Source organism: Luteimonas endophytica, assembly GCF_029887875.1.
Lineage (GTDB): Bacteria > Pseudomonadota > Gammaproteobacteria > Xanthomonadales > Xanthomonadaceae > Luteimonas > Luteimonas endophytica.
The window spans coordinates 85297-142967 of the sequence record NZ_JARXRM010000030.1 but is presented as its reverse complement, the minus strand read 5'-3'; the positions used below and the strand labels follow the sequence as shown (position 1 = coordinate 142967).

The window sequence follows — 57671 nt, the reverse complement described above, 5'->3', positions numbered from 1 at the left end:
CTCGATCTTCTGGCGGGTGGCGCGCTCGATCGATGCCAGCATGCCGCGTTCGCGCGGCGACACGAACAGGATCGCCTCGCCGCTGCGCCCGGCGCGGCCGGTGCGGCCGATGCGGTGCACGTAGCTCTCGGTGTCGTAAGGAATGTCGTAGTTGAGCACGTGGCTGATCCGGTCCACGTCCAGCCCGCGCGCGGCTACGTCGGTGGCGACCAGGATGTCGATGCGCCCGTCCTTGAGCGACTGCACCATCTTCTCGCGCTGCTTCTGCTCCACGTCGCCGTGGATCGCCGCGGCCGACAGCCCGCGTGCGGCCAGCTTCTCGGCCAGCTCCTGGGTGCCGAGCTTGGTACGCGCGAACACCAGCATGCCGTCGAAGGGCTCGGCCTCGAGGATCCGGGTCAGGGCGTCGAGCTTGTTGACCCCGCTGACCATCCAGTAGCGCTGGCGGATGTTGCGCGCGGTGGTGGTGCTCGACTTGATCGCGATCTCGACCGGATCCTTCAGATAGGTCTGGGCGATGCGCCGGATCTGGGTGGGCATGGTGGCCGAGAACAGCGCCACCTGGCGGTTCTCCGGGGTCTTCTTCAGCACCGCCTCGACGTCGTCGATGAAGCCCATCCGAAGCATCTCGTCGGCCTCGTCCAGCACCAGGCAGCGCAGCTCCGACAGGTCCAGCGTGCCGCGATCGAGGTGATCGATCACCCGGCCCGGGGTGCCGACCACCACGTGCACGCCGCGCTTGAGTGCGCCCAGCTGCTGGCCGTAGCCCTGGCCGCCGTAGACCGGCAGCACGTGGAAGCCGGGCAGGTGGGTGGCGTACTTCTGGAACGCCTCGGCCACCTGGATGGCCAGTTCGCGGGTCGGCGCCAGCACCAGCGCCTGCGGCTTGCGCGCGGCGGGGTCCAGCCGCGCCAGCACCGGCAGTGCGAACGCGGCGGTCTTGCCGGTACCGGTCTGGGCCTGGCCAAGCACGTCGCGGCCGGCCAGCAGCGGCGGAATGGTGGCCGCCTGGATCGGCGAGGGCGATTCGTAGCCGACATCGGCCAGGGCGCGCAGCAGCGGCTCCGGCAGGGCGAGGTCGGCGAAGCGGGTGTCTGAGCCGTTCTCGGCGGTCATGCGGGGGGTCCGGTTGCGGCCGGGTCGGCCGGCAGGGGGCGCATGTTACGCCCTCGCGCGCCAACGCCGGCTGATGCGCCGCGAGCGCGGCCGGTGAGCCGGCGTTCGCGGCCGCCCTGCTAGGCTCCGCCGGCATGCACCTGCCTACCTTCGACAACGCCTTCCTGCGCGAGCTGCCCGGCGATCCGGAGTCCGGGCCGCGCCTGCGCCAGGTCCACGGCGCGGCCTGGTCGCGGGTCTCGCCCACGCCGGTGGCGCAGCCACGCCTGCTCGCGCACTCCCGCGAGATGGCGGCCGCGCTGGGATTTGCCGAGTCCGACGTGCGCAGCCCGGAATTCGCCCGGGTGTTCGCCGGCAACGCACTGCTCGCGGGCATGGACCCTTACGCGGCCAACTACGGTGGACACCAGTTCGGCCAGTGGGCGGGCCAGCTCGGCGACGGCCGCGCGATCTCGCTGGGCGAGGCGATGGGCGTCGACGGCAGCCGCTGGGAACTGCAGCTGAAGGGCGCGGGGCCGACCCCGTACTCGCGCCGTGCCGACGGCCGCGCGGTGCTGCGGTCGTCGATCCGCGAGTTCCTGTGCAGCGAGGCGATGCACCACCTGGGCGTGCCGACCACGCGCGCGCTGAGCCTGGTCGGCACCGGCGAGGCGGTGGAGCGCGACATGTTCTACGACGGCCACCCACGCGACGAGCCCGGCGCGATCGTCTGCCGGGTCGCGCCTTCGTTCATCCGCTTCGGCAGCTTCGAGCTGCCGGCCTCCCGTGGCGACGCCGCGCTGCTGCGGCAGCTTGTCGATTTCACCATCCGCCGCGATTTCCTGCACCTGCGCGGCAGCGGCGAGTCGCTCTACGGGGAATGGTTCGGCGAGGTCTGCGAGCGCACCGCCGTCCTGGTCGCGCACTGGATGCGGGTGGGTTTCGTGCATGGCGTGCTCAACACCGACAACATGTCGATCCTGGGGCTGACCATCGACTACGGTCCCTATGGCTGGATCGACGACTACGATCCGGACTGGACCCCGAACACCACCGACGCGCAGGGCAGGCGCTACCGCTTCGGCTGGCAGCCGCGGGTGGCGCACTGGAACCTGTCGCGGCTGGCGCAGGCGGTGGCATCGCTGTTCGCCGATGCCGCGCCGCTGCAGGCGGGCCTGGACCGCTTCGCCGATGCCTTCGTCGCCGCCGACCGCGACAACCTGGCGCGCAAGCTGGGGCTGGCCGAATGCCGCGACGACGACCCGCAGCTGGCGCTGCGGCTGTACGAGCTGATGCACGCGGCGGAAGTGGACATGACCATCTTCTTCCGCGCGCTGAGCGAATTCGATGCCGACGAACCCGCGCTGGGTCCGCTACGCGACGCGTTCTATGACGATGCGAAGCTGGGAGCGCACGAAGCGGACTTCCTCGCCTGGCTGGCGCGCTACGCCGCCAGGCTGCACCACGATCCGCTCACGGCGGCGCAGCGCCGCGCCCGCATGAACGCTGCGAACCCGCGCTACGTGCCGCGCAACTGGCTGGCGCAGCGGGCGATCGACCGCGCCCACGAGGGCGACCTGGCCGGCGTGGACGAGCTGCTGGAGGTGATGCGGCACCCTTACGAGGACCAGCCCGGGAAGGAGGAGTTCGCTTCACGCCGACCGGACTGGGCGCGCGACCGCGCCGGCTGCTCGATGCTGTCCTGCAGCTCCTGAAAGCGACGTTTCAGCCGCACGGCACCTCGTAGGAGCGTGCCATGCACGCGAAAGCCGATACGAAGACCGCAGCCGGTATCACCGCAAACCCGGGCGGAACCACCCGCGGCCTCGCGGCCATGGGCCGCTCCTACCGGCTGGCCGGGCGTTCCCGCATGCGAGGGCCGATGCCCGATATGCGCCGGACCCGGGCCGGAAAGAAGAAAGCCGGCTCACTGGCCGGCTTTCTTCTCCTTCTTCGCTGCGCGCTTTTCCTTCAGCGATTTCTCGGGCTTCTTCTTCTCTTCCTTCTTCTTGTCCAGGCTCTTGGCCATGGCGTGCTCCGCGGGTTGGGGACGGCGTGGCGCAAATGTACTGCCTGGCGGGCCCGGCGAACAGGGGGGCTGGAGGCGCTCATGCGGGGTCCGGGGGCGCCGGCCGGTAGACTATGCCGATGCCCCTGATCACCCTGAACGCGGTCGACGTGAGCGTCGGCGGCCCCCTGCTGCTCGAGCGCGCCGCGCTGTCCATCGAGCCCGGCGAGCGGATCGCCCTGATCGGCCGCAACGGCGCCGGCAAGTCCACCCTGCTGCGGGTGCTGGCGGGGGAACAGGCGCCCGACGACGGCGAGGTCCGCCGCGCGGAAGGGGTCCGGGTGGCGCGCCTGGAGCAGGAAGTGCCGCCCGGGGCGGACGGCGACGTCTTCGACGTGGTCGCGGCCGGGCTGGGCGACCTGGGCGCCGCCCTGGCCGAGTACCACCACCTGCTGCATGCCGACGCCCTCGACACCGACGCCCTGGGCGCGGCGCAGGCACGGATCGAGGCCGGCGGCGGCTGGGAGCTGGACCGGCGCGTCGCCGAGACCCTGGCCCGGCTGGGCCTGGACGGCGACGCCGGCTTCGCCGCGCTCTCTGGCGGGATGAAGCGCCGGGTCCTGCTGGCGCGGGCGCTGGTGGCGGCGCCCGACCTGCTGCTGCTGGACGAGCCCACCAACCACCTCGACATCGCCGCGATCGACTGGCTGGAGGAGTTCCTGCGCGGCTGGCCGGGGGCGCTGGTGTTCGTGACCCACGACCGGCGTTTCCTGCGCGCGCTGGCCACCCGCATCGTCGAGATCGACCGCGGGCAGGTGACCAGCTGGCCCGGCGACTGGGCCAACTACCTGCGCCGGCGCGAGGAGCGGCTGAATGCTGAGTCCCAGGAGAACGCGCGCTTCGACAAGCTGCTCGCGCAGGAGGAAGCGTGGATCCGGCAGGGGATCAAGGCACGCCGGACCCGCGACGAGGGGCGGGTGCGCCGGCTGCAGGCGATGCGCGCCGAACGCGCCCAGCGGCGTGCGCTGACGGGGAACGTGCGCATGCAGGCGGTGCAGGCCGGCGCCTCCGGCAAGAAGGTGATCGAAGCGCGCGAGGTGTCGTTCGCCTACGGCGATGGCCGGAAGTTGCTGGAGGATTTTTCCACCGCGATCCTGCGCGGCGACCGCATCGGTCTGATCGGTCCGAACGGCAGCGGCAAGACCACGCTGTTGCGGCTGCTGCTGGGCGAACTGCTGCCGCAGGCCGGCGAGGTCCGCCTCGGCACCCAGCTGCAGCCGGCGTATTTCGACCAGTACCGCGCCACCCTGCGCGAGGACTGGAACGCGCTGGAAAACGTGGCCGAGGGCCGCGAGTTCGTCGAGATCAACGGCCAGCGCAAGCACGCCATCGGCTACCTGCAGGATTTCCTGTTCACTCCCGAGCGCGCGCGCGCGCCGATCACCCGGCTATCCGGCGGCGAGCGCAACCGGCTGTTGCTGGCGAAGCTGTTCGCGCAGCCGTCCAACCTGCTGGTGATGGACGAGCCGACCAACGATCTCGATGTCGAGACCCTGGAACTGCTCGAGGACCTGCTGGCCGAATACCCCGGCACGCTGCTGCTGGTCAGCCACGATCGCGACTTCCTCGACAACGTGGTGACCTCGACCCTGGTGATGGAAGGCGAAGGGCGTGTCGGCGAATACGTGGGCGGCTACAGCGACTGGCTGCGGCAGCGGCCGGAACGGGCGGCGCCGTCGCCAGGCTCGGCCGCGCCCGCGGCGCCGTTGCCGAACGAGGTCGCGCCGGCGAAATCCGGCCTGCCGGAGGCGGCGGGCGCTGGCGACGGCGACGCCACCGAGATTTGTGCGCCGCCGATCCGCCGCAAGCTTGGCTACAAGGACGCGCGAGAGCTGGCGCAGCTGCCGGCGCGGATCGAGCGCCTGGAACAAGAGCTCGCGGCGCTCACCGCGGAGATGGCGGACCCGGTGTTCTACCGCCGCGAGCAGGCCGCCATCGCGGCCCGTCACGATGCGCTGGCGGACCGGCAGGCGGAACTGGAGCGCGCCTATGCGCGCTGGGAAGCCCTGGAGCGCGCCTCGGGAGCGTGAGCCCGGCCTGGCGCCGCGGCGGCATCGTTCTTCGCGGTCGGCCGGGGGTGTCGCGACCGCCGTCGCCCCCACGCGTGCGAGCCCGGCACCTCGCTGGCGACCGGCGCCGACCCCACGTAGCGCCCCCGCGCCCCCGGGTTTCGCCCCCCTCGTCGACGGCCACCATCCCACGCGCGTGGTGTAGATGTTGATGCCCGCAGCGGCCGCTGCCCTGGCGCGTGCTACCCGGGGGCGCCGCCTCAGTCCTCGAGGTAGGCGCCGCACCCACGGTATTCGCGCTCGCCGACGCGCAGCGTGGCGCTCGCCTCGAAACGCTCGCCGCTCATCGGGTCGGCGCAGGCCGCGCGTGCGATCGCCAGGTCCACCGGGCGCCCGTCGGAGGTCTCGCCGCGGAATCCGCTGCCGCCTTCGAGCGTGACGGCGGCATCCACCTCGATACGGCGCTCGCCGTAGTCCAGCTGCGCCGACAGCGTCGGCGATTCGCCGCTGCCGACCTCGACCAGCCAGCCCGGTTCCTGGCCCACCGCGCGGAAGGCGATGCCGCGACCTGCCGCTTCCTCCCAGGGCGACACGTGCTCGGTGGGCGCGCACTCGCGTGGCGGCTCCCCGGCGAGCGCGAGCGAGGCCGGCTCCCCGGCGTGGAAGACGTTGCCGGCATCGTCTGCGTACTTGTCCGTGTCCTGGGCGGACAGCGTCCGGCGACGGCCGGAATACGCCAGCTCGACGCTGCTCCGGTCGTCGGCGAAGTGCGCGCCAACCGCGAGCTCTCCACACTGGTAGCGCGCGACCGCGCCACGAGACGCGGCCGGCGCGGCAGTGCTGGAAGCGGGGTCGGCTGGTGGTCCCGGCATGGCCGCCGCCGGCGCACCGGCGGGCGGGTCCGTGGACGGCGCCGGCGCCTGCCGGCACGCGGCCAGCAACGGCAGCACCGCCAGGGCCAGGATGAGGGAGCGTGCAGGGCGGATGGCGGTCATCGGGTCTCCTGGCCGTGGCCGGTCACGGCACATCGGTGCGCAGCATGCGGAAATCGACGACCTCGCCGCTGTGCGGCTGCACCGGCACCGGCCGTTCGGTCGTGAAGAACCGCTCGCCATGAGGCGTGGTCAGCGTGGCGGTAAGGCCATAGCTGGCGCCCTCGCGCAGGCGCGTCGCGTCGAAGGGCAGGGAGAACTCGTAGGGCGGGCCGGACAGCGGGGTGAAGCGCGCCTCGGCGATCGCCGGCGCTCCGGCCGCGGCATCGGGTTCGACCAGCCGCACGTGCAGCACCGAGTCGGGCGGCATCAGCAGCTTCTCGTAGTAGGTCGCGCGCCCGTGAATCATCGCCCGTTCCGCGGCGATGGCGGCGCCGGTAGCGGCGTCGGCGGCTGTCGGCGACTGGCAGCCGGCCAGCAGCAGGCAGCAGGCGAGGGCGGCGGGTCGGGCGGGCATGGCGCGGCTCCGGTAGCGTTGGCGGCGAGCATGGCGGCGGCCCCATGACCTCAGCGTGTACGTGGCACGCGTAGGCGCACGAACACGCCGAAATGGTCGCTGGGCCAGGTGCCGGCGGCGTCGGGCGTATCGAGCACGCGGCGCGCCTCCAGCACCTCCAGTCCGCGGACGAAGACGTGGTCGATGCGGCGGCGCTGCTCGCCGAAATAGTGGGGGTTGAGGGTGGTGACGGCATCGGCGGATGGATCCAGGCTGCCGAACGCGTCGACGAAACCGCGCTCGCGCAGCGGTTCCAGTTCCTGGGCGGCGGCCAGGGCGTTGAAGTCGCCGGCCAGGACCGCCGGCGCGCCGTCGGCGCGGCTCTGGACGTGCTCCAGGGCCTGGCGCAGCTGCCCGGCGCGCATCGCGGTTCCGTCCCGGGTGTGGTGCAGGTGGGTGGCGTACAGGTCCACCGCGCGTCCGTCCGCGTCGATGCGCAGATGGGCGAGGGTGCGGGCATCCCCCGGCGGTTCCAGCGGGATGCCGCCGCGCTCGAGCACCGGCCGCCGGGTGAGGATGGCGTTGCCGTAGCGGCGCGGCGCGGCTTCCGGGTCGTGGGAGACGAAATGCGCCTGGTAGCCGAGCGCGGCGGCGATGTCCTCGGCTTGGTTGCGCAGGGCCGCGTGCTGCAGCACCTCCTGCAGCGCGATCGCATCCGGCTGCAGCGCGCGCAGGCCCTCGATGACCAGCGGGCGGCGCTTCGGCCAGTGGTCGCGGTCGTGGTAGAGGTTGAGCGTGACCACGGTCAGGGTGCCGGCTGCCGGCGCCGGCGGGGAGGTGGCGCAGGCCGCCAACGCCAGCACCGCCAGCGCCACGGCGGTCCAGTGCGAAAGCAGGCGCAGGTGCTGCCGCCGCATCAGCGGGGGTCGGCCCCGGTGCGGTAGACCGGGTACAGGTTGTGGCGCTCGTCCCAGGCGCTGTGGCGCCGATAGAAGAAGTCCAGCCGCGCGCGCGGGCTGGCCGCGAACGCCTCGTCCTCGCGCAGGCGCCGCTCGAACTCCCGCTTCAGCCCCGGGTCGGCGGCCAGCATCTCGCGGGCCACCGCCTCGGCCACGTACGCCTCCATGTACTCCTTGCGTTCGAAGTGGTTGTTGAACATGCCCCAGGCGGCGAACGAGTCCGGCGCCTGCGGCTCCAGCAGGGCCATCGCCAGGCGCGCCTTGGGTTGCGCGATCGGCACGAACAGCGCGCCCGCCGGGACGTCGCGCCGTTCGGGTGCCCACGCCCCTTCCAGCGCCAGGGTCTGGCGACCCTCCAGCGTCGTCGCCGAGAGTTCCGCGCTGTCGGCGCGGAAGGTTTCCAGCCGGGCGCGGGGGAGCGCGCGGTCCAGGCGTGCGTGCTCGATCCCGTGCAGCGCCAGCTTGGCGCCGACCCAGGATGCGTGCGCGGGCGGCACCAGATAGCCGCCGGTGGGGGCCTCGACGCTGCGCCCGGGCACCACCTCGTCGCGCAGCGGCACCCGCCAGATCTGCGGGGTGGTTTCGTCGTAGCGGGTCATCGGCGCGCCGGAGACGTCCGACGGTTCGCGCGTCCAGGCGTAGCCGCGGAAATCGATGAGCCGCTCGCGCTCGGTGGCGCGGTAGTCGAGCGGCACCGGCCGGCCGCCCAGGCGCGCGGCCCGCGCGTCCGCCTCGCCGGCGATGCGCAGCCAGTCGCCACCCTCGCGGGCGGCGTGCTCGAGCACCGAAACGATGGTGTTGCGGGTGGCGCGTACCCGCTCCGGGTACTCCTTCCAAGAGTGCGTTTCGACCAGCATCGCCAGGCGGTTGCGCAGCGGGAAGTAGCCGGTCGAGAAGCGCGGCGGGGAAACGCCGTCCTCGAAGCCCGATTCCGGGTTGTCGTATTCCGCCAGCGACGGGTAGAACGGCAGCGGCAGCGAGCCCTGCTCGGCGAGGTCGTGCATCACCCCGTCGCGCAGCGCGCGGCCGACCTCGCGCAGCGCCTCGTCGCCGGCGTGGAGCGGCTCCACCTGGATCGCGATGTCGTGCTCGAACTGCGCCCCGTTGGTGGCATGCAGGTCGATGGTGGCGATCGGGTCCCATGCTTCCACCAGGCGCAGCATCGCCTGCATCTCCGGCGCCTCCGCCTTGGCGTAGTCCCGGTTGAGGTTGTAGTTCTGCGCGGTGGTGCGCCAGCCCATCTGCTCGGGACCGCGCTGGTTGGGGCGGTTCCAGGCGCCGAAACGCTCGTGGCCGTCGACGCTGAACACCGGCACGAACAGCCACACCAGCCGTTCCAGGCTACCCGGGGCCGCCTCGCCGTCGAGCACCTGGCGCAGCGCCAGGAAGCCTGCGTCCTTGCCGTCGATCTCGCCGGCATGGATGCCGCCCTGCATCAGCACCACCGGCAGGCCGCGCTCGCGTGCCGCTTGCGGATCGAGCGCCCCGCTGCGCGAGACGGCCAGCGCCTTCATCGGCCGCCCCTCGGGCGAGGTGCCGAAGTCAAAGCAGCGCACCGCATCCGGATAGGCCTCGGCGAAGGCCGCGCACAGCTCGACGACTTCGGCGTACCGGCCGGTGCGGACGAAGCCGCTGCGTTCGGCTTCGGCGGCGAGCGCCGGTTCTGCGGCCGGGGCGGGTGCGGAGGGCAGGAGCCAGAGCAGGAGCGGGGCGAACAGAGCGAAACGGGTCATCGTGCGCGGGCGGCCTCGGGAAGGGCGATCATGATGCCCGTTCGCGCGCCCGGCTGCAGCGTGCCGCCAGCGGCCCCGGAGCGCTGGGGTGCGCGATGGATATCCTGCTAGGCTTCGGAACCGCGCCCGCGTCCGCGACGGATGGAACTGGATGGAATCGATCGTCACCCTCGCCATCATCGGCGTCACCGTGCTGGTGTCATGGCGGGCGTTCGAACGTCCGCGCCTGATCGAGCGGCTGCTGCTGTGGCCGCCGGCGATCGACCGCCACCGCCAGTACGAACGGCTGGTGACGCACGGTTTCGTGCACGCCGACTGGATGCACCTGTTGTTCAACATGATCACGCTGTACTTCTTCGGCGGCGCGATGGAGGCGTTCTACGCCGAGCGGATCGGCAGCCTCGGCTACCTGGCCTTCTACCTGTCGGCGATCGTGGTGGCGATCCTGCCCACCTACATGCGCCACCAGCACGACCCGGCCTACCGCAGCCTGGGCGCCTCGGGGGCGGTCTCGGCGGTGCTGTTCTCGTTCGTCCTGCTGGAGCCGTGGGCGCCGATCTACCTGTTCCTGATCCCGATCGGAATCCCGGCGTTCGTCTTCGCGCTGCTGTACATCGGCTACAGCATCTGGATGGACCGGCGCGGCAGCGACAACGTCAACCACAGCGCCCACCTCTGGGGCGCCGCCTACGGGATGCTGTTCACCGTGACGATGGAGCCGCGCGTGGCCACCACCTTCCTGGCGCGGCTGGCCAGCCCCTCGTTCGGGGGCTGAGCGCGCCTCGAAGACGGTTCAGGCCGCGACGGCGGTCTGGCGGACGATGCCTTCCTCGGCGCCGTAGGTCTGGACCAGGGCGCTGAACACCTGCTGGTCGAGGCGGGTGTATTCGCTGCTGTCGGTCTCGCCGTCGCGGGCGAGTTCGTAGAGGCGGTTGACTGCCTCGAGTTCTCCGGAATGATCGAGCATGGCGGTCTCGGGGTTGGATCGTCGCAGGGTTGCTTGTTGTAGAAGCAATAAGCGTGCCGGAAAAATCTGTGCGTCGTTGCACAAATTTTCTGACGCCTGGGGGCAGACCGGAGCGGTTCCCGGCCGTGACTGACTGATGCCGCCCTGGGCAGTCCCGTCACCGCCCTTGGATCCGGGCTGTGCTATTCCCGGGGCCACCACCCGACAGTTCCACGAGGAGATCCAATGCCGATGACCCGGACCCGGGCGACCAGCCTGCTCAACAAGACGGAGATGGGCCTCTACGACGACAGCAGGGCCAACCCGCTGCGCCGCCTCGACAGTGCCGCGCTGCGCAGCCGCATCGAGCGGGCCCGCAAGGCGCGCGACCGCGCCCGCGACCTGGTGCAGCGGCCGAAGCCGGCCTCGCGGAGGCGCGCGGGGAACCAGGGCGGACCGGGCGGAACCGATCGCCAGCGCGGTCGTGACAAGGCCGAACTGCTGGCGGAAATCCTCCGACGTTTCGAGGCGCAGCTGAAGCTCGCGCGCAAGCGCGAAGCTGCGGCGGACAAGGCCGCCAAGGCCACTGCCAAGAAGGCCACCGCCAAGAAGGCCACCGCCAAGAAGGCCACCGCCAAGAAGGCCACCGCCAAGAAGGCCACCGCCAAGAAGGCCACCGCCAAGAAGGCCACCGCCAAGAAGGCCACCGCCAAGAAGGCCACCGCCAAGAAGGCCACCGCCAAGAAGGCCACTGCCAAGAAGGCCACCGCCAAGCGTGCCGACACACCGGGAACGCCGCGGCGCCGGCGCCGGATCACGCCCGAGCAGGCGCTCGAGAACACCCGCGCCCTGCTCGAGGCCAAGCAGGAGCAGGCCCGCCGGCCAAAGCCCTGGCAGAGCGTCGGCGGCGACGCCGCCGATGTCCCGGCCACCGGCTTCCAGTCCACTGGCGCCGCACAGCGGGCGGAAGCGCTGCATGCCGCCGAGGCGCGGCTCTCTGCGATCCAGGGCAGCGTCGGCACCCGTGACCGCATCAACCAGGGCAAGCGCGACCACCGGGGCGATGCCGGTGAATGACCCGGCCCCGGCGGAAGGGATCCGCCACGATCCCGCCGCCGCGACGTTCGCGCTCGAGGCCGATGGCCATCGCGCGGTTCTCGCCTACGAAGTCGTCGACGGCGGGATGGCCATCGTGCATACCGGGGTGCCGGCCGCGATCGGCGGCCGCGGGATTGCCGGGCGCCTGGTCGAGGCGGCATTGCGGCACGCGCAGGAGGCGGGGCTGGCAGTCGACCCGCGCTGTTCCTATGCCGACGCCTGGATGCAGCGCCATCCGGAGTACTCGGCGCTGCGGGCCGCGCCCGGCTCCCGGGCGTCCGGCGGCCCCCAGGCCCCCATTCACACTTTTGTCCGCAAGTAGGGTATGGTGCCCAAACTGTTCAAAGCGGGATCACGGTACATCGTGGCTCCGATGCGGTAGATCAAAGGCTGTACGCCCGGCTCCGGCCGGTCGGGACGATCCGCTCCATCGCTTTCGCGTTACCCCTTGCTCGACAGTCGCGGCGCCGCAGTGCGCGGGCCGTGTCCAATTCAACAAGCTGTGTTTGAGGAGTAACAAAACGTGAGCGATCGCCAGACCGGAACCGTCAAGTGGTTCAACGATGCCAAGGGCTTCGGCTTCATCACCCCGGAAAGCGGCCAGGACGTCTTCGTCCATTTCCGCTCGATCCAGGGCACCGGCTTCAAGTCCCTGCAGGAAGGCCAGAAGGTCTCCTTCAAGGTCGTGCAGGGCCAGAAGGGCCTGCAGGCCGACGAAGTGCAGCCCGAGTAAGCCTTCACGGCTACGGCAAGCAGAGAAACCCGGCTCCGGCCGGGTTTTTCTTTGGCCGTCTCCATCGGTTCGTCACGCCGCCGACGCTACGATGCGCCGCCGCAGCCGAAGGGGCCGGAATGAAGCGTGGGTCGATCTGCCTGGTGTTGATGCTGGTGCTGGCGACGGCCGCGTGCCGCCGTGAATCCGGGCCGCCGCAGGTGCCGGCTCCGGCGCAGGACGCGCAGATGAGCGGTCCCGACGGGGCGTCCGTGCCGCGCCCGGCGGCTCCGGCCGTTCCGGTGGAGCTCGAGGACGTCATCGAACACGATCCCCGCTTCGTGGTCGGCATCAGCTACCCGTCGGCCGCCAGCCGCTATCCGGGCCTGGCCGCCGAGCTGAACCGCTATGCCCAGGCGGCGCGCGCCGAGCTGGCCGCCGCCGTCGACGCGATGGGCGAGGGCCGTCCGCCCGCTCCCTACGACCTGTCGCTGGAATTCCGCATGGTCGCCGAGACCCCGCGGGTGGTGGCGGTGGCCGCCGACGGCAGCACCTACACCGGCGGCGCCCATGGCAACCCGCTGGTGGCCCGCTTCGTGTGGCTGCCGCGGCAGCAGCGGCTGCTGCGGGCGCAGGATCTGTTCGCCGACCAGAGCGGCTGGCAGGCGCTGGCCGGTTACGTGCGCGAGCAGCTGCACGCCGAGCTGTCGCAGCGGGTGGACGCCGAGGAACTGGAGCCGGGGCAGCGCCTCGAGACGATCCGGTCGGCCGGGCGCATGATCGACGAGGGTTCGGCCCCCGACCCGGACAACTTCGCCCACTTCGAGCCGGTGATGGCGGTGGACGGCCGGATCCGGGCGCTGCGCTTCGTGTTTCCTCCGTACCAGGTGGCTCCCTATGCCGACGGCACCCGCAGCGTCGAGGTGCCGGCGGACGTGCTCGCCGCGCATCTGGCAGAGCCGGTCAAGCCCCTGTTCGTGACCGGCTGAATACGGCGCCCGGGGCGCTAGACTAGACTGGTGGCGGGCCGACCGGGGGCTGAAACATGGCCACCAGCGAACGATTGCGGCGGCGGGTGCGGGCGCTGCTGGAGCAAGCCGACATCCGCATCGACGGGAGCCGCGAATGGGATCTGCGGGTCCACGATGCGCGTTTCCATGCCCGGGTGCTGGCGCAGGGATCGCTCGGCCTGGGCGAAGCCTACATGGACGGGTGGTGGGAGACCGGCTCGCTGGACGGGCTGCTGCTGCGGATGATGCGTGCGCGCCTGGACGAGCGCGTGCATGGCCTCGGCGAGGTGCTCGACGGCGCCCGCGCGCTGCTCTTCAACCTGCAGGATCGGCGCCGTGGGCGCGCCGTCGGCGAGCGTCACTACGACCTGGGCAACGACCTGTACGCGGCGATGCTCGGTCGGCTGATGGTCTACAGTTGCGGCTACTGGCGCCACGCCACGGATCTGGACGCCGCCCAGGAGGCCAAGCTCGACCTGTGCTGCCGCAAGCTGGGGCTGCGGCCCGGGATGCGCCTGCTCGACATCGGCTGCGGCTGGGGCGAGATGCTGCGCTTCGCCGCCGAACGCTACGGCGTTGCCGGCGTGGGAGTGACGATATCGCGCGAGCAGGCCGCGTACGCGCGGCGCCTGTGCGCCGGGCTGCCGGTCGAGATCCGGCTGCAGGACTACCGCGAACTGGACGAACGCTTCGACCGCATCGTCTCGATCGGCATGTTCGAACACGTCGGGGTCAAGAACTATCGCCGCTATTTCCGCCTCGCACGCCGCTGCCTCGAGAAGGACGGACTGGTCCTGTTGCATACCATCGGCAGCAACGTCTCGCGCCACCGCACCGATCCATGGATCGACCGCTACATCTTTCCCAACTCGATGCTGCCGTCGGCGGCCCAGATCGCGCGCGCGCTCGAGCGGCGCTTCGTGATCGAGGACTGGCACGGCTTCGGTCCCGACTACGACCGCACCCTGCAGGCCTGGCGCGACAACATCGAACGCGCATGGGACACGCTGCCGCCGCGCTACGACCAGCGCTTCCGGCGCATGTGGCGGTTCTACCTGGCGGCCTCGATGGCCAGTTTCCGGGCCAGGCGCATCCAGCTGTGGCAGCTCGTGCTCTCGCCCGACGGGTTGCCGGGCGGCTACGACGCGCCGCGCTGATTCCCGGGCCCACGCGGCGGGCGCTGCCCGATCCGCGACGCCGGCCACATTCGCGGTGCGGGCCGGTTCCGTTTTCGTCGCGGGACCGTCAACGCGGCGCAACCTGGGCCGGCAACCCTGCGCAGGCCGGTTCGGACAGGGGGCGCCGGCCCACCCGCCACCCTGGAGGCACGACGCCATGTCCCCCCGATATCGATACCGAGTCATCCGCCACCGATGCCCGGCCGCGGTCGCCGCGCTGCTGTTCTTCGCCAGCAGCTTCGCTGCCTGCGCGCAGGACGGCGCGATGAGCGCCCGGGCCGAATCCGCACAGCACCACCGCGACCGCCACGGCCTGATCGTCATCGCCCACCGCGGCGCGAGCGGCTACCGCCCCGAGCACACCTTGGAGGCCTACCGCCTGGCGATCCGCCAGGGCGCCGACTTCATCGAGCCGGATCTGGTCGCCACCAGCGACGGCGTGCTGATCGCCCGCCACGAAAACGAGATCTCCGGCACCACCGACGTGGCCGAGCGCCTCGAGTTCGCCGACCGCCGGACCACCAAGGTGGTCGACGGTACGGCGGTGACCGGCTGGTTCACCGAGGACTTCACCCTCGCCGAGATCCGCACCCTGCGCGCCAGGGAACGCATTCCCGAAGTCCGGCCCCGCAACGCGCGCTACGACGGCCGCTTCCAGGTGCCGACCTTCGCGGAGGTGGTGCGGCTGGCGAAGCGGGAGAGCCGCCCGGGGCGCATCATCGGCGTCTATCCGGAAACCAAGCATCCGACCTACTTCGCGCGCGAGGGCATGCGCCTGGATGGCACGCCGATCGGCATGTCGCTGGGAGCGAAGCTGGTCGAGACGCTGGTGGCGGAGGGTTTCACCGATCCGCGCCAGGTCTACATCCAGAGCTTCGAGGTCGAGAACCTGCTCGAACTCGAGACCCGGATCATGCCCGCGGCGGGCGTCGACCTCCCGCTGATGCAGCTCTACAGCGACTTCGACGAGGCCACGCCCTACGACATGGCCTGGCACGCCGCGCAGGGCAGCGACCCGGCGGCGGTGTACGGCGGGCTGGCCGAGTTGGTGGAAGGCGGGATCGGCGCCGGCACCCGCTACGGCGCGCTGGCCACCCGGCCGGTGCTGGCATGGATGAGCGCGCACTACGCCAGCGGCGTCGGCCCGTGGAAGAACGACCTGTTGCCGCGGACGCCGCTGGCGCCGCCGGTCGACGTGGACGGGGACGGTCGCGCGTTGCTGGCCACGCGCACCACCGGCCGCGTCCATCCGATGCTGGGCCACGCGCTGGCCGCGGGGTTGAAGGTCCATCCCTACACCCTGCGCGCCGAAGAGGCCTTCCTCGCCCAGGCGCCCAACGGCGTCGCGCAGTCGGTGGTCGGCGAGGCGCTGCAGTTGTACGCGCTTGGGGTGGACGGAGTCTTCATCGACCAGCCCGACCTCGGCGTGACCGCCCGCGAGATCTTCCTCGACCTGGCCGATCCGCTATAGCCCGGGGATGCAAAAAGGCCGCCCGGATTCCCGGGCGGCCCGCGTGCGCATCGCGTCGATGGCGACGGCCTGGATCAGGAGTCGGCCGGCAGCGTTGTCGGCTCGGCCTCGGGCGGTGCGCCGTCGTCCGTGTCCGGTACCACCAGGCCGCGCTTCTCCAGCAGCGGGGTGATGTCGGGGTCGGCCCCGGAGAAGTCGCGGAACAGCTGCAGCGCATCCTTGCTGCCGCCCTGGGAAAGCAGGGTGGCGCGGAAGCGGTCGCCGTTGGCGCGGGTCAGGCCGCCGTGCTCCTCGATCCACTTGACGGTGTTGGCGTCCAGCACCTCGGACCAGATGTAGGCGTAATAGCCGGCCGAGTAGCCGCCCATGATGTGGCTGAAGTAGGGCAGCTTGTAGCGCGGCGGCACCGCGGCGAAGTCGATGCCGTCGGCGGCGAGGGCTTCGGCTTCGAACCGCACGATCTCGTCCGCGGCCGGAATCGCGTCGCCCTCGGCCTGGTGCAGGCGCTGGTCGAGCATCGCGGCGGCCAGGTACTCGGTGGTGGCGAAGCCCTGGTTGAACCTGGCGGTCTCGAGCACCTTGTCCAGGAGCTCCTGCGGCATCGGTTCGCCGGTCTCGTGGTGCTTGGCGTAGTTGGCCAGGATCGAAGGCCAGTCCGCCCACATCTCGTTGACCTGCGAGGGGAACTCGACGAAGTCGCGCGGCACGCTGGTACCGCTGAAGTAGGGGTAGGTCACATCCGAGAACATGCCGTGCAGCGCATGGCCGAACTCGTGGAACATGGTGATGACCTCGTCCCAGGTCAGCAGCGTCGGCTCGCCGGCCTGCGGCTTGGGAATGTTCTGGTGGTTGGCCACGACCGGGCTGGTGCCTTCGAGCTCGGATTGCGAGACGTAGGAGTTCATCCAGGCGCCGCCGCGCTTGGAGTCGCGGGCATACGGATCGAAGATGAAGATCGCCAGCTGGCTGCCGTCCGCGTCGAACACGTCGTAGATCCAGGTGTCCGGGTGGTACTTCGGCAGGTCGGTCCGCTCCTTGAAGCTGATCCCGTAGAACTGGTTCGCGGCGTGGAACACGCCGTCCTCGAGCACGCTCTTCATCTCGAAGTACGGCTTGAGCTGGGACTCGTCGAAATCGTACCTGGCCTGGCGCACCTTCTCGGTGTAGAAGGCCCAGTCCCACGGCTCGAGTTCGAAGCTGGCCTCGCCCTTGGCGGCCTGTTCCTGGTCGATCATCGCCTGCAGATCGGCGGCCTCGCGTCGGGCGTTCGCCACCGCCGCCGGCGCGAGCTGACCGAGCATGTCGTTGACCGCCTGCGGGGTCTTGGCGGTCTCGTCCTCGAGCACGTAGGTGGCATGGTTGGGATAGCCGAGCATCTTGGCGCGCTCGTCGCGCAGCTTCACCACCTGGGCGATGATGCCGGTGTTGTCCCACTCGTTGCCGCGCGCGCCGCGCGCCACCGAGGCCTTGAAGATGCGTTCGCGCAGGTCGCGGTTGGTCAGCTGCGACAGCGGCGGCTGGCCGGTGGTGTTGAGCAGGGTGATGACGTACTTGCCTTCGTGTCCGCGCGACTTGGCGGCTTCGGCGGCGGCGGAGATCTGCGCCTCGGTGAGGCCGTCGAGCTCCTCGCGGGTGTCGACCACCACCGCCGAATCGTTGACTTCGGCCAGCACGTTCTGGCTGAACTTCGTGCCCAGTTCGGCGAGCTCGGCATTGATCTCCTTCAGACGCGCCTTCTGGGCATCGTCGAGCTTGGCGCCGGAGCGCACGAAATCGGTGTAGTAGCGCTCGACCAGGCGCACGCCCTCGGCGTCCAGGCCCAGCGAATCGCGATTCTCGTGCAGGGTCTCGATCCGCTCGAACAGCTGCGGATTGAGCGCGATGGCGTCCTGGTGCGCGGCGAACCTGGCCGAATAGTCGGCCTGCAGCTGCTTGCGCGTATCGTTGGTATCGGTGCCGACCAGGTTGAAGAACACGCGCACCGCGCGGCCGAGCAGCTGGCCGGACTTCTCCAGCTCCAGAATGGTGTTCTCGAAGGTCGGCGCTTCGGGGTTGGTGGCGATCGCCTCGACCTCGGCCAGGTTCTGCCTCATCCCGGCATCGAAGGCGGGCGCGAAGTGCTCGTCGCGGATGCGATCGAAGTGCGGGTACTCCAGTGGCAGCGTGCTCTTCTCGAGGAAGGGGTTGCCCTGCAGGGACTCGGCGCCGGACACGGCGGTCTGCTGGGCCTGGACGAGAACGGGGGCGGCGGCCATGCCGGCGACGGCGATGGCCAGGGCGAGACTGAGCGGATGCTTCATGTGGCTTCCCGGTGTGCGGATTGTCCCAAGCATAGCCCAAGCGCCGTGGACGGGACCCGTGACCATCGGCAGTGGCGGGAGGTCCCGGCGGGCGTGTGACCTTCGGCCATTGCCGGCGGCGCGCCGCGGGGCCACATTGGCCCGGCCGGACCCGTCCCGGCGCCCGGGAGAACGCCGCATGAAGCCCATCCTCGCGACCGCGCTGGCCCTGCTGCTGGCCGCGGACCCGGCCTGGGCCGCCGAGCGCCTGCGCTACGTCGCCCTGGTCGACGGCGGAACTCCGGCCGGTCACCAGCTGGTCGAGACCGGTGAGGACGGCGTCACCCGGGTGGAGTTCGTGTTCAAGGACAACGGCCGCGGGCCCGAACTGCGGGAGGAGTACACCCTGGCCGAGGACGGCACCTACCGCAGTTACCGGGTGCAGGGCGAATCGACGTTCGGGGCGAAGGTGGACGAGCGCTTCAGCCGCGACGGCACCCGCGCGCGCTGGCGCTCGACCTCGGATTCCGGGGAGCGCGAGATCGACGGGGTCGCGCTGTACACGCCGCTGGGCGGCACGCCGGCCGGATTCTCGGTGGCGCTGGGCGCGCTGGCGGAGCAGGGCGACGCCGGGCTGCCGCTGATCCCGAGCGGCACGCTGCGCGCCCGCCCGCTGGCCGAGGCGGTGGTCGAGAACGGCGCCGAGACCCGCACCGTGCAGCTGCTGGCGGTCACCGGCATCGGCTTCACCCCGCAGTTCGCATGGGCGACCACCGGCGAGCGGCCGCGGCTGTTCGCGTTCATCTTTCCTGGGTTCCTGCAGTTGATCGAGGAGGGCTGGGAAGCCAGCGCCGCGGCCCTGGAGGCGCAGCAGAAGGCCGAGGAAGGCAAGGCCCTGGTCGATTTGCAGCGGCGCCTGGCGCAGCCGCTGCCCGGGACCACCCTGGTGCGCAACGCGCGCGTGTTCGACAGCGAACGGGCGCAGCTGGGCGCCAGCGCCGACGTGCTGCTGCGCGACGGCCGCATCGTCGCGGTGACCGCGGCCGGCGGCGGCGGCGAAGCCGACCAGGTGGTCGATGCCGCGGGCCGGGTGCTGCTGCCCGGGCTGTTCGACATGCACGTCCATGCCGGTCGCTGGGACGGCGGCCTGCATCTGGCTTCGGGCGTGACCACGGTGCGCGACATGGGCAACGACAACGCCACGCTGCAGCAACTGATGCAGGAGGAGCGGGAGGGCACCCTGCTGTCGCCGCGGGTGGTGCCGGCGGGGTTCATCGAGGGCGAGAGCCCGATGTCGGCCCGCAACGGCTTCGTCATCGAGGACCTCGCCGGGGCGCGGGCGGCGGTGGACTGGTACGCGGCCAACGGCTACCCGCAGGTCAAGATCTACAACTCGTTCCCCAGGGAACTGCTCGGCGACACCGTGGCCTATGCCCACGAAAAGGGCCTGCGGGTCAGCGGCCACGTGCCCGCCTTCATGCGCGCCGAGGAGGTCGTCGCGCTGGGCTTCGACGAACTTCAGCACATCAACCAGCTGCTGCTGAATTTCTTCGTCACCCCCGACACCGACACCCGGACCCTCGAGCGTTTCTACCTGGTGGCCGAGCGGACCGCAGGCCTGGACCTGGATTCCAAGCCGGTGCAGGATTTCATCGCGCTGCTGGCGCAGAAGCAGGTGGCGGTCGACCCGACCCTGGCCACCTTCGAGTTCCTGCACCAGCGAGACGGCGAGCTGTCGCCGATCTACGTGCCCGTGGAGGACCACGTGCCGCCGGACGTGCAGCGCAGCCGCCGCGCCGCGGAGATGGACATCCCCGACGACGCCACCGCCGCGCGCTACCGCGAGTCGTTCGCCAAGCTGGTCGAGTTCGTCGGCCGCATGTACCGCGCCGGGGTGCCGATCGTCGCGGGGACCGACGAGGTCCCCGGCTTCACCCTGCAGCGCGAGCTGGAGCTCTACGTGCAGGCAGGGATGACGCCGGCGCAGGCGCTGCAGGTGGCGACCTGGACCGCCGCCGGGGTGTCCGGCACCCGCGGCGATCGGGGCTCGATCGCCCCGGGCAAGCGCGCCGACCTGGTGCTGGTCGACGGCGACCCGACCCGCGACATCGCAGACATCCGCAAGGTCGCGCTGGTCATCAAGGGCGCGACCGCCTATTCGCCCGCGGCGATCCACGCCGAGCTCGGCATCCGGCCGTTCGCCGAGGCGGCGACGGTCGAGGCGGCGGCGCGCTGAAGGTGGCCGCCGCCGTCGAGCGCACGTCGGCCTTCGATTTCGATGCGTACGACCTGGAGGGGCGCCAGCGGTCGCTGGGCGAGTATCGAGGCCGGGTGCTGCTGATCGTCAACGTGGCGTCGCGCTGCAGCTTCACCCCGCAGTACGCCGGGCTGGAAGCGCTGTGGCGCGACTACCGCGACCGGGGGCTGGTGGTGCTGGGCTTTCCCTGCGACCAGTTCCGGCATCAGGAGCCGGGCGACGCGGTGGAGATCCGCAGTTTCTGTTCTTCGAACTACCAGGTCTCGTTCCCGCTGTTCGCGAAGGTGGAGGTCAACGGCGGCCGCGCGCATCCGCTGTGGGTGTGGCTGAAATCGCGGAAACCGGGGTTTCTCGGGACCGCTGCGGTCAAGTGGAACTTTAGCAAGTTCCTGGTCGGCCGCGACGGCCAGGTGGTCTCGCGGCACGCGCCGAATCGGGCCCCGGCGTCGCTGCGCGGCGAGATCGAGCGCGCACTGGGCTGAGCGCGCGCGCCCCGACGCGTGTCCACCGCAGGGTGCGGCCATTCCACGCGGAAGCCGCGGTTGGCTGCAGCCCGGGTGGCGGCGATCCCGGGCGAGCCGGCGGCGCGGGCCTTCGCGTGCATGTCGCGATGGTGCGGCGCGCCCACCGGGGGCGCAGAGCCAGCGGAAGCTCAGCGGACGATGGTGACCGGAACGTCGGTCTGCGCGATCACCTTGCTGGACACCGAACCCAGCAGCACGCCCTTGACCGCGGTACGGCCGTGCGAGCCCATCACGATCATGTCGACGCGCGGCTTGTGGGCGATGGCGAGGATGGTGTCGGCGATCTCGCCGATCTCCGCGCGCTCGGTCACCTCGAGCTTCGCCCGCGCCAGGGCGCGGCGCGCCGGCGCCAGCATGTGCTCGTGGTTGTCGTCGTGCAGGCGCTGCGCGGCGGCGCTGCCGATCTTCTTCTCCACGCCCGGAAACAGCGGCGGGTCCACCGCCAGCAGGGTCAGCTTCGCCGGCTCCGCGAGCCGGCCGGAGAGCTGGATCGCGTACTTGACCGCGCGCAGGCTGATGTCGCTGCCGTCGACGGCGACCAGGATCTTCATCTTCGTTCTCCGCAAGCGGTGGGCGCGGCCATTCTACGCGCCCCGCGGCGGGCGGTGAACGGCGTCCCGCGGTGGGGTGAATGCGGACCCGGCCAGGACCGGGGTGGCGGTCATTTCTCGACGAAGGCGCGCTCGAACACGTAGTCGCCGGGCACGCCGATGCGGGGCGCCGCGGTGAAGCCGCGGCCATCGAGCAGGACGCGGAAGTCGGCCAGCATCTGCGGACTGCCGCAGATCATCGCCCGGTCGCGGGTCGGATCCAGCGGCTCGATGCCGAGCAGGTCGGCCATCCGCCCGCTTTCCATCAGCGTGGTGAGGCGGCCGCGGTGATCGCGACCGTCGAATCCGAAATCCTCGCGGCTGACGGCGGGGAAATAGCGCAGCTTGGCGGCGATCTCCTCGCCGAGGAACTCGTGTCGCGGCAGCTCGTTGACGATGTACTCCCGGTAGGCCAGGTCGGCGGCATGGCGCACGCCGTGGCAGAGGATCACCCGCTCGAAGCGCTCGTAGGTGGCCGGGTCCTTGATCACTGCCAGGAACGGCGCCAGACCGGTGCCGGTACCCAGCAGGTAGAGGCTGCGGCCCGGGTGCAGGTCGTGGATCAGCAGGGTGCCGGTGGGCTTGCGGCCGATCAGGATGTGGTCCCCGGGCCGCACGTGCCGCAGCCGCGAGGTCAGCGGCCCGTCGGGCACCTTGATGCTGAAGAACTCCAGCTGTTCCTCCCAGTTCGCACTGGCGATGGAATACGCGCGCATCAGCGGCTTGCCGTCGACTTCCAGGCCGATCATCACGAACTGGCCGTTGTCGAAGCGGAAACCGTCGTCGCGGGTGGTGGTGAAGCTGAAGTAGTCGTCCGTCCAGTGACGGACGTCCAGCACCGTCTCGGTGCCAAAGGCGGCTGACATGCGGGGAGGAAGCGAAGCGGACTGCGCACATTGTAGCCGACGAACCGGAACGCCCTGGCGGTGGCGGCCTCGACACCGCCTTTGCCGGGGGCCGGGCAGACTGCCGGCATGACCCGCAGGCTCTGGACCGTCGGCCATTCCACCCACGACTGGGACGCCTTCGTGGCGCTGCTCCGGGAGGCGGGGATTGCCGCAGTGGCCGACGTGCGCCGCTACCCGGGCTCGCGGCGTCACCCCCAGTACGCCGCCGAGGCGATGGCCAAGGCGCTGCCGCGCGCCGGGATCGCCTACGAGTCCTTCACGGAACTCGGCGGCAGGCGTCCGGCGCGGCCGGACTCGCCCAATACCGGCTGGCGCAACGCGAGCTTCCGCGGCTATGCCGACTACATGGCCACTTCGGGCTACGCGGCCGGCCGGACCCGGCTGGAAGCGCTCGCCGCCGCCGCGCCGACCGCGGTGATGTGCGCGGAGGTGCTGTGGTGGCAATGCCACCGCGCCCTGGTCTCCGACGATTTCAAGGCGCGTGGCTGGGAGGTCGTGCACCTGCAGCCGGGCGGCCGCAGCCAGGCGCATCCCTGGAGCGGCGCGGCGCGAATCGTCGACGGCCGGCTCGACTACTCGGCCCCCGCCGACGACCAGGGCAGCCTGTTCTGAGCCGCGCTCCCGCGGCGCGCCGGCGCGGGAGCTCAGCGGTAGCCGGCCGCCTGCAGCTCGAACAGCTCGGCGTAGCGGCCGCCCTGCGCCATCAGCTCGGCGTGGGTACCGCTGGCTTCGAGGGTGCCGCGGTCGAGCACCAGGATCCGGTCGGCCATGCGCACGCTGGAGAAGCGGTGCGAGATCAGCACCGCGGTGCGCCGCTCGGAGAGCTCCTTGAAGCGCCGGAACACCTCGAACTCGCTGCGCGCGTCTAGCGCGGCGGTGGGCTCGTCGAGGATCATCACCTGGGCGTCGCGCATGTATGCGCGGGCGATGGCGATCTTCTGCCACTGGCCGCCGGACAGGTCCACGCCGGTGCGGAAGCGCCGGCCGACCAGCTGCCCGTAGCCGCCGGGCAGGGCCTCGATCACCTCGTCCGCCATCGCCCTGCGCGCCGCGTCGCGGATCCGTGCGGCATCGTCCATCGCGTCCACCCTGCCCACCCCGATGTTCTCGCCGGCGGTGAGGTGGTAGCGCACGAAGTCCTGGAAGATCACCCCGGTGTTGGCGCGCAGCTCGTCCAGGTCGTATTCGCGCAGATCGCGGCCGTCCAGCAGGATCCGTCCCTCGTCGGGGTCGTACAGCCGCGCCAGCAGCTTGACCACGGTGGTCTTGCCGGCGCCGTTCTCGCCGACCAGCGCCAGTACCTCGCCCGCACGCAATTCGAAATCGAGGTGGCGCACCGCCCAGTGCTCGGCATCGGGGTAGCGGAAGCCGACGCCCTCGAACACGAAGCCGCGCGCGATCGGCCTGGGGAAGGGCGCCGGCTGCGCCGGCGAGCGGATTTCGGGTTCGATGGCGAAGAACGAGAACAGGTCGTCCAGGTAGAGGGCCTGTCCGGCGACCTGCGAGAACCCGGTCAGCAGGCCCTCCAGCAGTTGCCGGAGGCGGCGGAAGCTGCCGGCCAGGAAGGTCAGGTCGCCGATGGTGAAGTCGCCGCGCACCGTGCGCCAGGCGATGTAGGCGTAGGCGACGTAGTAGCCCAGGGTGCCGAGCGCGGCCAGCAGCGTGCCCCAGAACGCGCGCCGCCGCGCCAGCGCGCGGTTGGCGCGGAAGAAGCCCTCGGCCAGGCCGCGGTAGCGGGCGATCAGGAACCGGTGCAGGCCGAAGATCTTCACTTCCTTGGCGGTCTCGACGCTGGCGCCGGTCTGGCGCACGTACTCCAGCTGGCGCCGCTCCGGCGTCCACTGGAAGTTCAGCGTGTAGTTCATCGCATTGAAGTGCGCCTCGCCGACGAACGCCGGGATCAACGCCACCGCCAGCAGCAGGATCAGCCACGGCGCGTAGACCAGCAGGCCGATCGCGAAGCTGGCCACGGTGATCGCGTCCTGCAGCTGCCCGGCCAGCTGCCCCATCAGGTTCATCCGCCCCATGGTCTGGCGCCGGGCGCGATCGAGCCGGTCCTGCAGTTCCGGGTCCTCGAAGTCCTCCAGGTCGAGCGTCGCCGCGTGCTCCATCAGCCGCACGCTGGTGGCGTTGGTGAACAGTTCCGACAGCAGCGCCTCGGCGTAGGCCACCAGCCGGCCCAGCAGGTCCGAGAGGATCGCCAGCGCGAACTCCAGCGCCAGCAGCCACAGCAGGTGATCGAGCAGGCCGCCGCGCCAGGCCGCGCCGATCGAGTCGAAGCCCGGATCCAGGGCGACCAGCCGTACCGCTTCGTCGATGATCAGCTTGCCGACGTAGAGCATCAGGATCGGCAGAAACGCGCGCACCACGCGCAGCCCCAGACTGGACAGGGCCAGCCCCGGGCTCGCCGCCCAGGCCTGCCTGAGGAACGGCGGCAGGTTGCGCATCGCGTGGAAGCGCTCGCGCAGGCTCGGGTTCTGGCGCGCGGCGGGCGGCGGAGAGCTGGACATTTCGCGATTGTGCCTGCCCGTCGCCCCGGGCAGCTGCCGGTCGCCGGGAGCGTGCAGCGGCTGGACCCGGGCCCCGGGGCCCGCGCAGCCGGGAAAGCCCCGCGCTGCGGGGGAGGGCGGTCCCAGGTGTGGCGCGGGCGGTGGCCCACGACGGCGGCGTGCGCGCGGCCAGGTCGATCGCGGCAGTCCCGCGGACAATGCGCAGCGGGGCAAGGCTGACGCGGGTTCGCGGGTCCCCGTATACTCGTTCCTGGCCGCGGCGATTCGTCGCGGTTCATGCTATTTGTTCAATCGGTTACGGATCTTTATTGATCTTTTTTCTCATTTCGTGCGCCGCGGCGGGGCCGCGGCCCGCCAAGGCCTTCTGACCGCCGCATGCGCCTGTCCACGATCAAGCTGTCCGGATTCAAGTCCTTCGTCGATCCCACCACGCTGCACCTGCCGACCAACATGACCGGCGTGGTCGGGCCGAACGGCTGCGGCAAGTCCAACATCATCGACGCGGTGCGCTGGGTGATGGGCGAGAGCACCGCCAGCCGCCTGCGCGGCGATTCGCTGACCGACGTGATCTTTTCCGGGTCCTCGGCGCGCAAGCCGGTCTCGCAGGCGATGGTGGAGCTGGTGTTCGACAATTCGGACCACACCATCAGCGGCGAGTACGCCGCGTTCAACGAGATCTCGGTCAAGCGCACCGTCAGCCGCGACGGCCAGAGCAACTACTTCCTCAACGGCACCCGCTGCCGCCGCCGCGACATCACCGACCTGTTCCTCGGCACCGGCCTGGGCCCGCGCAGCTACTCGATCATCGAGCAGGGCATGATCAGCCAGATCATCGACGCCCGCCCCGAGGACCTGCGCGTGTACCTGGAAGAGGCCGCCGGCATCTCCAAGTACAAGGAGCGGCGCAAGGAAACCGAGACCCGCATCCGCCACACCCGCGAGAACCTCGACCGTCTCAACGACCTGCGCGAGGAGGTCGGCAAGCAGCTGCAGCACCTGGCCCGCCAGGCCCGCCAGGCCGAGCAGTACACGGCGATCCAGGCCGAGCGCAAGGTGCGCGACGCCGAGTGGAAGGCGCTCGAGTACCGCGGCGTGAACGCGCAGCTGCAGGCGCTGCGCGAAGGGCTCTCCCAGGAGGAGACCCGGCTGCAGCAGCTGATCGCCGAGCAGCGCGAGGCCGAACGCGAGATCGAGACCGGGCGGGTGCGCCAGCAGGAGGCCGGCGAGGCCCTGAACCGGGCCCAGGCGGGGGTCTACGAGGTCGGCAGCGTGCTCGCGCGCGTCGAGCAGCAGATCGCCCACCAGCGCGACCTTTCCGAACGGCTGCGCCGTGCCCACGAGGAGGCACAGGGCGCCCTGGCCGAGATCGGCGAGCACATCAGCGGCGACCAGCAGCGGCTCGAGGCCCTGCAGGCGGCGATCGTCGAGGCCGAGCCGCGTCTGGAGCAGCTGCAGGCCGAGGACGAGGCGCGCCAGGAGGCGCTGCGCGACACCGAGACCGCGCTGGCCGACTGGCAGCAGCGCTGGGACGGGCACGCCCGCGAGAGCGCCGAGGCGGCGCGCGGGGCCGAGGTCGAGCGCACCCGGGTCGACTACCTGGACCGGCAGTCGCTGGAGGCGGACCGCCGCCGCGACGCGCTGACCGCCGAGCGCGCGGGGCTTGACCTGGAAGCGCTGGCGGAGGCGTTCGAGGGGGTGCAGGCCCGGCACGACGAACAGAAGTCCGGGCTGGAAACCCTGGCCGCCGACCTCGAGGCGCGCAAGCAGGCCGCGCTGGCGCTGCAGGACGAGCAGCGCAGCGCGCAGAACGAGATCTCGGAGACCCGCAAGCGCGCCCAGGAGGCGCGCGGCCGGCTGTCCTCGCTGGAGACGCTGCAGCACGCGGCGCTGGGCCAGGAGCAGGGCGCCGCGGTGGAATGGCTGCGGCGGCAGGGGCTGGATTCCGCGGCCCGGGTCGGCGAACGGCTGGAGGTCGAGCCGGGCTGGGAGAACGCGGTCGAGGGCGCGCTGGGGCAGCTGATCGAAGGGGTGCTGGTCGACGACCCGCAGGCCCTGGTCGGGGCGCTCGGCGATCTCGGCGAGGGCCGCCTGGCGCTGGTGGCGGCCGACGCCGGCGCCGCGGACTTCGCCGCGACCTCGCTGGCCGCCAGGGTTCGCGGGCCGCTGGCGATCCGCCGCCTGCTGGCGCGCCTGCACGTGGCCGAGACCCTGGAGGAGGCGCGGGCGCTGCAGGCCGGGCTGGATCCGGGAGACTCGGTGATCACCCGCGGTGGCGAGCGTCTCGGTGCCGGCTGGGTGCGGGTGCTGCGCTCGGGCGCGGCCAAGCAGGGTGCGCTGCTGCGCGAGCGCGAGATCCAGGAGCTGCGCGCCGAGATCGCCGCGCTGCAGGAGCGCGAGGCGGCGCTGGAGGCTGAGATCACCGCCCGCCGCGACCGCCTGCTGGCGGCCGAACAGCAGCGCGAGGACGCGCAGCGGGCCCAGTACCTGGCCCACCGCAGCGTCTCCGAACTGGCCGGCCAGCTGCAGAGCCAGCAGGGCCGGCTGGACTCGGCGCGCAACCGTATCGCCAGGATCGACGAGGAGCTGGCGCAGCTGCACGAGACCCTGGACGCCGGCGCGCTGCAGACGCGCGAATCGCGCGGCAGGCTCGAGGACGCGGTGGCGCGGATGGCGGAGCTGGAAGCCGCCCGCCAGGGGCTGGAGGCCGAGCGCCGCCGCCTGGCGGAGGCCCGCGACGCCGCCCGCGACGCCGCCCGCGGCTCCCGCGATGCGGCGCACGCGCTGGCGCTGACGCTGGAATCCCAGCGCGCCCAGGTCCAGGCGCTGACCCAGGCGCTGGAGCGGATGGGCGGCCAGCGCGGCCAGCTCGACAGCCGCCTGGAGCAGCTCAACGCGCAGCTCGCCGACGGCGATGCCCCGGTCCGCGACCTCGAGGCCGAGCGCCAGAGCGCGCTGGAGCAGCGGGTGGTCGCCGACAACGCGCTCAACGCCGCGCGGGCCGCGCTGGAGGGCGTGGAGAACGAACTGCGCCGCTTCGAGCAGGTGCGGCAGCAGCGCGACGAGCAGGCCCTGGCGCAGCGCGAGGCGATCTCGCAGCGCCGGCTCGACCAGCAGGCGCTGGAGATCCGCACCGGGCAGCTGTCCGCGGCGGTGACCGAGGCCGGGTTCGAGCTCGAGGCCGTGCTCGGCGGCCTGGCCGCCGACGCCGAGCCGGCAGCCTGGGAGAAGGCGGTCGCCGACTTCGATGCCAGGCTGCGCCGGCTGGAGCCGGTCAACCTGGCGGCGATCCAGGAGCATGCCGAGGCCGCCGAGCGCAAGGAATACCTGGACCGCCAGGACGCCGACCTCACCGCGGCGCTGGAGACGCTGGAGGATGCGATCCGCAAGATCGACCGCGAGACCCGCGGACGCTTCAAGGACACCTTCGACCGGGTGAACTCGGGCGTGCAGGAGCTGTATCCGCGCCTGTTCGGCGGCGGCCACGCCTACCTGGAGCTGACCGGCGAGGACCTGCTCGACACCGGAGTGGCGATCATGGCGCGGCCGCCGGGCAAGCGCGTGTCCAATATTTCGCTGCTCTCCGGCGGCGAGAAGGCGATGACCGCGGTGGCGCTGGTGTTCGCGATCTTCCAGCTCAACCCGGCGCCGTTCTGCCTGCTGGACGAGGTCGACGCGCCGCTCGACGAGGCCAATGTCGGGCGTTTCAGCGCGATGGTCACGGAGATGAGCGAGAAGGTGCAGTTCCTGTTCGTGACCCACAACAAGTCGACGATGGAGGCCGCACGGCAGCTGTCGGGCGTTACCATGCGCGAGCCCGGCGTCAGCCGCCTGGTCTCGGTCGACCTGGCCGAGGCGGCGCGGCTGGCCGGCGCGGCCTGAGCGCGGCGGCGCGTCGCCGGCCGCGGCCGGACGGCGGCGGCTGTGCAACCCCGAGGAGATGACGATGTCGGACGAGTGGCTGTTGCGGATCGGGATCCTGTTGGCGGGTGCGTTCCTGCTGGCGGCGATCTGGTACTTCGGCACCCGGCCACGGCAGAACTCGCAGGGCCGGCGGCTGAAGGCCGAGCAGCGCGGCGAGCGCCCACGCATGGAACCGACCCTCGGCGCCCAGCTGGAGGAGGAGCTGGCCGGCAACGGCGGGGCCGCCGAGGAGGCGGTGCAGGCCGAGATGGAGCTGTTCGACAGCGCGGTCGGCGAGCCCGCCACGCCCAACGCGGAACTGGGGCGACGGGTCAGCGAGGATTTCGACAAGATCGTCACGCTGTACATCGCGGCGCGCGCCGGACAGGTACTGCGCGGGCCCGACATCGTGGTGGCGGCGGAGAAGGCCGGCCTGACCTACGGCCACATGAACGTGTTCCACCGGCTGGTGGAGGGGCACCCGGAGCGCGGGCCGATCTTCAGCGTCGCCAACATCCGCAAGCCCGGCAGTTTCGAGATGGCCGAGATCCAGTCGCTGGAAACGCCGGCGATCGCGTTCTTCCTGACCCTGCCGGCACCGGTCAGCGCGCTGGACGCCTGGGACGCGATGCAGCCGACCGCGCAGCGCATGGCGGAACTGCTCGACGGGGTGCTGCTGGACGAACAGCGCAATGCCCTGGGGCGACAACGCGTCGCCCACCTGCGCGACGAATTGCGCGCCTACGACCGCCAGCGCGAGGCCCCGCCGTTGACCCGCAGCCCGCGCTGGTAGGTCCGCCCGGGCGTCCCTGTCTCGGGCAGGCGGCACGGAGCTGCAGCCCGGGCGGAGACTCGACCTCGCGCCAGCAGCCGGCCGGTTAGAATCCGCCGATGCCCGCCAAGCCCGCCGCCCGCGCCGCCGAACTGCGCCGCCTGATCGACGACGCCAACTACCGCTACCACGTGCTCGACGAGCCGAAGATCCCCGACGCCGAGTACGACGCGTTGATGCGCGAACTCGAAGCGCTCGAGGCCGGGCATCCGGAGCTGGCCAGCGACGACTCGCCGACCCGCCGGGTCGGCGCCGCCCCCTCCGCGAAATTCGCCGAGGTGCGGCACGCGGTGCCGATGCTGTCGCTGGGCAACGCCTTCGAGGAACAGGAGGTGCGCGACTTCGTGCGCCGCATCGCCGAGCGCCTGGAACGCGACGCGCCGGTGTTCTCGGCCGAACCCAAGCTGGACGGCCTGGCGATCAGCCTGCGCTACGAGGGCGGCGCCTTCGTCCAGGGCGCCACCCGCGGCGACGGCGCCACCGGCGAGGACGTGAGCGCCAACCTGCGCACGGTCAAGGCGATCCCGCTGAAGCTGCGCGGCAAGGGCTGGCCACGGGTGCTCGAGGTACGCGGCGAGGTGTACATGCCGCGCGCGGACTTCGAGGCCTACAACGCCCGCGCCCGCGCCTCCGGCGGCAAGGTGCTGGCCAATCCGCGCAACGGCGCCGCCGGCTCGCTGCGCCAGTTGGACCCGCGCGTCACCGCGCAGCGCCCGCTGAGCTTCTTCGCCTACGGCGCCGGGCTGGTCGAAGGCAGGGAACTGCCGGACACCCATTCCGGGGTGCTCGAGCGCTTGCGCGAATGGGGGTTTCCGGTCAGCGCGCTCACCGAGGTGGTCGCCGGCGCCGACGGCCTGCTCGACTACTACCGCCGCATCGGCGGCTGCCGCGACGGGCTGCCGTTCGACATCGACGGTGTGGTGTACAAGCTCGACGACGTGCGCGGCCAGCGCGAGATGGGGTTCGTCTCGCGGGCGCCGCGCTGGGCGCTGGCCCACAAGTACCCGGCGCAGGAGCAGTCGACCGTGGTCGAGGCGATCGACGTCCAGATCGGCCGCACCGGCGCGGTCACGCCGGTCGCGCGCCTGCGCGAAGTGCAGGTGGCCGGCGTCAACGTCACCAACGCCACCCTGCACAACGCCGACCAGATCGAACGCCTGGACGTGCGCGTTGGCGACACGGTGATCGTGCGCCGCGCCGGCGACGTCATTCCCGAAGTGGTTTCGGTGATCCCGGAGCACCGGCCGCCTTCGGCGCGCCCCTGGAAGATGCCGGCAGCCTGCCCGGTCTGCGGCGCCGAGATCGTGCGCGAGGAGGGCCAGGCGGTTTGGCGCTGCTCCGGCGAACTCAGCTGCCCGGCGCAGCGCAAGGAGGCGATCCGCCATTTCGCCTCGCGGCGGGCGATGGACATCGAGGGCCTGGGCGAGCGCTACATCGAGGACCTGGTGGACTTCGGCTATCTCGAGTCGGTCGCCGACCTGTACCGTCTCGGGCTCGACGACCTGTTGGAGATGAAGCGCCGCGCCGACGAGCGGGACGGGACCACGCCGGAAACGGTCAAGGCCGGCAAGGTGGCGACCAAATGGGCGGAGAACCTGGTCGAGGCGATCGCCCGGAGCCGCGAAACCACCCTGGCCCGGTTCCTGTTCGCGCTCGGCATCCAGCACGTCGGCGAGAGCACGGCGAAGGCGCTGGCGGCGTGGTTCGGCGAACTGGAGCTGATCCGGCGCACGCCCTGGCCGCTGTTCAAGCGGGTGCCGGACATCGGCGGCGAGGTCGCGCGCGCGCTCGGGCATTTCCTCGACCAGCCCGGCAACCAGCAGGTCATCGACGCGCTGCTGGCGCGTGGGGTCCGCATCGGCGATAGCCATCCGCCCTCGCCGAAACTGCGCGACGGCCTCGACCTGGCCACGCTGCTCGCCGACCTGGAGATCCCGCGGATCACCGCGGTGCGCGCCGGGCAGCTTGCCGCGGCGTTCGCAGACGCCGCGGCGCTGCGCAAGGCGCCGGCGCACAAGCTGGTGGCCGCCGGGCTGCCGGGCGAGGCTGCTGATTCGTTCGTGGCCTGGCTGGCGGAGGAGGGCAATGCCGGTGTGTTGCTGGCGGCGGCGCGGATGCAGCGCACCCTGCTGGAACGGATGCCTGCAGGCGCTGCAGGCGGCGCGGGCGTCGCCGGGCCGCTGGACGGCCGCACCGTGGTGTTGACCGGCACGCTGCAGGCGATGACCCGCGACGAGGCGAAGGAGAGACTCGAGGCGCTCGGCGCCAAGGCGGCGGGCAGCGTGTCGAAGAAGACCAGCTTCGTGGTGGCCGGCGAATCGGCGGGCTCGAAGCTGGCGAAGGCCGAGGAACTGGGCGTGGAGATCTGGGACGAGGCGCGGCTGCTGGAATTCCTGCACCGGCATGGATGAGGGCCGCTGACCGTGAGCGGGGTGGCGGAACCCGCCGGCTGGCGCCCCTCGGCGGCCCTGGAGGTCCTGCGCTTGCGCGCCCGGCTCAACGCCGCGGTTCGCGCGTTCTTCGCCGATCGCGGCGTGCTCGAAGTGGAGACGCCGGTACTCTCGCAGGCCGGCAATACCGAGCCGAACATCGCCTCGTTCGCGCTCGACTTCAGCGGTCATCGCGATGCCGGCGCGGCGCGGCGCTGGCTGCGGACCTCGCCCGAGCACCCGCTCAAGCGCCTGCTGGCGGCGGGCATCGGCGACTGCTACGAGCTCGGCCGGGTCTTCCGCGACGGCGAGGCGGGCGGCCGCCACAATCCCGAGTTCACCATGCTCGAGTGGTACCGCACCGGCTGGGACCACCTGCGGCTGATCGACGAGACGGTGGCGCTGGTGCAGGCCGCGCTGGCGCTGGCGGGGCGGCAGGCCTTGGTCCGGCAATGGACCTATCGCGGGCTCTATCGCGACCGGCTCGGCCTGGACCCCATGTGCGCCGGTGATGACGAACTGCGCGCGGCGCTGGGCGACCTCGCCATCGACCCGGCGGGCCTTGGACGCGACGACTGGCTCGACCTGTTGATGACCCACCGGATCCAGCCCGGCTTGGATCCCGATTCGATCCTCGTCGTGCGCGACTATCCGGCCTCGCAGTGCATGCTGGCGAGGGTGCGCGCGGACGATGGCGATCCCGATCCGGCGCCGGTGGCGGAGCGCTTCGAACTGTACCTCGGCAGCCTCGAGCTGGCGAACGGCTACCACGAGCTCGCCGACCCCGCCGAGCAGCGCGCCCGGTTCGCCGGCGAGCTGGAGGCGCGCGCGGCGCGGGGGCTGCCGCTGCCCCAGGTCGATGCGCGGCTGCTTGACGCGCTGCAGCATGGGCTGCCGGACTGTGCCGGGGTGGCCCTGGGCGTGGACCGGCTGATGATGGCGTTGCTCGATACCCCGCGGATCGCCGATGTGCTCGCCTTCGAATTCGCGCGCGCCTGAGCCGGCCGAGGCACGTGCACGGCCAGGCTTCACCGTGAGCGGTTAGATTGTCCTCAGTCGAGCGCGTGGGAGGGGCGATGAGGCAGGGCCTGCGGTCTGCGGTGGTGTTGGCGGCGACGCTCGGGTGCGGCGGCTGTGCGCTGTGGCCGGGTGGGAGCGATCCGCCCGCCGCGGCGACGAACCAGGCGCCGGCGCCACTGCGCTGCGCGTCGCGCGACAACCGCCGCTACTACTGCCAGGCGGACACCAGCCAGGGGGTGCGCCTGGTCCGGCAGCTGTCGCCGGCCGAGTGCATCCAGGGAAGCAGTTGGGGCTACGACGGCCACGGAGTCTGGGTGGCGGGCGGCTGTCGCGGGGAATTCGTGGTCGGCGCGGCGGCGAGGGCGCCCGCGGGGTCGGCACCGACGCTGGTGCGCTGCGAGTCCGCAGGCAACCGGCACCGCCGCTGCAACGCGGTGGTCGAAAGCGAGGTGCGGCTGCTGCGCCAACTGTCGCGCACCCGCTGCGTGCAGCGCCAGAACTGGGGCTGGGACCGCGGCGGGGTGTGGGTGGACGGCGGCTGCGGGGCGGAGTTCGAAGTGCGCTGAGCGCGCCCTCGCGCGGGCGGCGCCGCGGCGCCGCTACACTTGCGCGATGACCCAGACCATCGACTACGCCCGCTACGACCGTATCCGTCCGATCCGCTGGACCGGCCAGGCGCTGGAGCTGCTCGACCAGCGCCGGCTGCCGTTCGCCGAGGAGTACATCGCCTGCGGCGACAGCGACGCGGTGGCCGCCGCGATCCGCGAGCTGGTGGTGCGCGGGGCGCCGGCGATCGGCATCGCCGCCGCCTGGGGCGTGGTGCTGGCCGCGCGCGCGGTGGAGGCGAAGGACGGTGCCGCGGCCGCGCCGCTGCTCGAGCCGGCGCTGCAGCGGCTCAACGCCGCGCGCCCGACTGCGGTCAACCTGGCCTGGGCGCTGGCGCGCATGCGCGCCGCGCTGCTGCTCGCCGGCGGCGACTGGCGCATCGCGCTCGAGCGGGAAGCGCGCGGCATCGAGACCGAGGACCTGGCCGCCAACCGGCGCATGGGCGAGCTGGGCGCGGCGTTGATCGCGCCCGGTTCCGGGGTCCTGACCCATTGCAATACCGGCTCGCTCGCCACCGCAGGCTTCGGCACCGCGCTGGGGGTGATTCGCGCGGGCGTGGCCCAGGGCCGGATCGGCCGGGTGTTCGCCGACGAGACCCGGCCGTGGATGCAGGGCGCGCGACTGACGGTGTGGGAACTGCAGCAGGACGGCATCGACGCCACGCTCATCGCCGACGCCGCCGCCTCGCACCTGCTGCGCAACGGCGAGGTGCAATGGGTGGTGGTCGGCGCCGACCGGATCTGCGCCAACGGCGATGTCGCCAACAAGATCGGCACCTACCAGCTGGCGATCTCGGCGCGCTTCCACGGCAAGAAGGTGATGGTGGTGGCGCCGTCCTCGACCGTGGACATGGCCACCCCTTCGGGCGAGGCCATCGAGATCGAGGAGCGCGACCCGGCCGAGCTGCTGGGCGTGGCCGGCAGCCGCACCGTCGCCGACGGGGTGCGCGCCTGGAACCCGGTCTTCGACGTCACTCCGGCGGCGCTGATCGACGCCATCGTCACCGAGAAGGGCGTGGTCGACCGTCCGGACGAAGCGTCGATGCGGGCGCTGTTCGGCGCCTGAGCCGGGCCACGGCGGGCGCCTCGGCGGGGCGCGATCGCGCGTTTCTGCCCTCTCCACGCCCGCCCCTTGCTAAGTCATTGTTTTGCAGGCAGAAACGGCTCGCGTGAACGGGGCTGGCGTGGTATGATTTCACGTCTTTTCAACGCGTTGCCGATGCGGCCGCGCGGCGAGTCGCCGGGAACCGCCCGGCGGCCGCCCGCGAGGGCCCGCGCAGCCAGGATGCAAGCACCCTAGATGGTCGATTCCGCGAAAGAAATCATCCCCGTCAACCTCGAAGACGAAATGCGCCGCAGCTACCTCGATTACGCGATGAGCGTGATCGTGGGGCGCGCGCTCCCGGACGTGCGCGACGGCCTCAAGCCGGTCCACCGCCGGGTGCTGTTCGCGATGAACGAACTCGGCGCGCACAGCAACAAGCCGTACTACAAGTCGGCACGCATCGTCGGCGACGTGATCGGCAAATACCATCCCCATGGCGATTCCGCGGTCTACGACACGCTGGTGCGCATGGCGCAGCCGTTCTCGCTGCGCTACATGCTGATCGACGGGCAGGGCAACTTCGGCTCGGTGGACGGCGACTCGGCCGCGGCGATGCGCTACACCGAGGCGCGGATGTCGCGGCTGTCGCACGAGCTGATGGCCGACATCGACAAGGAGACCGTCGATTTCCAGCCCAACTACGACGAGAAGGAACAGGAGCCGTCGGTGCTGCCGGCGCGGGTGCCGAACCTGCTGGTCAACGGCTCGGCCGGCATCGCGGTGGGCATGGCGACCAACATCCCGCCGCACAACCTGGCCGAAGTGGTCGACGCCACCATCGCCCTGATCGACGATCCGCAGATCGACATCGAGGGCCTGATGGAGCACATCCCCGGGCCGGACTTCCCCACCGCGGGCATCATCAACGGCGTCGGCGGCATCCATCTGGCCTACCGCACCGGCCGCGGCCGGGTGCGCATGCGCGCGCGCGCCGAGATCGAAGTGGCCGACAACGGCCGCGAGGCGATCGCCGTCACCGAGATCCCCTACCAGGTCAACAAGGCCCGGCTGATCGAGAAGATCGCCGAGCTGGTGAAGGAGAAGAAGCTCGAGGGCATCAGCGAGCTGCGCGACGAGTCCGACAAGGACGGCATGCGCATCTACATCGAGATCCGCCGCGGCGATTCGGCCGAGGTGGTGCTCAACAATCTCTACCAGCAGACCCAGCTGGAATCGGTGTTCGGCATCAACATGGTGGCGCTGGTCGACGGCCGCCCGCAGCTGCTGAACCTGAAGCAGATCCTCGAGGCGTTCGTGCGCCACCGCCGCGAGGTGGTCACGCGCAGGACCATCTTCGAGCTGCGCAAGGCGCGCAACCGCGCGCACATCCTCGAGGGCCTGACCGTCGCGCTGGCCAACATCGACGAGATGATCGAGCTGATCAAGACCTCCGAGAACCCGCAGGTCGCCAAGGAGCGGATGCTCGCCCGCACCTGGCAGCCCGGCCTGGTCGGGGCGCTGCTGGAGGCTGCCGGCGCCGAGTCCTCGCGGCCCGAGGACCTGCCGGACGGGGTCGGCCTGCTGGCCGGCGGCTATCAGCTCACCGAGGTCCAGGCCCAGCAGATCCTGGAAATGCGCCTGCACCGCCTGACCGGGCTGGAGCAGGAGAAGCTGACCGAGGAATACCGGCAGCTGCTCGACGCGATTCGCGGGCTGATCGGCATCCTCGAGGATCCGGATCTGCTGATGGAGGTGATCCGCACCGAACTGCGCAACCTCAAGGAAGAGTTCGGCGACGCGCGCAGAAGCGAGATCCGCGCCAGCGAGGAGGACCTCGACATTCTCGACCTGATCGCCCCCGAGGACGTGGTGGTCACGCTGTCGCATGCCGGCTACGCCAAGCGCCAGCCGGTCAGCGCCTACCGCGCGCAGAAGCGCGGCGGCCGCGGCCGCAATGCCGCGGCGACCAAGGAAGAGGATTTCATCGACCGGCTGTGGCTGGTCAATACCCACGACACGCTGCTGACCTTCACCAGCGCCGGGCGGGTGTTCTGGCTGCCGGTGCACCAGTTGCCGGATGCCGGGCCCAACGCCCGCGGCCGCCCGATCGTCAACTGGGTGGCGCTGGAGGAGGGCGAGCAGGTGCAGGCGGTGGTGCCGGTGCGCGAGTACGCGGACGGCCGATTCGTGTTCTTCGCGACCCGCAACGGGACCGTCAAGAAGACGCCGCTGACCGAGTTCGCCTACCGGTTGCAGCGCGGCAAGATCGCGATCCGGCTGGACGAGGGCGATGCGCTGGTGGACGCGGCGATCACCGACGGCAGCCGCGACGTGATGCTGTTCGCCTCGAACGGCAAGGCGGTGCGCTTCGACGAGGCCTCGGTGCGCTCGATGGGTCGGACCGCGGCGGGAGTGCGCGGCATCCGCCTGGCCGAGGGCGAGTGCGTCTGCAGCCTGATCGTGGTCGAGGGCGAGGGCGACATCCTAACCGCGAGCGCGCGCGGCTACGGCAAGCGTACGCCGGTCGCCGAGTACCCGAAGAAGGGGCGCGGCACCCAGGGCGTGCTGGCGATCAAGACCAGCGAGCGCAACGGCCATCTGGTCGGTGCGATCCAGCTCAGCGACCACCACGAGGTGTTGCTGATCTCGGACGGCGGCACGCTGGTGCGGACCCGCGCCTCGGAGATCTCGCAGGTGGGGCGCAACACCCAGGGCGTGACACTGATGCGGCTCGCCTCCGACGAGAACCTGCAGGCGGTGGAGCGGGTCGACGCCTCGCTCGACGACGAAGTCGAGAGCGCCGTGGAGCAGCCGGGTCCGGAGCTGCGGCCGGAGGCCTGAGTTCCTGGTGCGGCGCTCCGCACGGTCGCGGGGGAGCGCCTGCCGGGCACTCCGGTCAGTCGCTCCCCCGATACCCGCTTGGTGACCGAAGCGCCCGGCAGGCGCTCGGACGACACGCGGAGGAGCGTGCCATGCACGCGAAAGCCGACGTCGTCGGCCGGCACTTGGCATCGCCACCACCTACCCGCAACCACCCGCGGCCTTCGCGGCCGTGTGGCTCCACGACGCGCGTTTATACTCGGGCCACTCCAGGAGGGGGCTTCCCGATGATCCACAGGCTTGCGTCCGCGGCGCGGCATTGCCGAGTCTCATTCATGCTGCTGGCGCTGCTGTTGCTGGCTGGCTGCGGACGCGACGAGACCGGACAGCTGCCGGCGCCGAGCGGCGAGGCCATCCAGGCCGAACGCGAGACGATCGAGGGCTTCGGGCTGGCGCGGGCGTGGCCTGACCAGCGCCGCGACGGCCTGGCGATCGCGCTGGAGTTCTCGCAGCCGCTGGTGGGCACCCAGGATTTCGACGCGCTGGTCACCTTCGCCGGGCCGGTCGAGGGCGACAGCAGCTGGACCCTGGACGAGGACGGCCGCACCCTGCGTTTCCCGTTCGTCGAGGCCAACCGCGACTACACCGTCCGCATCTCCGCGGACCTGACCGCGACCGACGGCACCCGCCTGGGCGAGACCGTCGAGCGACGCATCCATACCGGCGACCTCGAGCCCGCAGTCGGTTTCGCATCGCAGGGCAGCGTGCTGCCGGCGCGCGAGAGCCGCGGCCTGCCGGTGGTGTCGTTGAACGTCCCCGAGGTGGATGTCGAGTTCCTGCGCGTGCGCGAGCGCGCGCTGCCGGCGTTCTTCGCCCAGTACCAGCGCGGCGGGCGCCGCGGCAGCTGGGAGTTGGAAAACGACTACCGCGAGCAGCGCCCCCTGGCGCAGCTGGCCGAGCCGGTCTACGTCAACCGCTTCATCCTCGGCGGGGAACGCAACGAGCGGGTGCTCACCTACCTGCCGCTTCAGGGCATCGAGGAACTCCAGCAGCCCGGGCTGTACTTCGCGGTGATGAAGCGCACCGGTTCGTTCGAGAGCGAGTTCGAGACCGCGTTCTTCAGCGTCAGCGACATCGGCCTGCACGCGCGTGCCTACCAGGAGCGGCTGTTCGTGCACACCGCTTCGCTGGAAAGCGGTGGCGCGGTGGCGGGGGTGGAGTTGCGGGTGCTGGACAAGGCCGGGGAGACGGTGTTCCGCGGCGAGACCGACGGCAACGGCAACGCGCTGCTCGACTACGCCCTCGACGCGGCCCACGTGCTGGTGGCCAGCCGCGGCAGCGACGTCTCGGTGCTGCCGTTCAACCAGCCGGCGCTGGACCTGTCCGAGTTCGCGGTCGGCGGGCGCGGCCAGGCCTGGTTCGACGTATTCGCCTGGTCGGGGCGCGACCTCTACCGTCCCGGCGAGACGGTGCGGATCTCGGCGTTGCTGCGCGACCACGACGGCGCGCCGGTGGCGGCGAAAGACGGCGCCGGGCAGCCGCTGTTCGCGCGGCTGAAGCAGCCCGACGGCAGGATCCTGTTCGAGACCCGGCTGGAGGCGGGCCCGCAGGGCTACTACCGGCTCGAGCGGGAAATCCCGGTGGATGCCGCGACCGGCCGCTGGCAGGTCGAGTTCCGCACCGATCCGGGCAGCGCCGAGGCGGTGCAGGGGATGACCCTGCGGATCGAGGAGTTCCTGCCGGAGCGGATGAAGCTCGAGCTCGACAGCGCCGCGCCGCGCCTGGCGCCCGGCCGGCCGCTCGAGCTGCGCGCCACCGGGGCATACCTTTACGGGGCGCCGGCGGCCGGCAACCGGTTCACCGCGACCCTGGCGGTGTCGGTCGAGCAACATCCGGTGGAGGCGCTGCCGGACTACTTCTTCGGCGATCCCACCGTCCAACTGCCGCGCGAGCCGAAGGAGGTCGTGGACGGCGAACTGGATGCCGAGGGCGTGCTGGAGGTGGACATCGCCCTGCCCGAGGAGGCGAAGCCGGTCACCCCGCTCTCGGCACTGGTGACCGGCAGCCTGTACGAGACCGGCGGCCGCACCGTGAACCGCAGCCTCGAGCGGGTGCTGTGGCCGGCCGACGCGCTGGTCGGATTGCGCCCGCTGTTCGACGACGCCGAGGGCAGCGCGGCCAACGCCAACGCCGGCTTCGAGCTGGTCCGGGTGGACGCCGCCGGCGAGCCCAGGCCGGCGCAGGGGCTCGAGGTCACCCTGGTGCGCGAGCACCGCGACTACCACTGGCGCCACGACCCCGAAGGCGGCTGGGACTACGAGTTCACCCGCCGCTTCGAGAAGCTCGAGACCCGCACCGTCGGCGCCGGCGCCACCGCGCTGCGGCTCGACTTCCCGGTGGAGTGGGGGGAATACCGGATCGACGTGCTCGACCCCGGCACCGGGCTGACCACGCGCTATCCGTTCCGCGCCGGCTGGAGCTGGGGCGACCAGAACCGGGGACTGGATGCGCGCCCCGACAAGGTCAAGCTGGCGCTGGACCGCACCGGCTACCGCGCCGGCGACACCCTGAAGGTGACGGTGACGCCGCCGCATCCCGGCAGGGGCCTGCTGCTGGTCGAGTCCGACCGGCTGCTGTACGTGCAGGCGATCGAGGCGGAGGCGGGCAGCGAGTTCGAGATCCCGGTGACGGAAGACTGGGAGCGCCACGACGTCTACGTGACCGCGCTGGTGTTCCGCGGCGGCAGCGCCGCCAGCAAGGTGACGCCGGCGCGTGCGGTCGGCATCGCCCACGTGCCCATGGAGCGCGGCGACCGGCGCGTGGCGGTGGGCCTGTCGGTGCGCGAGCGGGTCCGTCCGGAGCGGCCGCTGCGGGTCAACGTCAGCGCCCCGCAGCTGGCCGGCAAGGAGGCCTGGGCGACGGTCTCGGCGGTCGACGTGGGCATTCTCAACATCACCCGGTTCCCGGTGCCCGATGCGCTGGCGCATTTCTTCGCCCAGCGGCGCTTCGGGGTGGACGCCTACGACGTCTACGGCCGGGTGATCGAGAGCTACGAGGGCGGACTGGCGCGGCTGCGCTTCGGCGGCGACATGGCGCTGGATGCGCTGCCGCAGGCGCGGCGCCCGACCGCGCGCGTGCAGACGGTGGACCTGTTCGCCGGCCCGGTGAAGCTCGACGCCGACGGCAACGCCAGGGTGGATCTGGAGGTACCCGACTTCAACGGCACCCTGCGGGTCTCGGCGCTGGTCTATTCCGCCCGCGCCTACGGCAGCCGCGCCCGCGAGACCGTGGTGCGCGCGCCGATCGTCGCCGAGGCGAGCATGCCGCGGGTGCTGGCGCCGGGCGACCGCAGCACGGTCACGCTCGACCTGACCAACTACACCGGCAAGGCCGGCGAGTTCTCGGTGCGGGTGGACGGCGAAGGCCCGGTGAGCATCGGCGAGGGCACGCGCACCGCGACGCTGGCGGCCGAAGGCAAGGCCACGCTCAGCTTCCCGCTGGCCGCCGCCAGTGACTACGCCGTGGCGCAGGTCCGGGTACGGGTGGAGGGCAACGGCGAGCGCGTGGACCGGCGCTACGAGCTGCCGGTGCGCGCCGGCTGGCCGGCGGTGCTTCGGGCGCAGACCCGGGCCCTGGATCCGCTCGCGCCGGTGACCATGGATGCGGCGCTGGCCGAGGGGCTGATGCCGGGATCGGTGCAGGCGCGGATGAGCGTCAGCGCGTTGCCGCCGATCCCCTACGCCAGCGCGCTGCAGGGCGCGCTGGACTATCCGTACGGCTGCGCCGAGCAGACCACCAGCCGCGGCTATGCCGCGCTGATGCTGGATCCGGACACGGTGCGGATGCTCGGCATCCGCGATGTCGAGCCGGAGCAGCGCCGCCGCTTCGTGGAGGGCGCGTTCGGGCGCCTGGCCTCGATGCAGGCGGCGAACGGGCACTTCTCGATGTGGGGCGGCGAGGGCGGGGTCGCCCCGGCACTGACGCCGTACATCGCCGAGTTCCTGCTGGAGGCCCGCGAGGCCGGCTTCGCGGTGCCGGAGACGGTGCTGCAGAAGGCACTGGAGCGGCTCAACGAGGATCTGCTGGCCGGCGGCCAGGAGTTCTATGGCCAGGACCACCGCCAGCATCTGAAATTGGCCTACCAGGCGCATGCCGGCTACGTGCTGGCGCGATTGGGGCGGGCGCCGCTGGGCACGTTGCGCGCGCTGTACGACAGCGACCGCGGCCGGAGTCTGACCGCGCTGCCGCTGGTGCAGCTGGGGCTGGCGCTGCGCCTGCAGGGCGACACCGCGCGCGGCGACCGCGCCATCGCCCAGGGCTTCGCCATGGACGACGGCCGGCCGCGCTACCTGGCCGACTACGGCAGCGCGCTGCGCGACTCGGCGCTGATGATCGCCCTGGTCGCCGAGCGCGACGCCGCCAAGCCCGCCTACGTCGCGCGCGCGGTCGAGGTCGGCCGCGAACTCGACGCGCGCCGCAGCCAGCGCTGGGTCTACCTCAGCACCCAGGAGCAGATCGCACTGGCGCGGCTCGGGCGGGCCCTGGCCAGCGACCAGCAGCGGCGGGTGTCCGGGCTGCTGCGGACCGGCGATACCGAAGAAGCCGTGGCCGCCACCCGGGTGTTCGGGCGCAGCTTCGACTTCGCCGCGCTTACGCGCGGGGTGCGCTTCGAACCGCGCGGCGAGCCGCCGATGTACGCCAGCCTGGAAGTGGCCGGCGTGCCGCGCCGCGCCCCGGAGCCGGATTTCAGTACGCTCAAGGTCGAGCGCAGCCTCTACCGCACCGACGGCAAGCCCTGGACGCCGGGCCCGCTGAAGGAGGGCGAGGCGCTGATCGTGGCGGTATCGGTTACCGCCGACCGCGCCATGCCCGACGCGCTGCTCACCGACCTGCTGCCCTCGGGCCTGGAGATCGAGAACTTCAACCTCGGCGACACCGAGCAATGGGCGGGGGTGACGGTGCAGGGCGTGGAGCTGTCGGAGCGCGCGGGGGCGGCCGATATCCGCCACGAGGAATACCGCGACGATCGCTACGTGGCGGCGCTGGCGCTCGATTCCGGACGCACCGCGCGCGTGTTCTATCTGGTCCGGGCGGTGACGCCCGGCAGCTATGCGGTGCCGCCGCCGCTGGTGGAGGACATGTACCGCCCGCAGCTGCGTGGGGTGGGGCGCGCGGTGCCGGAGACGATCACCGTGGTCCAGCCGTAGCGGAGCAGGGGGCCGCTCTTGGGTACTGGCCAGCGCGATGGGACCGACCAGGGCGACCACGGCGTTCCCGGAGCCGCGCCGGATGCGGCCGGCTCCGGGCGTCGGCGCGGGTGGCGACGGCTGCTGCCTTGGTTGCGTTGGGGCAGCGTCAGCGCGCTGCTGGCGCTGCTGGTGCTCGACCTGGCCTTTCCGCCGCCGCTGCCGCGGGCGCGCGACACCAGCACCCTGGTGGTGGCGCGCGACGGTACGCCCTTGCGTGCGTTCGCCGACGCGGAAGGGGTCTGGCGCCATCCCGCGGATCCGGACAGCGTCTCGCCGCTCTACCTCGAGGCGCTGCTGACCTACGAGGACCGCTGGTTCCGGCACCATCCCGGGGTCAATCCGCTCGCGCTGCTGCGCGCGGGGCTGCAGTGGGCGCGCGGCGGTCGGATCGTCTCCGGCGGCTCGACCCTGACGATGCAGGTGGCGCGGATCCTGGATCCACCGGCCGACGGCCGTACCCGCGCGCTGGGCGCCAAGCTGCGGCAGATGCTGCGCGCGCTGCAGCTCGAGGCGCGCCTGTCCAAGCGCGAGATCCTGGTCCTGTACCTGGAGCGGGCGCCGTTCGGCGGCACCATCGAGGGGGTCGAGACCGCCAGCTGGGCCTACCTGGGCAAGCCCGCGGCGCGCCTGTCGCGGGCCGAGGCGGCGCTGCTGGCGGTGCTGCCCCAGGCGCCCAGCCGGCTGCGCCCGGACCGCCACCCGGAGGCGGCGCGCGCCGCCCGCGACAAGTTGCTGGCGCGCATGGCGGCCAGCGGGGTGTGGTCGCGCGCGGCGATCGCGGACGCGCGCATCGAGCCGGTGGTCTCGCGCAGCCTGCGCCAGCCGCTGCACGCCGCGCTGCTGGCGCAGCGCCTGCGCGACGAACGCCCGCGCAGCGCGCGCATCGTCACCACCATCGATGCGGCCCTGCAGAGCGCGCTGGAGGAGCGCGTTGCGGCCTATTTCGCCGAGCTGCCGCCGCGCACCTCGGCGGCGCTGCTGGTGGTCGACAACGCCAGCCTCGAGGCCCGTGCCTATGTCGGCTCGGTGGCGTTCGGCGATCGCGCCCGGCTCGGCCACGTCGACATGGTCCGCGCGCTGCGTTCCCCCGGGTCCACGCTCAAGCCGTTCCTCTACGGGATGGCGCTGGACGACGGCCTGATCCACTCGGAGAGCCTGCTGGTGGATGCACCGCAGGCGTTCGGCGACTACCGGCCGGGCAACTTCGACGCGGCGTTCAACGGTCCGGTGTCGGCGGCGACTGCCCTGCGGCTCTCGCTCAACGTGCCGGCGGTGGACCTGCTCGACCGGGTCGGCCCGGCGCGCTTCGCGGCGCGGCTCGAAAACGCCGGCATCGCCCTGCGTTTCCCGCGCGGCGCCGTTCCCAACCTGTCGCTGATCCTGGGGGGGACCGGCGCCACGCTCGAGGACCTGGCCGGCGCCCAAGCGGCGCTGCAGCGCGGCGGCATCGCCGGCCGGGTGCGCTATACCGGCGATACGGCGCCGCTCGAACGGCGGCTGATGTCACCGGGGGCGGCCTGGATCGTCACCGACATCCTTGCCGCCAACCCGCGCCCCGGCGAGCGCCGCGACACCTTCGACCGCGGCGGTAGGCCGCGGGTGGCCTGGAAGACCGGCACCAGCTACGGCTTCCGCGATGCGTGGGCGCTGGGCGCCACCGCGAAGTACACCGTGGCCGTCTGGGTGGGCCGTCCCGACGGCACGCCGTTGCCGGGGCAGTACGGAGCGATCACCGCGTTGCCGCTGCTGTTCGAGGTCTTCGACACCCTGCCGCGCGGTCGCGCAGCCCCACCGCCGCCGCCGGAGGTGGCGCGTCGCGACGTCTGCTGGCCGCTGGGGACGGCGGCCGACGCTCAGCCGGCGGCGCTGTGCCAGCGGCGGCTGGAGGCCTGGGTGCTCGGCGGAGCGGTACCGCCCACGTTCGCCGAACGCGACGCGCGGCTGTGGAGCACGGGGCGGCAGCGCTTCACGGTCGACGCCGGCACCGGACAGCGGCTGTCGGCGTCCTGTGCCGGGCCGCACGACGCCCGCGAGGCCGAGATCGCGCGCTGGCCGGCGCTGCTGTCGCCGTGGCTGCCGGCAGCCACGCGGCGGGCCTCGACCCTGCCGGCGCTGGCCCCGGACTGCGCGCCGGACGGCCGCGACGCGGTCGCGTCGCTGCGCATCGACGGGCTCGACGACGGCGCCACCCTGGCGCGCGCGCCGGGCAGTGCCCATGGCGCCAGGCTGTCCCTGCGAGCGCTCGGTGCGCCGGGCCGGGTGCAGTGGCTGCTCGACGGCCGCTGGATCGGCGAGACCCGCGGCACGCGGCCGCTGTTGCGCGAGTTCGGCGAGCCCGGGGCGCACACGCTGACCGCACTGGCCGACAGCGGCGCCTGGACGCGGGTGCGGTTCCGGGTGGTGCGCTGAGGGCGCGAAGGCCTGCCGGCCGCGGTGTCCCGCCCGGCGCCGGCCGCTCAGTCCAGGTTGGCCAGCACGTGCTCGGCGCTGGAGACCTTGAATTCGCCCGGCGCCTCGACGAACAGCTTCCTGACCACGCCGTCCTCCGCGTACAGGGCGAAGCGCTTGGCGCGGGTCCCCATGCCATAGGCGCTGGCGTCCATTTCCAGCCCCAGGGCCCGCGCCAGGTCGCCGTTGCCGTCGGACAGCATCCGCAGGCCCTCGGGCACGTGCAGGCTGTCGCCCCAGGCCTTCATCACGAACGGGTCGTTGACCGCCAGGCAGGCGACCTCGATCCCGCGCGCCCGGAACTGTTCGAAGTGCTCCACGAATCCCGGCAGGTGGCGCTCCGAGCAGGTCGGGGTGAAGGCCCCGGGCACCGCGAACAGCACCACCTTCTTGTCGTTGAACAGGGTCGGGGTATCGATCGCCTGGATGCCGTCGTCGATGTGCTTGAGCACCACTTCGGGGATGGTGTCGCCGGGTTGGATGGCCATGCGGAGAGTCCTGTGGGGGTCGACTGAATGCAGTCTAGCGGGTGCGGGTTACGGTGGCGCCAAGTCCTTGAAACCGGTCCGCCCAGTTCCCAGTTGACCGTCATCCGGCCGCGACGGCCGTGCAACCGACGATGGAGAAATCCGATGAGACACGTAGTCCGTTATCCGCAGCAGTGGCCGGTCCAGTCCGCGATGCAGGACGAGATCCGCCAGGTCTTCAAGCAGTTCTTCGACGGCGAGAACGAGCAGGACGAGTCTTCCGTGGTCACCAGCCAGTGGGTGCCGCGGGTTGACATCATGGAGGAGGGCAACCGTTTCGTGATCCATGCCGACCTGCCCGGGGTCGATCCGCAGGAGGTCGAAGTGCTGATGGACAAGGGCATCCTGAGCATCCGCGGCGAGCGCCGCGCGGCCGGCGGCGAGGAGGCGCGCTATTCGCGCGTCGAGCGCCGTACCGGCAGTTTCCACCGCCGCTTCGCGCTGCCGGACAGCGCCGATCCTGAGGGCATCACCGCCAGCGGCCGCAACGGCGTGCTGGAGATCAGCATTCCGAAGCGTCCGGAGACCACCCCGCGGCGCATCCAGGTGGGTCCAGGCGGCAACGCCACGCAGTGACGGGGGCGCCGGATTCGGCGGCGATTCCGCGAGAGCGCGTCCGGTCACGGCCTGCAAGCCCGCTTGCGGGCCGTGACGTTTGTGGGGATCCTCGGAACGGTGACGGGTCGCGCGGCCGGCCCTCGGCCTGCCTCGGTTCGTCGCGGCCCTCTTCGAGTGCAAGGTTTGCCATGCAGTTCAAGGATTATTACGAGACCCTCGGCGTCGAGCCCGGCGCCGGCGAGGCCGAACTCAAGACCGCGTACCGGCGGCTGGCGCGCAAGTACCACCCCGACGTCAGCAAGGAGGCCGGGGCCGAGGAGCGCTTCAAGGCGGTCAACGAGGCCTACGAGGCCCTGCGCGATCCGGCCAAGCGCGCCGCCTACGACCAACTGCGCGCGCGCGGCTACCGCCCGGGCGACGAGGTGCAGCCGCCGCAAGGCGGCTTCGGCCAGGGCGGGCCGGGGGGCGTGGACTTCGACGAAATCTTCGCCGGCGGCGGTGCCGGCGGGGGATTCAGCGATTTCTTCGAGGAGCTGTTCGGCCGGCGCCGGCCCGGGGCCGGCCCGCAGCCGGGACGCGGCGCGCCGCCCCGCGGCGACACCCGCGCCCGGCTGGCGGTGCCGCTGGAGGCGGTGTACGAGGGGCGCTCGCTGCGCATCAACGTGGCCGGCAAGGCGTTGGAGGTACGCATCCCCAAGGGGGTGCGGCCCGGCCAGTCGATCCGGCTCAAGGGACAGGGCGCCGGCGGCCGGGGCGATCTGCTGCTGGAGGTCGAGTACGCCGCCCACCCGCAGTTCGAGGTCGATGGCGGCAACATCGTGCATGTACTGCCGGTCGCGCCCTGGGAGGCGGCGCTCGGCGCGAGCGTCAGCGTGCCGACCCTGGGCGGGCCCGTGGAACTCAAGGTTCCGGCCGGCTGCGAAGCCGGACGCAAGCTGCGCCTGCGCGGGCGTGGCCTGCCGGGGGTGCGCGGGGGCGCGGCCGGCGACCAGATCGTGGAACTGGAGGTCATGGCCCCGCGCGCGGAGAGCGAGGCCCAGCGCGCCGCCTACCGCGCATTGCAGCAGGCATTCGGCGACGGCTGGCGCCGGGCCTGAGCCGGCCAGCGGTGCCTCGACGGGCGTGCCGGGCCGGCGTTCAGCCGGTCGCCGGTTCCTGGGCCTTCGCCGCAGCGTCGCCGGCGCCGAGGATGCTGGCGATCACGTCGGACAGCTCGCTCTCGCTGAACGGCTTGGTGAGATAGCCGCGCGCGCCCTGGCGCATGCCCCAGATGCGGTCGGTTTCCTGGTCCTTGGTGGTCACCAGCACCACCGGGATGTGGCGCGTGGCGGGATCGCGGCTGATCGAGCGGGTCGCCTGGAACCCGTTGAGGTTCGGCATCACCACGTCCATCAGGATCAGCTCGGGCAGCTCGCGCTTGGCGGCCTCGACGCCCGCCTGGCCGTCCTCGGCGGCCAGCGCCTCGTGGCCGAGCTTCTCCACGATGCGGCGGATGCCGGCAAGCTGCGAAGGCGAATCGTCGACGATCAGGATGCGCGCCATGTCGTTCCCCGGGGTGTGCGTGGAATTGTAACTGCGGCGCCGGTCTCCGCAAGGCGAGGCGCCGCGTTTCCAGCGGATTTCCCGCGTACCCTGGGGCCTCGCTCCATGCGAATCAATTGCCTGCGTCACGGAATTGAAGCCGGCACTACGAAGCGGCGGCGCGCCGCTACGCCAATGCGACCACGGTCCGGCCCAGCGATCCGCCGGCGAGCATCGTGGAGAACGCCCCGGGCAGCGCTTCCAGCGCCACCTCGCGGGTCAGGATGCGCTCCAGGTGGCGCGGCTTCCAGTCGCCGGCCAGGCGCCGCCAGACCTCGTCGCGGATGTCGCGCGCGGTGCCGGCCGAAGCCACCCCGAGCAGCGACACGCCGCGGATGATGAAGGGCATCACCGTCGCCGACAGCGCGTGGCTGGCGGCGAGCCCGGCGCTGGCGACGTTGCCGTAGGGGGCCGTCTGCGCCAGCAGGCTGGCCAGCATCGCCCCGCCGACGTTGTCCAGGCCGCCACCGAAGCGGGTCGACTCCATGGGCCGGGTGGTCGCCAGCGCATCGCGGCCCAGCACCTCGCTGGCGCCGATCGCGCGCAGGTACCCGGCGTGCTCCGGCTTGCCGCTGATGGCGTGCACCTCGTAGCCGGCGCTGCTGAAGATGTCCACCGCCAGCGAGCCGACCCCGCCGGTGGCGCCGGTGACCGCGAGCGGGCCGAGCGCCGGGGTCTGCCGGTTCTCGGTCATCCGCAGCAGCGCAAGCGCGGCGGTGAAGCCGGCGGTGCCCAGGATCATGCTCTCGCGCAGGTCGAGCCCGGCCGGCAGCGGCACCGCCCAGCGCGACTCGATGCGTGCGTATTGCGAATAGCCGCCGTCGCGGGTCTCGCTCAGGCCGCAGCCGGTGACCAGGACGGCATCGCCCTCGCCGAAGGCCTTGTCGGTCGAGGCCACCACGTGGCCGGCGACGTCGATCCCGCCCACCAGCGGAAAGCGGCGCAGGATCCTGCCCTGGCCGGTGCCGGCGAGCGCGTCCTTGTAGTTGACCGACGAGTACGCGGTGCGGATGACGATCTCGCCGGGCGCGAGGTCGTCGATCGAGACGTCCTCGATGCCGCTGCGATAGCCGCCGTCGTCGTCGTGGATGCGGAAGGCGCGGAATTTGGCGGGGATCGCGGTCATGTGCTCAGCGCAAGCCCTGGCGCCGCTTCTCGTCCAGCCATTTCGATGCCTGCGCCGGCTCATAGCTGCGCATCCAGGCGAGCAGGGCGTCGATGTCGTCGCCGGTCCACAGATCCAGGCGCTGGCCGGGATGCAGGAAGCGCTCGGCGACCATGCGGTCGAACATCGCCACCAGCGGCGACCAGAAGCCGTCGACGTCGAGGAACGCGCAAGGCTTGCGGCCGATGCCCAGCTGGCGCCAGGTCAGCATCTCGACGATCTCCTCGAGCGTACCGAAGCCGCCGGGCAGGGCGACGAAGCCGTCGGCCAGGTCGAACATGCGCAGTTTGCGCTCGTGCATCGAGCCGACGATCTCCAGGCTGGTGACGCCGCGATGGGCGACCTCCATGTCGACCAGCTGCTGCGGGATCACCCCGGTCACCTCGCCGCCGGCGGCGAGCACCGCATCGGCCACGGTGCCCATCAGGCCGATGTTGCCGCCGCCGTAGACCAGCCGGATGCCGTCCTTCGCCAGCCTCTGCCCCAGCGCGATCGCGCGCTCCGCGTAGACCGGGCTGCTCCCCGGATTGGAGCCGCAGTAGACGCAGAGGGTTTTCATCACGTCTCTAGTTCGTCTTGTGGATCGCCCGCTTGTCCAGCGCCATGGCCGCGTCGTGGATCGCCTCGGACATGGTGGGATGGGCATGGCAGATGCGCGCCAGATCGTCGGCGGAGCCGTTGAATTCCATCGTCAGCACGCCCTCGTGGACGAGTTCGGAGACGCTGGCGCCGACCAGGTGCAGGCCGAGGACGCGGTCGGTCTCGGCGTGCGCGATCACCTTGACCATGCCGGCCGGCTCGCCCATCGCCACCGCGCGGCCGAGCGCCGCGAACGGGAAGGTGCCCACCTTGTAGGGGACGTCGTCTTCCTTGAGCTGCTTCTCGGTGCGGCCGACCCAGGCGATCTCGGGTTCGGTGTAGATCACCCAGGGGACGGTGTCGAGGTTGACGTGGCCCGGCAGCCCGGCGATCAACTCGGCCACAGCGATACCTTCCTCGAAGCCCTTGTGCGCCAGCATCGGCCCGCGCACGCAGTCGCCCACCGCCCAGACGCCGTCGACGCCGGTATGGCAGTGTTCGTCGACCTCGATGCGGCCGCGGTCGTCCAGCTTCACCCCGGTGCCGTCGGCCAGCAGGCCCTTGCTGGCGGCCCTGCGGCCCACCGCGACCAGCAGCCTGTCGAACGTCGCGGTCTGTTCTCCGTCCTTGTCCTCGTAGGTGACGTGGACTTCGGCCTGCTTGCCCTTCTTCTTCACCTCGGTCTTGCCGACCTTGGCGCCGAGCCGGATGTCGAGCCCCTGTTTCTTGAATTCCTTCGCCGCCACCCTGGCGATCTCGGCGTCGGCGGCGGCGAGGAACTCCGGCAGCGCCTCGAGCACGGTGACCTCCGCGCCGAGCCGGTTCCAGACGCTGCCGAGCTCGAGCCCGATCACGCCGGCGCCGATCACGCACAGGCGCTTGGGCACTTCGGTGAAGTCGAGCGCGCCGACGTTGTCGACGATGGTCTCGCCGTCGAACTTCGCGAACGGCAGCTCGATCGAGTCGGACCCCGCGGCGAGGATCACGTTGGTGGCCTTCAGTTCCACCTCACTGTCGTCGTGCTGCTTGATCTTGACCACGCGGTCCGGGTGCAGCGTGGCGAAGCCGTAGTAGGGCGTCACCTTGTTGGCCTTGAACAGCATCGCGATGCCGCCGGTGAACTGCTTCACGATCTTGTCCTTGCGCCCGACCATGGCGCCGACGTCGATCTTCGCGTCCTTGAAGCTGATGCCGTGGTCGCCGAACAGATGACCCATGTTCCAGTACTGGCGCGACGAGTCGAGCAGCGCCTTGGAGGGGATGCAGCCCACCCGCAGGCAGGTGCCGCCCAGCGCCGGCTTGCCGTCCTTGCCCAGCGCGGCGTCCACGCAGGCCACCTTCATGCCCAGCTGCGCGGCGCGGATGGCGGCGTGGTAGCCGGCGGGGCCTGCGCCGATGACGATGACGTCGAATTGTTCGCTCATTTCATTCGCTCACGTGATTCGTGACAGGTGATTGCTGATTGGCGGAAGCAAGGCGTTTGCGGTCGTCGAGTTCGTGGTTCTTTCGAATCCGAATCACCAATCGCGAACCAGGAATCACCAATCGCGGAATGCTGTTCGGCATCACATGCCGAGCAGCATCCTGTGCGGATTCTCCAGCTGGTTCTTGATGTCGACCAGAAACAGCACCGCGTCCTTGCCGTCGATGATGCGGTGGTCGTAGCTGAGCGCGATGTACATCATCGGGGCCGCCACCACCTGGCCGTTCTCGACGATCGCGCGCTCCTTGATCGCATGCATGCCGAGGATCGCGGACTGCGGCGGGTTGACGATCGGGGTCGACATCAGCGAACCGAAGGTGCCCCCGTTGGTGATGGTGAAGGTGCCGCCCTGCAGGTCCTCCAGCTTCAGGCCGCCCTCGCGCGCGGCGGTGGCGAAGTCGGCGATTCCCTGCTCGACCTCGGCGAAACCCATCCGCTCGACGTTGCGCAGCACGGGGGTCACCAGCCCGCGGTCGGTGGAGATGGCCACCGAGATGTCGGCGTAGCCGTGGTAGATGATGTCGTCGCCGTCGACCGAGGCGTTGACCACCGGATGGCGCTGCAGCGCGTTGGCGGCGGCCTTGGCGAAGAAACTCATGAAGCCGAGCTTGATGCCGTGCTCCTTCTGGAACTGCTCGCCGAGTTCCTTGCGCAGCGCCATCACCTTGCCGAGGTTCACCTCATTGAACGAGGTCAGCATGGCGATCGATTCCTTGGACTGCATCAGCCGCTCGGCGATGCGCTTGCGGATGCGGGTCATCGCCACGCGCTCCTCGGGACGCGCGCCGCCGCCGACGCCGCCGCTCCGGCCCGCCGCGTAGTTGACCAGGTCCTCCTTGGTCACCGCGCCGCGGCGGCCGGTGCCCTGCACCTGGGCCGGGTCGATGCCTTCCTTCTGCGCGGTGAAGCGGGCGCCGGGGGGCAGCTGCGCGGACGATGCGGCGCCCTTGCCGCCGTCCTCCTTCTTCGCCATCTGCGGGCCTTCCTGGCGTGCGGCCTTGGCCGGGGACGCCTCGTCCTTGGTCACGGCGCCGGCGTCTTCCTTGCCGCCGCCGGCCTTGTCCTGCTTCGGTTCCTTGCTCGCGCCCTGGTCCGCCGGGGCGCTGGCGCCTTCGTCGATGACCGCGATCACCTGCGAGCTGGTCACGGTGTCGCCCTCGGCGAACTTCAGCTCCTTGATCACCCCGTCCACGGTCGAAGGCACCTCCAGCACGACCTTGTCGGTCTCCAGGTCGACGATGTTCTCGTCGCGGGCGACGGCGTCGCCGGCCTTCTTGTGCCAGGTGGCGATGGTGGCGTCGGAGACCGACTCGGGCAGGACGGGAACCTTGATTTCAGTGGCCATGGGGCGGCTTCCTGGGAAAGCGGTGTGGGGTGGGAATCATTCGGCGGCGACCTTGCCCTTGAGCTTGTTGACCAGGGCGTCGGCGATCAGCTGCTTCTGCTCCTCGACGTGGTCGTTGAAGTGACCGACCGCGGGGGAGGGCGAGCGCGAGCGCCCGGCGTAGTGCAGCTTCTGCCCGGCGCCCAGGCAGGCATCGAGGTGGTGCTTGATCTGGTACCAGGCGCCCTGGTTCTGCGGCTCTTCCTGGCACCAGACCAGGTCCACGCCCTTGCCGTAGCGCGCAAGCTCGGCGGCGAGGGCCTCGCGCGGGAACGGGTACAGCTGCTCGACCCGGATCAGCGCCACCTGCTCGAGCGACTGCTTGCGCTGTTCCTCCAGCAGGTCGTAGTAGACCTTGCCGGAACAGGCGACCACGCGCTTGACCTTCTTCGGATCGGCCTCGTCGGCGATCAGCTGGCGGAACGAGCCGCCGGACAGGTCCTCCAGCGGCGAGGCCGCCAGCTTGTGGCGCAACAGCGACTTGGGGGTCATCACCACCAGCGGCTTGCGGGTCTTCATGCACAGCTGGCGGCGGATCATGTGGAAGGCCTGCGCCGAGGTGGTCGGCACGCAGACGAACATGTTCTCCAGCGCGCACAGCTGCAGGAAGCGCTCCAGGCGCGCGGAGCTGTGCTCGGGCCCCTGGCCCTCGTAGCCGTGCGGCAGGAACAGCGCCAGGCCCGACAGGCGCTGCCACTTGGCCTCGCCGGAGGAGACGAACTGGTCGATCACCACCTGGGCGCCGTTGGCGAAATCGCCGAACTGGGCTTCCCAGATGTCGAGCGTGCCCGGCTCGGAAGTGGAATAGCCGTACTCGAAAGCCATCACCGCCTCCTCGCTGAGCAGCGAGTCGATGATGGTGGCGTCCTCGGGGTTCTTCACCAGCTGCTGCAGCGGGATGTAGTCCTCGCCGCTGTTCTGGTCGTGCAGCACCGCGTGGCGGTGGAAGAAGGTGCCGCGGCCGCTGTCCTGGCCGACCAGGCGCAGCTTGTGGCCCTCGTCGAGCAGGGTGGCGTAGGCGAGATTCTCGGCGAAGCCCCAGTCGCCCGGGATCTCGCCGGCGGCCATGCGCCGGCGGTCCTCGTAGATCTTGGCCACGCGCGCGTGCAGCTTGACCTCGTCCGGGATGGTGTTGATCGCGTCGGCCAGCGCCTTGAGGCGCTTCGGATCGACGCTGGTGTCGACCGGGTCGTCGATCCTGCCCGACAGGTAGGGGCCCCAGTCGATGGTCAGGTCGTAGTCGTCCGGCCGGGTGTCCGCCAGCTCGGTGGTCACGGCGCCGGCGTCGAGCTTGTCGCGGAAGTCGTCGACCAGGCGCTTGGCATCCTCCTCCGGGATGCCGCCGCCTTCGACCAGGCGCTTGGCGTACAGCTCGCGCGGGGTCGGGTGCTTGCGGATGGTCTGGTACATCAGCGGCTGGGTCGCGGCCGGCTCGTCGGATTCGTTGTGGCCGTGGCGGCGGTAGCAGACCAGGTCGATCACCACGTCCTTGCCGAACTGCTGGCGGAACGCGTAGGCCAGCTCGATGCAGAACACCACGGCTTCGGGGTCGTCGGCGTTCACGTGCAGCACCGGTGCACCGACCATCTTGGCCACGTCTGTGCAGTACAGGGTCGAGCGGGCGTCCTGGCGGTCGCTGGTGGTGAAGCCGACCTGGTTGTTGATCACCACGTGCACGGTGCCGCCGACCGCGAAGCCGCGCGCCTGCGACATCTGGAACAGCTCCATCACCACGCCCTGTCCGGCGAAGGCGGCGTCGCCGTGGAGCAGCACCGGGATCACCTGCTTGCGGGCCTTGTCGCCGCGCCGGTGCTGGCGCGAGCGCACGCTGCCCACCACCACCGGGTCGACGATCTCCAGGTGCGAGGGATTGAAGGCGAGGGCCAGGTGCACCGGCCCGGACGGGGTCTGCACGTCGGCGGAAAAACCCATGTGGTACTTCACGTCGCCGGTGTGGGCCGGGTCGTCGCTGGGCTTGTGGTCGAACTTGCCCTCGAACTCGTCGAACAGGCGCCGCGGCGGCTTGCCCAGGGTGTTGACCAGCACGTTGAGACGGCCGCGGTGGGCCATGCCGATGACGATGTCCTTCACCCCGTCGCTGCCGGCGCGGTGGATCAGCGTGTCCAGCAGCGGGATCAGCGCGTCGCCGCCCTCCAGCGAGAATCGCTTCTGGCCGACGTACTTGGTGTGCAGGTAGCGTTCCAGCCCCTCGGCCGCGGTGAGCCGCTCGAGGATGCGCCGGCGCCGCTCCGGGCCGGGGTCGAAGCTGCCGCCGGCGCGTTCCAGGCGCTCGTACAGCCAGCGCCGCTGCTCGGCGTCGGTGATGTGCATGAACTCGGCGCCGATCGGCCCGGTATAGGTCGCCTTGAGCAGCGCCAGCAGGTCGCGCAGGCGCATGCGCTCTTGGCCGCCCACGCCGCCGGTGCTGAATTCGGCGTCCAGGTCGCCGTCGGACAGGTTGTGGAACGGCAGGCCGAGGTCCGGCGGGTCGAGCGGCGGGACCAGCCCCAGCGGATCGAGTTTGGCGCCCAGGTGACCGCGCGAGCGGTAGGCGGTGATCAGGCGGCCGACGTGGCGTTCGCGCTCGTCGGCGGCACCGGACCCCGACCCGTGGCCGCGCGCGGCGCGGCGGCCGGCCGCGGCCACCGCCTCCATCACCACCGAATGCGGTACGTCCCCGGCCTCGCGCCCGGCGAAGCCGTCGAACCAGGCCTTCCACTTCGCATCGACGCTGTCGGGATCGACCAGGTACCGCTCGTACAGCTCCTCGATGTAGGCGGCGTTGGCGCCGAGCTGGGAAGACTGCGCAAACTGCTTCAGGAGACTGTCCACGTGGGGCTGCTGGGGCTCGTTTTGAGGGGGCGTGCGGCGCGGCGCCCGCGCGGGCGCGGAGGCGGCGCGAATCGGGCGCACGAAGCTTGGGATTATAGCCGCAGGGCCGCTCGCGAAGCGACCTGCCGCGGGGCCGGAGGGCCCCGGCTCAGCCGTCGTCGGGGGCCGGCGCGCGCCGCGCTAGAGCCCCAGCGCCCGCAGTTCGGTGCAGGGCCGCGAACGTTCCCACACCGGCCGGAAGGCCTCGGCGAGCTGTCGGGCGCGGCCGGCGCCATGGCGCTCGTACTCGCCGTCGAAGCGGTTGCCGAGGCTGCGGAAGTAATAGCCGCCCTCGTCGTTGGCGATGAAGGCGGAGGCGTAGCCGCGATCGACCGGGTCGGCGACCTCGCGGAACCGGAAGCTGCTGGGCAGGCGCTGGGCCAGGCCCAGCAGCGGCGCGTGGGCGCGCTGCGCGGCGCTGGCGTCGTGCAGGAGCAGGCGCGCCTCGCTGCCGCTGTGGCGGATCGCGAACCCGCGCAGCGCCTCCAGCACCGCGGAGTCGTCGAGCAGGCCGGGGTCGAGGTCGCGGCTGTAGATCCACAGCCGGCGCCGCGCACGCGTCGCCAGCTCGACGGTGGCCGCCACCGCGTCCTCGCGGCGCTCGATCGCCTGCGGCCGCGCGAACGCCAGCCGCATCGCCTGGTGATCGATGCCGGCTTCCTGGAAGCGATCGCCGTGGGCGAGGAAGCCGTGGCGCAGGTAGAAGTCGATCGCCCCGGCCTGGGCATTGAGCGCCACCTCGCGCAGGCCGCGCTCGCGGGCGATCCGCAGCAGGGCCTGCAGCAGCGCGGTGCCGACGCCGCGGCCGCGCCATTCGGGCAGCACCGCCATGCGGCCGATGCGCCCGTCCGGGCTCATCCGTCCGGTCCCGATCGGCCGGTCGCCGGCGTCGCGGGCGAGCACGTGCAGGCAGTCGGCGTCGGCGGCGTCCAGCTCGAGGGCGGGCGGCACCCGCTGCTCGCGCACGAACACCGCCTCGCGGACCTCGCGCAGCTGCGCATAGGCGGCGCCATAGTCCGCCGGTTCCACCCGGAACGGCGCGGTGGGCGCTTCCTCAGCCATCCCCGTCTCCCGCGGCGGCATCGTCCGCCGTCAGCAGTTGATAGTGGCCCTGGCCGAGCAGCGCGAACAGCAGGTCGCGGCCCTCGTCGCCGAGCGCCGCGTAGAGGCGGGCGTCGACGGTGGCGGCGGCGGCGATGCGGCTGGCGTCGCGCACCGGGAGGGGATGCTCCTGGCCGGCCACGTACAGGCGCGCGCCGCGGCGCGCGCGGCGCCAGGCCATCCGCGTGAACGGATGGCGGTGCAGCGTGCCGCCCTGCTGCAGGTCCCACTCGACCTCGATGCGCGAACGCGCGTCTCCCCCCGCCGCGGCCTGGCCGCCGGCGCGGTACAGGGTGATGAAGCGGCCGAACCAGTCGCCGAGCCGGTCGGGATCGTTCATCCGCAGCAGGTTCAGGGCCTCGATCACCCGCGCCATGGCCGCGGCATCGATCTCGAACGGGTCGGCGGGGGGCGCCAGGTCGGGATCGCGATAGCGCAGCCCGTCGTCGGCGTCGGCGATCATGCTGTCGACCCAGTCGCCCATGAGTTCGGCGGCCGATGGCGCGCGCATTCCGACCGAGAAGGTCAGGCAGGCGTCCTCGCCGATGCCGTGGTGCGGCACCCCGGGCGGCAGGTACAGCATGTCGCCGGGGCCGAGCAGCCATTCATGGGTCGCGTCGAAGCGCTGCAGCAGCTTCAGCTCGGTATCCGGGCGGAACTGCAGCGGCGGGTCGGGGCGGTCGTCGATCAGCCAGCGGCGCCGGCCCCGGGCCTGCAGCAGGAACACGTCGTACTGGTCGACGTGCGCGCCCACCGAGCCGCCCGGCGCGGCGAAGCTGACCATGATGTCGTCGACCCGCCAGCGCGGCAGGAAGTCGAACGCCGGCAGCAGCGCGGCGACGTCGGCGTCCCACTTGTCGACGTCCTGCACCAGCAGGGTCCAGTCGTGGTCGGGCAGGGTGGGGAACAGCGTTTCGGGAAACGGGCCGCTTCGCAGCAGCCAGCGGTCCCGGCTGCCGGACCCGTCGCCGCGCTCGTGCGCGACCAGCCGTGCCAGCACGCCGTCCTCGCAGGCCAGCCCGGCAAGGTCCTCGGGCGTGATCGGAGACTCGAAGCCGGGGAAGGCATTGCGGATCAGCAGTGGGCGCTTCTGCCAGTAGTCGCGCAGGAAATCCGCAGGCGCCATGCCCAGCGGCGGCAGGGCGGATGCGTCGATCTCGATCGGGACTGCGCTCATGGACGAAAGCCTAACGCCTGCACGGCGCCCGGGCGAGCGTGCCGCGCTCAGGGTTGGCCGAGCTTGCGCTCGAGCTCGGCCTCGGCCGCCTCGATTTCCCGCTCCAGCGCGCGGGCCGGTCC

General features: G+C 71.5%; 42 protein-coding genes (1 of these 42 running past the window's edge). 23 read left to right on the top strand and 19 right to left on the bottom strand.

Annotation, left to right across the window (positions count from 1 at the left end):
* Positions 1–1116: the 5' portion of a DEAD/DEAH box helicase gene (locus QFW77_RS09635; protein WP_331487917.1), read on the bottom strand. The gene continues 660 nt to the left of window position 1, outside the view; the window shows 1116 of its 1776 coding nt (coding positions 1–1116); the start codon lies at positions 1114–1116; its stop codon lies beyond the left edge, outside the window.
* Positions 1117–1250: 134 nt separating this feature from the next.
* Between QFW77_RS09635 and QFW77_RS09630 the strand changes: the two genes are divergently transcribed.
* Both QFW77_RS09630 and QFW77_RS09625 read left to right on the top strand, forming a co-directional pair.
* Positions 1251–2810 (top strand): protein adenylyltransferase SelO, encoded by a 1560-nt coding sequence (locus QFW77_RS09630; protein WP_280574394.1) that lies wholly within the window; start codon positions 1251–1253, stop codon positions 2808–2810.
* 433 nt (positions 2811–3243) lie between these two features.
* Positions 3244–5193, top strand: coding sequence for an ATP-binding cassette domain-containing protein (locus QFW77_RS09625; RefSeq protein WP_280574393.1), 1950 nt, complete (start codon positions 3244–3246; stop codon positions 5191–5193).
* A 239-nt stretch (positions 5194–5432) separates the two neighbouring features.
* Here the strand turns inward: QFW77_RS09625 and QFW77_RS09620 are convergent, their stop codons facing one another.
* Genes QFW77_RS09620 through QFW77_RS09605 form a run of 4 tightly spaced genes read right to left on the bottom strand, consistent with a single transcriptional unit; the run spans position 5433 to position 9292 of the window.
* Positions 5433–6167, bottom strand: coding sequence for a hypothetical protein (locus QFW77_RS09620; RefSeq protein WP_280574391.1), 735 nt, complete (start codon positions 6165–6167; stop codon positions 5433–5435).
* A gap of 22 nt (positions 6168–6189) precedes the next feature.
* On the bottom strand, positions 6190–6621 hold the full coding sequence (locus QFW77_RS09615; protein WP_280574390.1) for a YbaY family lipoprotein: 432 nt from the start codon (positions 6619–6621) through the stop codon (positions 6190–6192).
* A 50-nt stretch (positions 6622–6671) separates the two neighbouring features.
* A complete protein-coding gene (locus QFW77_RS09610) occupies positions 6672–7517 on the bottom strand; it encodes an endonuclease/exonuclease/phosphatase family protein (RefSeq protein WP_280574388.1) in 846 nt (281 codons plus the stop codon).
* A complete protein-coding gene (locus QFW77_RS09605; RefSeq protein ID WP_280574387.1) occupies positions 7517–9292 on the bottom strand; it encodes a M14 family metallopeptidase in 1776 nt (591 codons plus the stop codon). The genes QFW77_RS09610 and QFW77_RS09605 overlap by 1 nt, the downstream gene beginning before the upstream one ends.
* A gap of 151 nt (positions 9293–9443) precedes the next feature.
* On the opposite strand from QFW77_RS09605, the gene QFW77_RS09600 reads away from it, so the two are divergent.
* Positions 9444–10067: a rhomboid family intramembrane serine protease gene (locus QFW77_RS09600; RefSeq protein ID WP_280574385.1), complete on the top strand. Its 624-nt coding sequence runs from the start codon at positions 9444–9446 to the stop codon at positions 10065–10067.
* Between the two features lie 18 nt (positions 10068–10085).
* On the opposite strand, the gene QFW77_RS09595 is transcribed toward QFW77_RS09600, so the two are convergent.
* Positions 10086–10259 (bottom strand): hypothetical protein, encoded by a 174-nt coding sequence (locus QFW77_RS09595; protein ID WP_280574384.1) that lies wholly within the window; start codon positions 10257–10259, stop codon positions 10086–10088.
* Between the two features lie 231 nt (positions 10260–10490).
* Here QFW77_RS09595 and QFW77_RS09590 point away from each other — a divergent pair, with 231 nt between their 5' ends.
* The 6 genes from QFW77_RS09590 (at position 10491) to QFW77_RS09565 (ending at position 15707) form a co-directional block, all read left to right on the top strand.
* Positions 10491–11315, top strand: a complete 825-nt coding sequence (locus QFW77_RS09590) for a hypothetical protein (RefSeq protein WP_280574382.1) — start codon at positions 10491–10493, stop codon at positions 11313–11315.
* The gene (locus QFW77_RS09585) at positions 11308–11658 is read left to right on the top strand and encodes a GNAT family N-acetyltransferase (protein ID WP_425603309.1); all 351 of its coding nucleotides are present in this window, start codon (positions 11308–11310) and stop codon (positions 11656–11658) included. Before QFW77_RS09590 ends, QFW77_RS09585 begins: the two co-directional genes overlap by 8 nt.
* Before the next feature lie 201 nt (positions 11659–11859).
* Positions 11860–12069, top strand: coding sequence for a cold-shock protein (locus tag QFW77_RS09580; RefSeq protein ID WP_280574381.1), 210 nt, complete (start codon positions 11860–11862; stop codon positions 12067–12069).
* Positions 12070–12188: 119 nt separating this feature from the next.
* Complete coding sequence (locus QFW77_RS09575) at positions 12189–13037, top strand: DUF3298 and DUF4163 domain-containing protein (RefSeq protein WP_280574380.1); 849 nt, start codon at positions 12189–12191, stop codon at positions 13035–13037.
* A gap of 56 nt (positions 13038–13093) precedes the next feature.
* Complete coding sequence (gene cfa, locus QFW77_RS09570) at positions 13094–14215, top strand: cyclopropane fatty acyl phospholipid synthase (protein WP_280574379.1); 1122 nt, start codon at positions 13094–13096, stop codon at positions 14213–14215.
* 178 nt (positions 14216–14393) lie between these two features.
* Positions 14394–15707, top strand: a complete 1314-nt coding sequence (locus QFW77_RS09565; protein WP_280574377.1) for a glycerophosphodiester phosphodiesterase family protein — start codon at positions 14394–14396, stop codon at positions 15705–15707.
* A gap of 74 nt (positions 15708–15781) precedes the next feature.
* Here QFW77_RS09565 and QFW77_RS09560 read toward each other — a convergent pair whose 3' ends face one another.
* Positions 15782–18007 carry a M3 family metallopeptidase gene (locus QFW77_RS09560; protein ID WP_425603308.1) on the bottom strand — a complete coding sequence of 742 codons (2226 nt, stop codon included), beginning with the start codon at positions 18005–18007 and terminating at the stop codon, positions 15782–15784.
* Positions 18008–18185: 178 nt separating this feature from the next.
* Between QFW77_RS09560 and QFW77_RS09555 the strand changes: the two genes are divergently transcribed.
* Positions 18186–20222, top strand: a complete 2037-nt coding sequence (locus tag QFW77_RS09555) for an amidohydrolase family protein (protein WP_280574376.1) — start codon at positions 18186–18188, stop codon at positions 20220–20222.
* Between the two features lie 2 nt (positions 20223–20224).
* Positions 20225–20725, top strand: coding sequence for a glutathione peroxidase (locus QFW77_RS09550; RefSeq protein ID WP_280574374.1), 501 nt, complete (start codon positions 20225–20227; stop codon positions 20723–20725).
* 170 nt (positions 20726–20895) lie between these two features.
* Here QFW77_RS09550 and QFW77_RS09545 read toward each other — a convergent pair whose 3' ends face one another.
* Together QFW77_RS09545 and QFW77_RS09540 are read right to left on the bottom strand one after the other, a co-directional pair.
* Positions 20896–21318, bottom strand: a complete 423-nt coding sequence (locus QFW77_RS09545; RefSeq protein WP_280574373.1) for a universal stress protein — start codon at positions 21316–21318, stop codon at positions 20896–20898.
* 110 nt (positions 21319–21428) lie between these two features.
* Positions 21429–22223, bottom strand: a complete 795-nt coding sequence (locus QFW77_RS09540; protein WP_280574372.1) for a ferredoxin--NADP reductase — start codon at positions 22221–22223, stop codon at positions 21429–21431.
* Positions 22224–22331: 108 nt separating this feature from the next.
* Between QFW77_RS09540 and QFW77_RS09535 the strand changes: the two genes are divergently transcribed.
* Positions 22332–22877, top strand: a complete 546-nt coding sequence (locus QFW77_RS09535) for a DUF488 domain-containing protein (protein ID WP_280574370.1) — start codon at positions 22332–22334, stop codon at positions 22875–22877.
* A 32-nt stretch (positions 22878–22909) separates the two neighbouring features.
* Here the strand turns inward: QFW77_RS09535 and QFW77_RS09530 are convergent, their stop codons facing one another.
* On the bottom strand, positions 22910–24775 hold the full coding sequence (locus tag QFW77_RS09530) for an ABC transporter ATP-binding protein (protein ID WP_280574368.1): 1866 nt from the start codon (positions 24773–24775) through the stop codon (positions 22910–22912).
* 375 nt (positions 24776–25150) lie between these two features.
* Between QFW77_RS09530 and smc the strand changes: the two genes are divergently transcribed.
* The 9 genes from smc to pbpC all read left to right on the top strand — a co-directional run bounded on the left by smc (position 25151) and on the right by pbpC (position 45084).
* Positions 25151–28654: a chromosome segregation protein SMC gene (gene smc, locus QFW77_RS09525; protein WP_280574366.1), complete on the top strand. Its 3504-nt coding sequence runs from the start codon at positions 25151–25153 to the stop codon at positions 28652–28654.
* Between the two features lie 64 nt (positions 28655–28718).
* Complete coding sequence (gene zipA / locus QFW77_RS09520) at positions 28719–29468, top strand: cell division protein ZipA (RefSeq protein WP_280574364.1); 750 nt, start codon at positions 28719–28721, stop codon at positions 29466–29468.
* Positions 29469–29566: 98 nt separating this feature from the next.
* Positions 29567–31918 (top strand): NAD-dependent DNA ligase LigA, encoded by a 2352-nt coding sequence (gene ligA / locus QFW77_RS09515; RefSeq protein WP_280574362.1) that lies wholly within the window; start codon positions 29567–29569, stop codon positions 31916–31918.
* Positions 31919–31939: 21 nt separating this feature from the next.
* On the top strand, positions 31940–32935 hold the full coding sequence (epmA, locus tag QFW77_RS09510) for an EF-P lysine aminoacylase EpmA (protein ID WP_280574395.1): 996 nt from the start codon (positions 31940–31942) through the stop codon (positions 32933–32935).
* Between the two features lie 77 nt (positions 32936–33012).
* Positions 33013–33522: a DUF3011 domain-containing protein gene (locus tag QFW77_RS09505; protein ID WP_280574361.1), complete on the top strand. Its 510-nt coding sequence runs from the start codon at positions 33013–33015 to the stop codon at positions 33520–33522.
* Between the two features lie 46 nt (positions 33523–33568).
* The gene (gene mtnA, locus QFW77_RS09500) at positions 33569–34627 is read left to right on the top strand and encodes an S-methyl-5-thioribose-1-phosphate isomerase (RefSeq protein ID WP_280574359.1); all 1059 of its coding nucleotides are present in this window, start codon (positions 33569–33571) and stop codon (positions 34625–34627) included.
* A 234-nt stretch (positions 34628–34861) separates the two neighbouring features.
* Positions 34862–37447, top strand: a complete 2586-nt coding sequence (gyrA, locus tag QFW77_RS09495) for a DNA gyrase subunit A (RefSeq protein ID WP_280574357.1) — start codon at positions 34862–34864, stop codon at positions 37445–37447.
* Positions 37448–37713: 266 nt separating this feature from the next.
* Positions 37714–42633, top strand: a complete 4920-nt coding sequence (locus QFW77_RS09490; RefSeq protein WP_425603307.1) for an alpha-2-macroglobulin family protein — start codon at positions 37714–37716, stop codon at positions 42631–42633.
* Positions 42634–42765: 132 nt separating this feature from the next.
* Positions 42766–45084, top strand: coding sequence for a penicillin-binding protein 1C (pbpC, locus tag QFW77_RS09485; protein ID WP_280574354.1), 2319 nt, complete (start codon positions 42766–42768; stop codon positions 45082–45084).
* Positions 45085–45131: 47 nt separating this feature from the next.
* On the opposite strand, the gene QFW77_RS09480 is transcribed toward pbpC, so the two are convergent.
* A complete protein-coding gene (locus tag QFW77_RS09480) occupies positions 45132–45611 on the bottom strand; it encodes a peroxiredoxin (protein WP_280574352.1) in 480 nt (159 codons plus the stop codon).
* A 144-nt stretch (positions 45612–45755) separates the two neighbouring features.
* Between QFW77_RS09480 and QFW77_RS09475 the strand changes: the two genes are divergently transcribed.
* Both QFW77_RS09475 and QFW77_RS09470 read left to right on the top strand, forming a co-directional pair.
* Positions 45756–46226 (top strand): Hsp20/alpha crystallin family protein, encoded by a 471-nt coding sequence (locus tag QFW77_RS09475; protein ID WP_280574351.1) that lies wholly within the window; start codon positions 45756–45758, stop codon positions 46224–46226.
* 170 nt (positions 46227–46396) lie between these two features.
* Positions 46397–47305: a DnaJ C-terminal domain-containing protein gene (locus QFW77_RS09470; protein ID WP_280574350.1), complete on the top strand. Its 909-nt coding sequence runs from the start codon at positions 46397–46399 to the stop codon at positions 47303–47305.
* 40 nt (positions 47306–47345) lie between these two features.
* Here the strand turns inward: QFW77_RS09470 and pilH are convergent, their stop codons facing one another.
* The 8 genes from pilH to QFW77_RS09430 form a co-directional block, all read right to left on the bottom strand.
* A complete protein-coding gene (gene pilH, locus QFW77_RS09465; protein WP_280574349.1) occupies positions 47346–47750 on the bottom strand; it encodes a twitching motility response regulator PilH in 405 nt (134 codons plus the stop codon).
* Between the two features lie 166 nt (positions 47751–47916).
* A complete protein-coding gene (locus tag QFW77_RS09460) occupies positions 47917–48915 on the bottom strand; it encodes a YhdH/YhfP family quinone oxidoreductase (protein WP_280574347.1) in 999 nt (332 codons plus the stop codon).
* A gap of 4 nt (positions 48916–48919) precedes the next feature.
* A complete protein-coding gene (locus QFW77_RS09455) occupies positions 48920–49513 on the bottom strand; it encodes an LOG family protein (protein ID WP_280574346.1) in 594 nt (197 codons plus the stop codon).
* Between the two features lie 7 nt (positions 49514–49520).
* Positions 49521–50957 (bottom strand): dihydrolipoyl dehydrogenase, encoded by a 1437-nt coding sequence (gene lpdA / locus QFW77_RS09450; RefSeq protein ID WP_280574345.1) that lies wholly within the window; start codon positions 50955–50957, stop codon positions 49521–49523.
* Between the two features lie 141 nt (positions 50958–51098).
* Positions 51099–52361: a dihydrolipoyllysine-residue succinyltransferase gene (gene sucB, locus QFW77_RS09445; RefSeq protein WP_280574344.1), complete on the bottom strand. Its 1263-nt coding sequence runs from the start codon at positions 52359–52361 to the stop codon at positions 51099–51101.
* Between the two features lie 36 nt (positions 52362–52397).
* Positions 52398–55232 (bottom strand): 2-oxoglutarate dehydrogenase E1 component, encoded by a 2835-nt coding sequence (locus tag QFW77_RS09440; protein ID WP_280574342.1) that lies wholly within the window; start codon positions 55230–55232, stop codon positions 52398–52400.
* Between the two features lie 180 nt (positions 55233–55412).
* Positions 55413–56333: a GNAT family N-acetyltransferase gene (locus tag QFW77_RS09435; RefSeq protein ID WP_280574341.1), complete on the bottom strand. Its 921-nt coding sequence runs from the start codon at positions 56331–56333 to the stop codon at positions 55413–55415.
* Positions 56326–57549, bottom strand: a complete 1224-nt coding sequence (locus QFW77_RS09430; RefSeq protein WP_280574340.1) for a JmjC domain-containing protein — start codon at positions 57547–57549, stop codon at positions 56326–56328. Before QFW77_RS09430 ends, QFW77_RS09435 begins: the two co-directional genes overlap by 8 nt.
* Between the last annotated feature and the right edge of the window lie 122 nt (positions 57550–57671).

Bases quoted from the DNA above. Each gene is read 5' to 3' on its own strand.
- QFW77_RS09575 (WP_280574380.1), top strand. From the start codon at position 12,189: ATGAAGCGTGGGTCGATCTGCCTGGTGTTGATGCTGGTGCTGGCGACG.
- QFW77_RS09615 (WP_280574390.1), bottom strand. From the start codon at position 6,621: ATGCCCGCCCGACCCGCCGCCCTCGCCTGCTGCCTGCTGCTGGCCGGC.
- cfa (WP_280574379.1), top strand. From the start codon at position 13,094: ATGGCCACCAGCGAACGATTGCGGCGGCGGGTGCGGGCGCTGCTGGAG.
- QFW77_RS09435 (WP_280574341.1), bottom strand. From the start codon at position 56,333: ATGGCTGAGGAAGCGCCCACCGCGCCGTTCCGGGTGGAACCGGCGGAC.
- QFW77_RS09475 (WP_280574351.1), top strand. From the start codon at position 45,756: ATGAGACACGTAGTCCGTTATCCGCAGCAGTGGCCGGTCCAGTCCGCG.
- zipA (WP_280574364.1), top strand. From the start codon at position 28,719: ATGTCGGACGAGTGGCTGTTGCGGATCGGGATCCTGTTGGCGGGTGCG.
- gyrA (WP_280574357.1), top strand. From the start codon at position 34,862: ATGGTCGATTCCGCGAAAGAAATCATCCCCGTCAACCTCGAAGACGAA.
- QFW77_RS09490 (WP_425603307.1), top strand. From the start codon at position 37,714: ATGATCCACAGGCTTGCGTCCGCGGCGCGGCATTGCCGAGTCTCATTC.
- QFW77_RS09600 (WP_280574385.1), top strand. From the start codon at position 9,444: ATGGAATCGATCGTCACCCTCGCCATCATCGGCGTCACCGTGCTGGTG.
- sucB (WP_280574344.1), bottom strand. From the start codon at position 52,361: ATGGCCACTGAAATCAAGGTTCCCGTCCTGCCCGAGTCGGTCTCCGAC.
- QFW77_RS09590 (WP_280574382.1), top strand. From the start codon at position 10,491: ATGACCCGGACCCGGGCGACCAGCCTGCTCAACAAGACGGAGATGGGC.
- QFW77_RS09605 (WP_280574387.1), bottom strand. From the start codon at position 9,292: ATGACCCGTTTCGCTCTGTTCGCCCCGCTCCTGCTCTGGCTCCTGCCC.
- QFW77_RS09460 (WP_280574347.1), bottom strand. From the start codon at position 48,915: ATGACCGCGATCCCCGCCAAATTCCGCGCCTTCCGCATCCACGACGAC.
- QFW77_RS09555 (WP_280574376.1), top strand. From the start codon at position 18,186: ATGAAGCCCATCCTCGCGACCGCGCTGGCCCTGCTGCTGGCCGCGGAC.
- QFW77_RS09595 (WP_280574384.1), bottom strand. From the start codon at position 10,259: ATGCTCGATCATTCCGGAGAACTCGAGGCAGTCAACCGCCTCTACGAA.
- QFW77_RS09560 (WP_425603308.1), bottom strand. From the start codon at position 18,007: ATGAAGCATCCGCTCAGTCTCGCCCTGGCCATCGCCGTCGCCGGCATG.
- smc (WP_280574366.1), top strand. From the start codon at position 25,151: ATGCGCCTGTCCACGATCAAGCTGTCCGGATTCAAGTCCTTCGTCGAT.
- QFW77_RS09480 (WP_280574352.1), bottom strand. From the start codon at position 45,611: ATGGCCATCCAACCCGGCGACACCATCCCCGAAGTGGTGCTCAAGCAC.
- QFW77_RS09630 (WP_280574394.1), top strand. From the start codon at position 1,251: ATGCACCTGCCTACCTTCGACAACGCCTTCCTGCGCGAGCTGCCCGGC.
- mtnA (WP_280574359.1), top strand. From the start codon at position 33,569: ATGACCCAGACCATCGACTACGCCCGCTACGACCGTATCCGTCCGATC.
- QFW77_RS09530 (WP_280574368.1), bottom strand. From the start codon at position 24,775: ATGTCCAGCTCTCCGCCGCCCGCCGCGCGCCAGAACCCGAGCCTGCGC.
- lpdA (WP_280574345.1), bottom strand. From the start codon at position 50,957: ATGAGCGAACAATTCGACGTCATCGTCATCGGCGCAGGCCCCGCCGGC.
- QFW77_RS09625 (WP_280574393.1), top strand. From the start codon at position 3,244: ATGCCCCTGATCACCCTGAACGCGGTCGACGTGAGCGTCGGCGGCCCC.
- QFW77_RS09505 (WP_280574361.1), top strand. From the start codon at position 33,013: ATGAGGCAGGGCCTGCGGTCTGCGGTGGTGTTGGCGGCGACGCTCGGG.
- QFW77_RS09430 (WP_280574340.1), bottom strand. From the start codon at position 57,549: ATGAGCGCAGTCCCGATCGAGATCGACGCATCCGCCCTGCCGCCGCTG.
- QFW77_RS09610 (WP_280574388.1), bottom strand. From the start codon at position 7,517: ATGCGGCGGCAGCACCTGCGCCTGCTTTCGCACTGGACCGCCGTGGCG.
- ligA (WP_280574362.1), top strand. From the start codon at position 29,567: ATGCCCGCCAAGCCCGCCGCCCGCGCCGCCGAACTGCGCCGCCTGATC.
- QFW77_RS09455 (WP_280574346.1), bottom strand. From the start codon at position 49,513: ATGAAAACCCTCTGCGTCTACTGCGGCTCCAATCCGGGGAGCAGCCCG.
- QFW77_RS09540 (WP_280574372.1), bottom strand. From the start codon at position 22,223: ATGTCAGCCGCCTTTGGCACCGAGACGGTGCTGGACGTCCGTCACTGG.
- QFW77_RS09470 (WP_280574350.1), top strand. From the start codon at position 46,397: ATGCAGTTCAAGGATTATTACGAGACCCTCGGCGTCGAGCCCGGCGCC.
- QFW77_RS09565 (WP_280574377.1), top strand. From the start codon at position 14,394: ATGTCCCCCCGATATCGATACCGAGTCATCCGCCACCGATGCCCGGCC.
- QFW77_RS09545 (WP_280574373.1), bottom strand. From the start codon at position 21,318: ATGAAGATCCTGGTCGCCGTCGACGGCAGCGACATCAGCCTGCGCGCG.
- pilH (WP_280574349.1), bottom strand. From the start codon at position 47,750: ATGGCGCGCATCCTGATCGTCGACGATTCGCCTTCGCAGCTTGCCGGC.
- QFW77_RS09620 (WP_280574391.1), bottom strand. From the start codon at position 6,167: ATGACCGCCATCCGCCCTGCACGCTCCCTCATCCTGGCCCTGGCGGTG.
- QFW77_RS09535 (WP_280574370.1), top strand. From the start codon at position 22,332: ATGACCCGCAGGCTCTGGACCGTCGGCCATTCCACCCACGACTGGGAC.